The sequence below is a fragment of the Carnobacterium viridans genome, assembly GCF_900102725.1.
Taxonomy (GTDB): Bacteria; Bacillota; Bacilli; order Lactobacillales; family Carnobacteriaceae; genus Carnobacterium_B; species Carnobacterium_B viridans.
In genome coordinates, this window is record NZ_FNJW01000008.1 from 1,935,515 (window position 1) to 1,993,185 (window position 57,671).

Genomic DNA, 57,671 nt, shown 5'->3' on the forward strand with positions numbered 1-57,671 from the left:
ACACAAGAAGGATATAATGGGACTGTAATGAAGCTAAATGAATAAGCTTAGAAAGAGTGAGCAGAAGTGTGGAAAGCCTTAAAGCGTCAAAATATGACTTTTAGAGCAAGTTGAGTAGTTTTTTTAAAATAAATATTAAAAAAATAAAAAAAGATTTTATGTATTTTGCATATGTGAAAATTAAACAAAAAAATTCGTTGACCCATTGGTAAATATAAGTTCTTGATAATTTGTTTTTCACAATCCTTGTTTTTTTACCACTACATATAGTGTTAAATGAATATGCCAATAGGAAAACCACTATATATAGTGGTTTATTTATTTGCCAGTAAGAGAGAATAATAGTATGATAACACTAGGTTGAATGAGAGATTGGTTTGGCGACTTTTGGTAAAAAGGGAGCTAGACAAAATTAAAAATTTAATAGATACATTAAAAATTTGGCAAAAAAAAGAAATGGTTTTATACGTATTAAAAGCAACAAGAGAAATAACAGTTATTACTTTTTACGTTACAAGAATTATTATTCTATTACTAACAAAATTTTTTTAAATCAATAAAAAAAGACACCATTGTTAAAGCTAGGGAGCTTAACGGTGTCCGAGTATAAATTAACCAATTTGTCGCTTAACTTAAATTCAATCTACTAAAAGACTCGGTTGCACGGGTCTTTTTTTTTATTGATTTAAACTAACTTATAAACAAAGTATATCTGTAACAGAAAACTGTGTCAAGATATAAGCAAAAATAGTTAGCTTATATCTATTATAGCATTGTACAAAAAAATCAAAAAATGTTGGTTCTAATTTATTTATTACAGGGTACACATAAAAATGAAAATAGTGGTCTCTAATTCTATTATAGCATTGTACAGAATTAAAAGAGAACTAATCCTATACAAAACTTCAAAAGAATCAATTTGACCAAGTAGCAAACGTTGATACAAAGCGTGTACGAGAGAACTTGAGAAAAGGCTTACATTGTGTTATAATAGGGGTAAGTTAAGTAGCAGTTAGTATATAACTTTTATCCAATTTAAAATGAGTTGAAGCCGAGGGATACTTATAGGCTTTGGCTTATTTTGATGTATATAAAAATGAAAACAAGTATGAAAACAAGTAACAGCAATAACATTGAGAAAAGGGGAACATTAATGACAGCAGAAGAATACAGGCAAAAAAGAAACAATGACTACTACTTTTGTTATTCATGGTATCAGCAGGACTTTTTAAAGGAAAAGGGTTTATTTTTTATTACGTCTGCTTATTCAATAGGTGGGAACAATGATCGCTTCTACTTATTTGAAAAGACACCAGAATTACAAGAAGCTTTAAAAGAATATCAAGAAAAAAGTAAGAAATTAGGCTTTGAAAAAGGGTATCACAGTAAGAAATAAGACCTTTCTTTTGACACCATCTGTCAAACAATCGCAAGCGATTCTTAGACACCTGCGCCCAAAAGAAACAAAAGGCGCAATAGACTAGTAAATAAATTTAATAATAGTGAATGCAAGTCTTTTGCTTCTTTTGGGCTGTAGGAGCGGTTGGCTTTGCGTAGCAAAACAATAGCGGATACAAAAGAAGGGTCTTTAAAACTAGAGTGAATTAATTAAGGTACACATAATCACTCTAGTAGATATGTTTTATATATACAGGAGTGATTATGTGTACCTTAAAATAAATAATAAAATACCGTATACATACGGAAAAAGGAGAAATTTTAAAATGACAGAACAAATTTTAACAAAAGCAATAGCAGTGGAAATGTATGGAACAGACAAACAAAAAAGCTATTTTAAGAAATATAAAAAGCTTCAAAAAACTATGGAAGAAGCTTTACTTAAAACATTGGAACAAGAATTTAATTCAGAAATTGAGAAAGTACCAGCGCCAACAGGGCGTGGAATTTGTTATAAAGTTGGTAAAAAATATGATGAAGTAAAAGAACGTGAGGACGGCAGGGCAACAAATGGAGTATGGAGTATCGACTACACTAAAAACATGGATGTAATAGTTGTGTCAGCTTTAGAACAAGACCTTGTTTCCTATGACGCTCAAACAATGCGTAAATGGTTGCTTGATTTTAAATTAGTCAATAGAGAATTATTTGATTTAATGGGTACAAAGTTTAATAAAGAAGCAGAACTTCAACATGTTAAAGAATTAATAAATAAAAACATATTAGAGTATGAAGAAAAGCGTATTATAAAAGACTATTTAGACTTTACAAAAGAGTTGCAAGGACAACTAGAAAGCACTTTAAAACGTATGAAGAAAGCTAACATTATACGTTTTTGGGAAGTGCAAAAAGCAAAATTAACAAATGGTGAAGTAATCAATATTCATGAATCAGTCGTTAAAAAAATTGACAATCAAAAACGTAAATTAATGAATGAGTATAACGTGGAGGCATTCGAATATGAATACCTAACCAACAAAGAAGAGGTTAAAACAGTTAAAAGATTGTTTTCAGAATTTTTAAAGAACGATATTACAGATGAAAAAGGAAATCATATTGCTATTGATTTTTATTGGACAGCACATGCAATTACTTTAAAGGCTACAAAAAAACGTATACTAACATACTTAAAAAAGTATAACGTGGAAGGGCTGGAAGCTTATAAAACAAATCAAATTAAATTTGTAAAAGATAATCAAATAGACTTTACGGCTGGAAGACTGGATAGAGTTGTAAAGCTTGCACAAGACAAAGAAGATAAGTTTCGTCTAAAGCACCCGCACGACAAGATGATGGGTAAGAGAAAACCTATTGAAGACGAATTTAAGTTTGATACTGATTATTATGCCTTATTTTTTAACAACCTATATGTGAAAAGAATCGAAGAACTAGAAAAATATTACGGACAAAAATTTTTAGAAGCCTAGAAAGGAGGTTTATTTGACATGCACAAAAATGAAAATATGAGTGAAACAGTTTTCAACAATTTGACCAAAATTGGTTATGGTTATCCGTTTAAATGGAATGAATATGTAATTTATAGAACTACTAAAGACAGAAACTTAAAAGATTTAATTGATTACAAACTAAGTTATATAAATACAAAAGATAAGAGCGGAAACTTTAAAAATATGTTAGAAGAGTTTAGACAGCGATTCGACGGCTACGACTTACCTACAAGGGGGTTAGATGAAGATGAAGTTTGAAGACGTGCAAGACAGTAGGGTAAAAAATTCTATTAGTCTATTCGAGTTTATAGCAAAAGTTCATCCTTTTGCTTACTTTACAAGGCAAGCAATAAAGATAGGGCTAACAACTAAAGATGAAATGTTGAAAGAAGCTTTTGAGTTGAAACTTGAAAGTAGTTTGAAAGAAAATCCTAGAGTTATAGACCAAGTTAGAGACGTACAACTACAAATAAGAGTTGAACAAGCAGAGCTAGAAGATTCGTGGTTTTGGTTAAACAGATAAGCGATTCGATCCCGACAATAAAAAATAAAACAATTAGAAAAGGAAGTTATAAAAATGACAGATAAACTAAACAAGGCAATCAAGGATTTACCACCATTTAAAAGAGAGTTCGTATTTTTTAAGTATCCACACTTAAGATTTTTTGGGTCAAAAGTAGAAACAGAGGCGCAACTAATGAAAGCTACAGGAAGAACAACTATGGGAACATTCAATAAATTTGAACGTTCAGCAGAGTTTCAGCGCATTGAAGCTTTGATACTACAACAACAAGTAGGAAAAGATATTATGGAGATTTATGGCAAAGTAAAAGAAAAAGCACTTTCCGGCGATAGATTAGCGGTCACTGATTTATTGAAGTTGAGCAAAGCAATCGATCAGATTGTGATAAAAACAGATGAAGCACCAGCACCAGTAGTAGAGGTTGTAAAAGTAGAAGTTGAAGAAGATTTCGAGGACGATTTAATTTAAGAAGAGGAGGTTGCTTGATTGGCGACAACAAAAGTTAAAACAAAAGTAAATGCAAAGACAGCTAAAAAACTGGAAGCCATTAATGCCGACCCTGCGAGATGGTTTAATAATTTTGTAAAAATTAATAATAACCAAAATGAATATATACCGTTTATTTTAAATGAGCAACAGTCTCATTTTTTAAAAAACATGGACAAATACTCAATTATTCTTAAGAGTCGTGCCCTAGGATTCACAACTTTTTCTTTGGCTTATTGTCTTTGGTCAGCATTGAATAAGCCTAGAACAAACTATCTCGTAGTTTCCTACAAGCAAGATTCGGCAACAGCTTTATTTGATAAATTAAAATCTTTTTACGGGGGACTCCCCCATGAAAAATATAACTTCCCTAAAGATACGCAAAACAACAGGCTTCAAATGAAGTTTGATAATGGAAGTACAATCACTTTAGCAGTTGCAGGAAACAAGGATTTAGGGCGAGGGCTTAATCTTCAATATGTATTATTAAGTGAGTTTGCGTTTTATTCGAATCAAGAAAAGCTTTTGCTTAGTATTGAACAGGCGCTTGCAAAGAATGATACTTCAAAGCTAGTAATTGAAACGACAGCAAACGGCTTTAATTATATGCAAACGTTATATAGTAACGCTTCTAAAGGTAAGAGTAGGTATAAAACTTTCTTCTTTCCGTGGTTTGCGAGCGCATATAAACAGCAGTTTAAAAGTGATTATGATGAAGCTGAAAGATGGTTTAAAGCTACTTATCATAAACGTTTAACTCCAGATTGGTTAGATAATGATGAACAAATTTTACTTGAAATGGGCGCTAACCTCCGTCAATTAATGTGGCGACAATGGAAGTTAAGTGGAGGTACTAGCGAGAACAGTTTCAAACAAGAATATCCTAGTAATGCGCTAGAAGCCTTTATATCGACCGGTCAAAGCGTATTTGATACAAGTAAGATTGTAAACCGTTTACCTTATGTAACGCCTCCAATGAGCGTACAAGAGATAGGTGCAAGCTTACCAGTTAGTTTAAAGAGTTATGTAAGTAGAAAAGCTTTGAACGTATTTGAGTTGCCTAAACAAGGTATGAAGTATTATGCGGGTTGCGATGTTAGTTCGGGAAGCTCAAAAGACAGTAGCACTATCAGTATATTAGATGAAACAGGCAAGCAAGTCTTAAGTTTCTATGACAATAAAGTGAGCATATACAAGTTCGCAAGTGTGATAAATGAGATAGGGCATTGGTACAATTACGCATTTACGACCGTGGAAAGAAACGGCTATGGTATTCCTATTTTGGAAAGACTTAGAAACAAATATCAATATATGAATCTATTCAAGATGAAAATTTTTGACCAAAATAGCGGACGTACTTGAAAGCGTTTAGGTTGGGACACGACGAATAAAAGTAAAAGCATTATGATTTCAGACTTAAAAGAACAATTTGAAGAAAGTTTAATCTTAGTCAATTGTTTGGAAAGTTTAGAGCAGATGCAAATTTTTATAGAATCCGATGGAAAGACAGGAAACAAGCGTGGAGACCAAAACCATGATGATAGTGTTATTGCGTTGGGTTTGGCTATTCAAGGAATTAAAAATAATAAATGGTATGTATAAGTAAGAAGGGAAGTTAAAAGAAATGGATTTAAACGAATATATAAAGCTAAACTACAATAGCAATCCGTTATGGTTTATTGAAGAAGTTCAGCAGTTTCACCACCAAAAACGAATATTAGATGTTATCAAACGCAAAAAGTATTTAAACGGTAAGCACGCAATCATGGATAGGGTTGTTGAAAACTACAACGGGAAACCGTATCAGCCAAACAAAATACTTTTACAGTACGGAAAACTGATTTTAAATTTAGAGCAGACTTACTTACTAGGTAACCGATTGACCATTACAGGTAGTGAAGACGTTGCAAAAGAAATGAAGCGTGTCTATAAAAAGGGGCAGTATGATGATACGGACTTCAAGTTGTTAGGTAACGTTATTAAGTTTGGTGACGCGTACGAGATTTTGTTTGTGGATTCAAAAAGCAAAGCAATTAAAAGTAAGGTAATTGAAAATGAGAATGCCTATCCAGTTTACGACGACGAAGGAGAACTTGTAAGTTTTATTGAACACTACGTTGCAGGTGAAGAGGCAAACGAGTATTTCATTTTGTTTTCGGAAACAGAAGTCCAAAAGTATTCTACGATTGGAACTGGAAAGTTGTCCCTGATTAGTAAAAATAAAAACGTTGGCGGTTTACCAATCCACTATAAGAATGTAAATGAAATTAATTCTTTATACGGCAAAAGTGATCTCGATGATTTTGTAGGAATTGTAGACCAACTTGAGGATATTCTAAGTAAGTTTAGTGACAGCTTTTATAAACATCATAATCCGTTAACAGTAATTTCTGGACAAGAATTAACGTCCGGAGGTTTGAACAGACATATAGTCGGTAACGCTATACACTTAGATGATGACAGCACCATTGAGCTAAAGAGCGTAAACTTGAACGAAAAGGCCTTTGAGACGATATTTAATACGCTAGTCCAACAGATGTTAAACCTCTCTAGCACTCCTAGTGTGAGCTTGAATAGCACTGATGTCAGTAATTTGAGCGAAACAAGCATGAAAATTCTTTATCAATTATCAAATCAAAAGGGAAAGCAAAACGAAAGATATATGAGAAATGGTTTTGAAATCAGATTCGAAAAGATATTTGAATTATTGAATAGAAAAGGTATTGAGTTTACAGAAGATGATATTGATTCATTGGACGTAGTCTTTTCATATGCAACTCCGCAAAATGAAACGGAAATCATAGACAACCTTGTTAGTCTTAAGGGTATTGGTGCAATTTCAAATGAAACTGCAATTGAGATTAACCCTTACATTTCAAATACTAATCAAGAATTAGAACGGTTAAATGTATCTAAAGTAGTAGAGGATAAGACAGTAGAAGAGTAGAAGGCTAGTTGCATAGTGGTGTTAGGTGGTTGTAAAGCTGGAGGTAGTTTGGATTGATATTTATTGTTGGTGTTAAAGCATTGTGTTTAATTTATTTTAAATGAGTGTGCAGAAACGTTGAGCTTGTAGGGTTTTTGGGTACTATAAAAATGAACACTTACAGATAAAACAAGTGGTATATACCAATGCAATAAATAAAGAAACGAGCCTACCAGCCAGCCCAACCAACCAACCAACCACCAAGCCACCTATCTAGTCTTTCAACTCCTTTCAACTCGTTTAGTCTTCCCGTAAATATACATTTATTTAAAGCTATTGTATCAACATTTACGATACATGATTATGAGATTAAATAAATGTAATCATGTATTGAGAGTGTTTCTAAAATGACAACCTTGATGTTAAAGGATTCCCGATACATGATTTTACGTAATTTCATGTATCAGCAAGTGTTTTAGTAGTCTTAGTTTTAACTTACCTTGTATAAAAGAAACGTTTTATGCAAGGTTTTTAGTCCCTTTTCAATCATAAAACCATCATACGGTTAACGTGATTTAATACGACGTTTTAGGGCGTTTAAGTTTGAACGTGTAAGTAAATGTAAACAAGGTTAAACCTCCTAAAAAGACATGTAAAACAACCTTAAAATGCAAGTTAGGTTGTGTTTTTGTGTTGGGTTGTTGGGAAAGAAAGAGAGTGCGAGCGGTTGCGACTACCCTAACTTTGTTTTGAGAGGCTAGAGCATATCAAAAAACACTCACTCGAAAAAATTCAGCCTTTCCAGCTCCCAACCAACCAACAAAAAGAAAGAAGGCTCCAAACTATGCTACTTTTTCCACTGCTACCAATTCAAAAACTATTCAAACAACTTTTAAGCTTCCTAAACAAACAAGCACCAACAAGCAAAGTTGAAACGTCGCTAGAAGACGTCTTAGAAGCACCACAAAACAAAATCGATCCCGAAAAGCTAGAGAAACAAATATTTAGTAGGTTTCCTTCACTTATACCTATCAACTGTAAACGTGCTTTGATTTCAACAGAACAATACAATTTTTTGTTTCCTATGTTAGCAGAAAACTTACTAGCCAGCATGGATATTTTAGAGTGGACAGCAAGCCAGTACAGCACAACAGACAGCAAACACAACAAACTAAAAGGCGTAACAGTAACAAACAAGCAAACGTTACAAGCTTTTAACTTTGTTTTTACGTATAGTGGCGAGTGGCTTTGTGACAACCAACTAATAGAGTTACCAGAACACCAACAAACGATTAATAAGCTTGTTATGGCAACATACGAGCAATTAGCAAGACAAAATAAACTAGGAAGAAGTGATTTACTAATGACAAACTTAGAACGGTTAAATTTAGAAGTTGAAGGCATTGATTTTCCCTATGAAAAAATTTCTGTTTACCTTCAAGAAAACGGATTGCAAGCAGAAGAAGAGTACAACCCAGCTTCTAACAGTAGTAAGCGTAAAATTTATGAGACAGCAGTTTCAACTTTAAACGCCCTTGCAAACAATCCTAGCCTTATGAAAAATTATAAACAAGATGACCTAACTATAAGCGACTTTAGCAAGAACTTGCAGAATCGTATAGAACAGTTGCAAAATCAAATTAGAACCATGCCAGTAGACGATAGTTCAGTTTCAAATTATTTCAATCTATTCTTGTAAGAAAGTTTACCCATTATATATAGAAGAAAGGAGAGAAAAAATGTTTAATATTTTCGAAAATAACACAAAAGATTTCGAGTTCCTGCTCCAGTCAATGGGACAACAAATTTATGTAGATGGTTTGCCTTATCAAGCAATTATAAGCCAACAAAAAAGTATAAAAACAAAGAACGATATCTTTATTTCAACAAAAGAGCCTCTTGAACGTGGTGCAACAGTCTTCTACAAAGGTCTTCATTGGTTGTTGCAAAGCCCTATGGTCGTTCCACGAGTAAATAGTTATAAAGGTTTATTGACACTAGCTGAACATGAAATAACGTTTAATTTGAAAGACTTAGAAGACAAAAACGGTCTAAGACCCGTGAAATATCTATTAAAAGTCCCAGCAGTCGTAAGTTTGACGGGAGATTTTACAGGCAACTATAGTACAGGACTGGGTGGCGACACACTAGCAAGTGAAATCCATGTTTTTGTAACGGACAACGCAAAAACAAGACGTGTTCAAGCCCTTTTACAGCAAGGTAACGAGGTTCAAATTGTGTTTGGTGGGTTCCTTTATGAAGCTTTAGGCGTATCAACTGTAAGCAAAGGGGTACTTGAAATAACTTTTAAGCAAACTCTTTTAAACGATAGCGTAGACCTAGAGAATGGTATAGCATGGCAAGACGAATACTTTCCAGACGATTGGCAAGATCGAATTGACGATACAATGCTTCAAGTTTATCCAAACGGAATTTTACCAGTAGAAGAATTAGAAGTTCCAGAAGACGATAACGGCGGTTGGGGCAGTAGCGGTTCGTGGGGTTAAAATGAGCTTAAAACAGCTTGTAAACGTTGGTGTAATCGAGTAGTAGGAAACTTGATAAAGTTCTAGATTCGTGTTATACTTACTATAAGTTAGTGATACGTATGCCAAATATAGTACTCAACTTACAGATATTCTTTTCTTTCCAAGTTGTAGAATGTCGTTTTTTGGAAGCGTTTGCATTGTTTTGATTTACTCCTATTAATCAAAAAACAATGCAAAAGGCTTTTTTATTTTGTCTTACAATTTAGAGCAATTTTGAATAAACAATTTTAAATAAATTAGAAAAGGACGATAAAGATTATGAATGAAGAAATACCAGAATTTGACTTAGAACAGGTTTTAGGTTTAATAGGTAACATTAATGATACTTTAACAAACATAAAAGTAAACATACTAGAGATACAAACACAAAATCAGCAAGTAATTATAGAAAGTTTAAAACAACGTTAAAGGAGGATACAAAAGTTGAAAGAAGAAGAAAAAGAATTAACTTTAGAAGAGTTACAAGAGCAACTAAAAGAGTTAAAAGCTGAAAATGAAGCTTTAAAAGCTAAACTTGAAGCACCAGCAACAGAAGAAGTTGAAGAGGATTTAGAAACACCAGAGGAAACAGAGGAAACACCAGAGGCAGTAGAGGAAGTACCAGAGGAAGCACCAGAGGACGAAGACAAAGAAACAGCACTACAAACTAGACTAGAAGCTTTGTGGCAACGCGAGGTAAGTATAGAGTTGAAATCGGCAGGCTTAGAAGCCTTTGCAGAGTTTATCAATGTTGAAGTAGATGATAGTGAAGCTTTGACAGCAAAAGTTAAAGAGTTGAAAGCTTTGTTAGAAAGTTTTGAAGTTGAAGAAACCTATCAACCTACCAATCATAGTAATACAGACGCTTATAGCTTAGCTAAAGCAAAGAAAGACCCTAAAGCAATGTTAAAAGCACGATTAGGGTAATAAAAATACAAAATAGAAAAGGAAGTTTTTAAATGTTTGATACGAATAAATTAACTACACAAGAAAATATTAGTTTAAGCGATACAATTGGATTGGTTGCTCCTAAAGCGACACCATTATTCAGCTTATTATTGGCACAAGGACGCACTGTTAAAGCAGGCGGAAAATACCATGTATGGAGAGAAAAAACTTTAGATAACAGCAATGCAACAGCACTCGAAGGCGCTATTCCTAATATGGTAAACAGTGGACGTGCGGAACTTAATAACGTTACTCAAATTTTCAGCAAAGGTACAGAAGTTTCTGGTACGGCACAAGCGACTGAAATCGGTGCTAGTCAATCAGACTTATTACTTTCAGAAATCAATGACCGTCAAATCGAGCTTGCTATTGCTATCGAAAAAGCACTTTTAACGGGTGTTAAAAATGATGGTTCCAACGGTGAAGCACGTCAAATGGATGGTTTAGTAAACTGGATTCATGTAGACAACGTTGTTGAAGCAGACGCTGTTATCAGCGAGAAAGATATTCGTTCTTTAGCTAAAGCTTTGTTTGAAGCTGGAAATGAAGAAGGAGAGTTTTACGCATTTGTAAATGCTGACATGAAAGAAGCCATTGACGAAATCTTTGCAGACAAATACAGCTACGTACACAAAACAAATGAATTCGGTATCGTGGTAGATGAAGTTGTTACTTCTTTTGGTACGATTAACGTTGTCTTAGACCGTTTTGCTCCAGTTAACAAGATCGTTGCGGTAAACGTTGACGCTCTTAAACTTGCAATGCTACGTGAACCTCACTATGAAGAACTTGCTAAAACAGGCGACTCTATCAAAGGCATGACAGTCGCAGAAATTTCCATCGAGGTAGCTTCTAAAAAAGCAGTAGCAGTTTTAAACGTAACACCAGCAGTATAATTTAACTTAAGGTTTTAAACGCCATAAAAAGGCATAAAACAAGAACACGAAAACATAAAAACATAATTAATAAATAAGTTTTGTTTATGCGTTCACATCATCATGACTTCTTTTTTAATAAAAACAAAGTAGGAAGTTGGTTCCTTCCTACTAGTGGTTGCTAGTCCGCTTAAAAAAATTAGCACATAAAACTTGTCTAAAGGCATTAAAGTAAGGGTAATCATGTTAATTCATGGTTGCCCTTTTGTCGTTTATTGGTATAGCTACTATTAAAAGTTGTTTGTTTCGGCATACATTTACTTAAAAACGTTGTGAAATAAGTAGAAGAATGCTATTATAGTGGTAATAGAAATCAGAGGACAAGCTCTATAACTGACCGTATTGCTAAATACAACCAATTGTTACGTATCGAAGATCAATTAGGCGATTTAGCTGTATACGAAGGTTTACAAGCTTTCTACAACCTAAAAAACAAATAAGAATTTAAGTTAAACTAAATTCTTGAATAGAGAAACACTTCATTAGTTGAGGCAACGCAACTAATGAAGTGTTTTTTATTTTTTTAAATTTATGTTTTTTTTAGAGCAGTTAGAATATAATCAAATCAATTACAGGAAATGTCTGGAGGAATAGGGAGTGCTTGTAGCCGTGCATTGGATTCAATGCAAATTACAAAGCGTTAGCGCTTCAGCGATTACGCTTTGTTTAAGGCTTGAAAGCTTTGAAGACTACAGGCTTCAAGCGATCCCATGGCTCTCCACAAGCAAACCTGTCATTCCGAAGAGATTTTTCAAGCACCCTATCATTCATCAAATAATTTTTATTAGAAGTGTACAAAAATTGAACAATCGTATCAGTTTTGATACACAAATATTACTGTATCAAAAATAATGATACAAACTGGACTATTTGTGATAGAATGTAAGCGATTAAGAATATAGGAAGGCAGGTAACTAAATGAAGAGAAGAGATTTAGTTTATCAGTTTGTTAAAAAGCATACGGAAAAACTTACTAGTGAAGAAATAGAATTTGGATCAGGACTAACGACTAGCGAAGTTTCTGATGCTTTGAATATTGTTCGTACAAACGTAAGCAAAGAATTAAATCTTCTAGTTCGCGAAGGAAAAATAGCGAAACTTGAAGGAAGACCTGTGCGATATATTGACAGCAGTTGCTTAAAGTGGAAGCCTTTATCTAAACCTGTAAAATCCTATAAAGATGAATCATTAATCAAAAAGAAACCGACAATAGAAGAGCCAAGTGATGCTAGAAAAAATGACCATAATTTATTTGAGTACATGATTGGGTCAAATGGCAGTTTGAAAAATCAAATGGAGCAAGCAAAAGCAGCCATTTTTTATCCACCAAAAGGGTTAAACAGTCTGATTATTGGTCCGACTGGATCAGGAAAAACTTTTTTTGCAAATGCTATATACCAGTATTCTCAGGATAAAGGCATCATTGAACCAAAACAGTCTTTGATTATTTTTAACTGTGCAGATTATTCGCAAAATCCACAGTTGCTGATGTCTCATTTATTTGGACATACTAAGGGTGCATATACTGGAGCTACGGAAGCAAAAGAAGGATTATTATTAAAAGCAGACAATAACATGTTGTTTTTAGATGAAATCCATCGATTACCTCCAGAAGGACAAGAAATGTTGTTTTACTTTATGGATACAGGTACATTCCAACCAATGGGAGAAACAGAAAAAAGGTATTCTGCTAAAGTTCGCATTATTTGTGCAACCACTGAAGACCCAAGTTCAGCTTTATTGAAGACATTCGTGCGACGGATTCCAGTAACCATTCAATTGCCAGCATTTAATGAGCGACCAGCGAATGAACGTATCCAACTGCTTAAATTATTATTATCTATTGAAGCGAACCGTATTGATAAACGAATCGTTATCGAAGAAAATGTAGTTAAAGCTTTACTTGGAAGCGTTACTTATGGAAATATCGGTCAATTGAAATCCAGCATTCAATTGGCTTGTGCAAAAGCTTTTTTGAACAGTATGGACAACAATGAAGAAATGCTGATCAACATGGAATTACTAACGGAAGAGCTGCAAGATGGGCTGGTCAATCTTGCAAGAAATCGAGATGAATTGAATGAGATCAGCAACTACCTTGAACCACGTATGATTATCCATCCTAAAGATTCTGTCTATATGTTGGAGCAGGATACCTATGAATTACCATTTAATTTATATGAAATCATCGGAGATAAAGCTGTTATGCTCAAAGATGAAGGTTTGAATCAAGAAGATATTGAAAATTTTATTACAACAGACATTAATCTTCATTTAAAATCATTTTATAAAACGAATCAATTGATTCCTAATAATGAGCATAATTTAAGAGATATTGTTGAACAAGAAGTAATCACACTGACGAAAGAAATTTGGAAAATGGCGGAAGACCAATTAGGATATCATTTTAAACAAAACTTCTTATACGCTATGAGTTTGCATCTCAGCTCTTTTATCAAACGTTCAAAAGAAGGTTTTGTACAAATCAAACAAAACAGTGAATTGGATAAATTGATTTTGAATTACCAAAATGAATATGAAGTAGCCATCATGATTAAAAGCCATATGAAAGAAAACTACCAAATTAACGTTCCAGAAGTAGAATGCTGGTATCTAACCATGCTGCTGGTCTCTTTAAAGGAACAAAATAATTTAGGAGATGTTGGAATCGTTGTCGCTGCGCATGGACGCACGACAGCGACAAGCATGGTTCAAGTTGTAGTTAAATTACTGGATATTAAAAATATTGAAGCGGTAGATATGCCTTTGGAAATGAGTCCTCAACAAGCCTATAAATTGGTTTTAACTTCTATTCAGAATGTTAATGAAGGCAAGGGTGTATTGCTATTGGTCGATATGGGCTCTCTGACAACGTTTGGCGAAAAAGCGATGCGTGAGACAGATATTGCTGTAAAAACATTAGATATGGTAACCACACCTCTTGTCTTAGAAGCAGCACGAAAGACGTCTTTTATGGACAACCAATTAGATGAAATTTATTGGTCTTTAAAAAACTTCAGAGGATACAGCAACCTTCCCGCAGACAAACCGGACTTTCTATCTACATCAAAACAACAAGAAATTTACAAACCAAAAGCGATTATTACGATTTGTTCAACAGGTGAAGGGACAGCCGTACGTATCAAGGAACGTGTAGAAAGCTTGTTGGAAGATTTTATTGATGAAACCATTGAAATTTTTTCCATTTCTTTAATTGGTATGGAAGAAGAAGTTCAAAAAAATTCAAATGATTATCAAGTTTTAGCCACAGCGGGAATAGCAAAACCGGCATTAAATGTTCCACATTTATCCTTAGAAGAATTATTTCAGTCTTCAGGAGATGAAAAAGTTAGGCAAATCATTTTGGATCAGCAATACGCTGAAGGAAGCTATGTGGAGTCCATGGATACAAAACAGCTATGTGAAGAATACCTAGCTACTTACTTTACCTTTCTTAATCCGCGAAAGTTTATCAATATATTATGGGATTACACAGAAGTTATAGAAGAAAAATTAAATAAAAATTTGAGTAATAGTGTTCAAATTGGTCTAGTGATGCATATGGCTGGTGTGATTGAACGAGTATTATTTAACGATCCGATGAGTCCATCTGACGAAATACTTAATAGGGATTCGATTTATTATCAATCGGTTAAAGAAGCCAATGAACTGCTTGAATCAAGATTAAATATAACTATTGTAGAATCAGAGATAGATTACATTGTTAATATTGTAGATGCACATCAAGAAACTATTTAACGAAGTAATGGGTAACATATGAGTCAATTTGAAAATAATGAGGAGAATGAGAGACCATGTCAATGGAAATCCGATTAGTTCGTATTGATGATAGGTTGATTCATGGCCAGGTTGTGACTGTATGGGCAAAAATAACTAAGGTAAACCGTATTTTAGTGATTAGTGATGCGGTAGCAAAGGATATGTTGCGAAAAACTTTGTTAAAGCAAGCTGCTCCTCCAGGTGTGAATGTCAATGTGATTACAATTGACAAGATGATTTCAATCTATGATGATCCTATATTTAATACGTTTAAAACGATGTTGTTGTTTACAAATCCCCGTGACGTCAGAAGAGTAGTAGAGGGTGGAGTCAGTTTTGATTCCATTAATATTGGCGGAATGAGTTTTTCAGATGGGAAAAAAATGATAACAAACGCAGTTGCAGTAAATCATCAAGATATTGAAGATTTACTTTATTTAAGTGAGCAAGGAATTGATTTAGAGATTCGTAAAGTAGTAACAGATAGCAAGGTTTATATGATGGATTTGTTGAAAAAAGAAGGCATGGTGTAGTTCTTAAAAGAGACATCTATTTCGAAAAACACCTGAATTGCTTATGAAACAGACAGACTGGGTTTTTTCCTGGTCTGTCTATTTGTCTATTTCTTTATAAAAAATGGGAATTTATCTGTTTAAATAGAAAAATACTGGTATAATTAAAAACATGTTTTATGAGATTTTAATTAGCGATAAAAGGAAAACATTAGGAGTGGATTAAAATGGAGCGAGTTTACAATTTTTCAGCAGGACCAGCGATTATGCCGGTATCCGTATTAAAAACGATACAAAAAGACTTATTGTCCTACCAGGGTAGTGGGATGTCGGTTATGGAATTGAGTCACCGATCCTCCTTGTTCCAGTCCATTATGAATGATGCAGAGTCACTTTTACGAGAGCTCATGACTATTCCGTCAAATTATAAAGTGTTATTTTTACAAGGGGGAGCAAGTTTACAATTTATAATGCTGCCCATGAATTTAGGGAAAACTAAAGTAGCTTATGTTAATACTGGAAGTTGGTCTGAAAAAGCCATAGAAGAAGCCCAGAAAGTTGATGGATTAACAGTAGAAGTCATTGCTAGTTCAAAAGAAAATAACTTTATAGAGAATCCTGAAATTCCCTTAGTAAGTAAAGAATACGATTATGTGCACATCACAACCAACAATACGATTGAAGGAACAGCTTTTCTCAACATTCCTGCTAATGGTGAGGTATCGCTTGTTGCAGACATGTCGTCTAATATTTTATCCAGTAGCTATGAAGTATCTGACTTTGGATTGATTTATGCTGGAGCTCAAAAAAATATTGGCCCTGCAGGTATGACCGTGGTTATTGTTCGTGAAGATTTAATTGGTCTAAAAGAAAATCTGCCTGCTATGTTGGATTATAAGATACAAGCAGATAGTGGTTCCATGTACAACACTCCACCTACATTTGCTATTTACGCAGCTAAGTTAATGTTTGAATGGCTCAAAGAATTAGGCGGTGTTGCAGAAATTGAGAAGATAAACCGTGAAAAAGCGGCTATGCTTTACGCAGCTATTGATTCTTCAACGCTGTTTTACTCGCCCGTTTCTAAAAATTCCCGTTCGTTAACCAATATTCCATTTGTCACGGGAAATGCTGAACTAGACAAATTGTTTATCAAACAAGCTGAAAGCCAAGGAATGATCAATTTAAAAGGACACCGTTCTGTAGGTGGAATGCGCGCTAGTTTATACAATGCTTTTCCAAAAGAAGGAGTAAATAAATTGGTAGCTCTTATGAAAGAATTTGAAACGAAAGTAGAAGGGAAGGAACAGCATGTACGCCATTAAAACATATAACTTAATAGCCGAAGAAGGTTTAAGAAAATTCGAAGCAGAAAATTATCAATTAAATGAAACGGATAATCCAGATGGGATAGTGCTAAGAAGTCACAATTTACATGGCATGACTTTCCCTAGTCAATTAAAAGCAATTGCCCGTGCTGGAGCAGGGACCAATAATATTCCCGTACAAGAATGTTCTGAAAAAGGAATTGTTGTTTTCAATACTCCAGGAGCCAATGCAAATGCGGTGAAAGAATTGATTATAGCTAGTCTACTCTTAGCGGTTCGCCCAATCATTGAAGGGGTGGAATGGGTTAAAACGCTCAAAGGTCCAGATGTCGAAAAGAAAGTAGAAGCAGAAAAGAATCGATTTGTTGGGAGCGAATTAGCCGGAAAACAGCTAGGTGTTATAGGTTTGGGAGCAATAGGAGCGATGGTAGCAAACGATGCTTACCGTCTAGGAATGGATGTAGTGGGGTATGATCCATATGTTTCAGTAGATACAGCTTGGAGCATTTCTAGTCGTGTGAAAAGAGTGCTAACTATTGAGGAAGTTCTGACAACTTCTGATTATATCACTGTTCATGTACCGTTGTTGCCTTCAACTAGAGCTATGATTAGTGCCGAAAAGTTGCTTTTAGTAAAGAAAGATGCTGTATTATTGAATTTTGCACGTGGAGAGCTTGTTGATGTAGAGGCTGTTATTACTGCTCTTGAAAATGGAAACTTGAAAAGCTATTTAACAGATTTTGCTGATGAACGTTTAATTGAGTTGGATAATGCAGTTGTTTTACCGCATTTAGGTGCTTCAACAGAAGAGGCAGAAATCAATTGTGCCAAGATGGCATCAAAAACATTAAAGTACTTTTTAGAGACAGGCAATATTGTTCATTCTGTTAATTTTCCAAGTGTAGAGATGGTTCTCAATTCACCAATCCGATTAGCGGTTATCAACCGTAATGTGACCAATATGGTAGCTCAAATGTCGATTGGATTAGCAGAATATGAAGTGAATATTGTAAATATAATGAACAAAAGTCGAGGAGACTTTGCCTATACATTGATTGATGTGGAGTCGGTTTCTGAGGATAAATTAACAGAAATCGTTAAAAAAATTGGCAGTGTCGAAGGTATATTAGACGTTCGCGTAATTAAAAATACAAACGGGAAGTAGGAGGAAATATGGTTAAAATTAAATCGTTTAAGGCTATTCGCCCAACTGAAAAATACGCAAGCGAAATTGCGTCTCTTCCTTATGATGTTTTGAATTCAAAAGAAGCGCGAATGATCGGCGATCAAAATGAGAAGTCATTTTTACACATTGATAAAGCTGAAATTGATTTAGCAGAAGAAAATTCTCCTTATGCGCAACAAGTGTATCAAAAAGCCGCAGAGAATTTAAAGTCTTTTTTACAAAAAGGTTGGTTGATCCAAGAGGACACTGAGCAGTTTTATCTTTATCAGTTAACGATGAATGGACGCTCGCAAATGGGATTAGTCGTTTGTGCATCAATTGAAGATTATGTAGAAAAGAACATAAAAAAGCATGAATTTACACGTGAGGAAAAAGAAATAGATCGTATTCGACACGTGGATGCAACGGACGCAAATACTAGTCCGATTTTTTTAACGTATCGAGATCAAGAATCGATTGATGCACTGATTGAAAAATGGGCAGTCGAAAATGAACCAATTTATCACTTCTCAAGTTTTCATGATGTAGAACATACAGTATGGGTCATTAATCAAGAGGCTGTTAAGGATAAGTTAACACAATTATTTGATCAAAACGTAGCGGAACTCTATATCGCGGATGGCCATCATCGGACTGAATCGGCTGTAAAAGTTGCATTAAAAAGAAAAGAGATGTACCCAGATGCATCAAATGAAGCAGAATTCAACTTTTTCTTGGCTGTACTGTTTCCTAAATCACAGTTGGCAATTTGGGATTACAACCGAGTAGTAAAAGGATTGATTCAAGAAGATTTTTTTGAAAAAGTTGCTGAAAAATTTGATGTTGAAAAAGTATCTTCTCCGTACAAACCTGAACAACCAAAGACAATCGGGATGTATGTGAATAACGAATGGTATAAATTAACTGTAAAACCCAACTTTATTTCGAATCATCCAGTACAAGGGCTAGATGTCTCTCTTTTGCAAGAGTATCTGTTGACGCCTTTGTTTGGTATAGAAGACATTCGTACAGATAAAAGAATTGATTTCATTGGTGGAATCCGAGGAATGCAAGCGTTGAGTGATGCTGTAGATGAAGGATCGTTTTCAGCAGCGTTTTCCATGTACCCTACGACGATTGATGAACTGATGTGTGTTGCAGATAGTGGCGAGGTATTGCCTCCGAAATCGACTTGGTTCGAGCCGAAGTTATTAAGTGGATTATTTGTCCACGATCTTGAAAGTAAGTAGACATGAGGAAATAGTAAGCTGAGAAGTTCATTTATTTTCTAGTAATTTACTCTCCTTTATGTTAGAGTTAGGGGTAGAAGAAACGGTAGACAGGAGGGCAATGAAATTGTACGATACACTTTTAATTGCTGAACTAATTGTATCAGTTTTACTTATCATTGTAGTTGCTATGCAACCTACAAAGACCAGCAATGCTGCTAGTGCATTCACCGGCGGAGCTGAACAATTATTTGGGAAACAAAAAGCACGCGGATTTGAGGCTGTATTGCAACGTGCTACAGTAGTACTTGGAACATTATTCTTTGCGTTGGCACTTGCTCTTGCTTATATAGCAATTAATTAAGGAACTTAGTTAAGCTACCTGAAATCTTCAGGTGGCTTTTTTTTCTAAAAAAATCTACAAGTTCTTTAGAAGAACGACATACTTTTCACAACCTTTCATAGTGTTTGAGTATGAAAAAAGGCAATTATACAGTAAAATAGTAGAATGAAGACTTACAGGAAAGAGAAGAAGGAGAATACCCATGGCTATAAAATCATTTTTTTTTGAAAAGGGGCCTCAAGCTGTTATTTTGATGCATGCCTACTCTAGTACACCGAATGACGTACGGATGTTGGGAAGAGCACTGGAGAAAGAAAATTATACCGTTTATGCACCGTTATTCAGAGGGCATGGCACAATGGAACCAGAGGATATTTTAGACGCATCACCAAAAGATTGGATAGAAGATGCAAAAGAAGCTATCCATTTTTTACAAGAAAAGGGCTACGAAGAAATTGCAGTATTTGGCCTGTCTCTAGGCGGAATCATAGCGTCAAAAATGGTAGTCGATAAAGAACCAATACTAGCTGGTGGTACGTTTTGCTCACCAGTAATCGATTTTCATAAGAACAACAATGTACGAGAAGAATTTTTAACTTTTGTGCGTATATTGAAAAAGAAATCTGGCTATTCTGAAACAGATATAGCTAACCGCATGCCAGAAGTAGAGCGGAAATTAGATAACCAATTAAATGAAATAAGTGAACTAACACAATCAATGAAGGCTCATTATAATGAGGTCACACAGCCCATTTTTATTGCACAAGCTGGTCAAGATGAAATGATTGATCCACAAGTTGCAGTCGCATTTAAAGAAGCATTAACACAAGCTTCTGTAGTTGATTTTCATTGGTATGAAAATAGCAAACATGCGGTAACGGTAGGTGTAGATAGAAAAGCCTTGCAAGAAGACGTTAGCAACTTTTTAAAACAGTTAGATTGGAATGGAGGATAAAAAATGAACGACAAAAAAGCATTACAAGAAGCGATTTTAGTTTTTATGAAAGAACATAAGAAAGTTTCGTTTCAAGTTAGTGATATCAGTGAGGGAATGGGTTTGACTAGTGCAGCCGATTTTAAAGTCCTCGTCAGTTCATTAGCTGAAATGGAGCGAGAAGGTAAACTCTTTTTAAATAAAAAAGGGCATTTTAAATTGCCAAGTAATGATCCTGTTTTAACCGGTACTTTCAGAGCAAGCGATCGTGGTTTTGGCTTTGTTGCAATCGAAGATGAGGAAAAGGACATTTATATCCCACCTAATATGACCAATTTTGCATTAGACGGAGATAAAGTAACGGTAGATATTATCAAGCCTGCGGAACCTTGGTCAGATAAAGGTGCTGAAGGAAAGATAAAGGCTATTATTGAACGTAAATTTACTCAATTAGTTGGGGAATTTTATGCGTACAGTGAAGAAGGAATTGAAGAAACGGGCTTATACGGCTACCTTGATCCTCAAGATAAAAAAATTACAGACATTCGTGTTTTTATTGAAGCACAAGGGATCAAACCGGTTGACGGCTCTATTGTTGTTGTAGAAATAACGTTGTATCCAGATGATGAATTTCCAAGAAGTATGCAAGGGATCGTTAAAAAAGTTGTCGGGCATATAAATGATCCTGGAATCGACATTTTAACCATTGTATATAAACACGGTATTCCAACTGAATTCTCTCCAGAGGCTATACAACAAGCAGATGATGTGCCGGATAAAATCAACGAATCGGACTTTGAAGGACGTCGCGATTTAAGAGATGAAGTTCTTGTGACGATCGATGGAGAAGACGCAAAAGATTTAGATGATGCTGTAGGCTTGAAATTATTAGATAACGGAAATTATCAACTTGGTGTTCATATAGCAGATGTTTCCTACTATGTAACAGAAGACAGTCCTTTAGACAAAGATGCATTTGAAAGAGGAACCAGCGTATACTTAACCGATCGAGTGATTCCAATGATTCCTCAACGTTTATCTAATGGAATCTGTTCGTTAAACCCTCATGTAGACCGTCTAACGATGAGCTGTGTGATGGAAATGACACCAGATGGAGAAATTGTCGGACAAGATATTTTCCAAAGTGTAATACGAACAACGGAACGGATGACGTATACTGAAGTAAACGAAATATTAACGGATAAGAATCCTGAAATACGTAAAAAATATAGTAATTTAGTAGACATGTTTGAGTTAATGGAAAATCTGCACCATACACTTGAGAAAAAACGTAAATCTCGTGGAGCGATTGATTTTGATACAAAAGAAGCCAAAATTATTGTTGACCCTGAAGGCAAGCCATTAGATATTGTATTAAGAGAACGTGGTGTTGGAGAACGCTTGATTGAATCCTTTATGTTGGCAGCGAATGAAACGGTATCTGAACATTTCTCTAAAATGGAAGTTCCGTTAATTTACCGTATCCATGAACAACCGGATAGTGATCGTATGCAAAAATTCATGGAATTTGTTACAGCATTTGGAATTACCGTTAAAGGAACTAGCCAAGATGTTTCTCCTAAGACATTACAAACAGTTGTTAATAGTGTTAAAGGTAAGCCTGAAGAACAAGTTGTTTCAACAATGATGTTAAGAAGCATGAAACAAGCTAAATATGATGTGGAACCATTAGGTCACTTTGGACTTGGAGCAGAATATTATTCGCACTTTACGTCTCCAATTCGTCGTTATCCAGACTTAATCCTGCATCGCTTGATTCGTTCATATGGTGAAAAAGGAACAGGTTCTGCTCAAAAAGCGAAATGGGAAAATCGGTTACCAGATATTGCTGAGCAAACGTCAAAAGCGGAACGTCGCGCAGTTGATGCTGAAAGAGAAACGGATGCATTGAAGAAAACTGAATTTATGGCCGATAAAGTTGGCGAAATCTATGAAGGAATCATTGGTTCTGTGTTGAAATTTGGTTTGTTTGTTGAATTGCCGAATACAGTTGAAGGCCTGGTCCATATTTCAAATATGAAAGACGACTACTTTAATTATATCGAGGAACAAATGATGCTCGTTGGAGAACGTACAGGGGTCGTTTACCGTATTGGACAAAAAGTAAAAGTAAAAATAACAAAAGCAGATCCTGAAACACGTGAAATTGATTTTGAGTTGGTACCAGATCCAAATGCACCTAAATATGATGGACCGAAACGTTCAACAAAAGGCAGAGGTAGAGGAAATAGTCAAACTCGTGGAAAAGATAGTGGTTCAAAAGAGAAATTTTCATCTTACAAACCTAAGGGAAAAGAATCAAGCAAAAAGAAAAGCAAGCCTTTTTATAAAGAGGTAGCTAAAAAGAAAAAACCTAAGAAAAAATAATGAGTTTTTAATGAGTTAGGAGGCGATCATAGATGCCAAAAGGTTCAGGTAAAGTACTTGCACAAAATAGAAAAGCAAGCTATGATTTTTCAATATTAGATACAGTAGAAGCTGGGGTAGTATTGCAAGGAACAGAGATCAAGTCTATTAGAGCAGGTCGAATCAACTTAAAAGACGGCTATGCTAAGATTCAGAATGGTGAGATTTATTTACACAATGTTCATATCAGTCCTTATGAACAAGGTAATCAGTTTAATCATGATCCATTAAGAACGAGAAAATTATTGATGCATAAAAAACAAATCATGCGTTTGCTAGGAGAAACAAAATCTAGCGGAAACACATTGATTCCATTAAAAGTTTATTTAAAAGATGGTTATGCAAAAGTATTGATTGGCTTAGCTAAAGGGAAGAAAAAATACGATAAGCGTGAAGATTTGAAACGAAAAGATCAAAAACGCGAGTTAGATCGTGCCTTAAGATCAAGATAATAGATGCTGCTTTATCAAAGTCTTTACTGTTGACTTTGATAAAGTAAGTAATGTAAAGTGAGTCTAAGAAATGAATGGCTTTTAAAAATTAAAAGTGAAAGAAGGACTACTCATGTCTGTTTATGATTATACGGTGAATGAAATTGGTGGGGAAGAAGTTTCACTATCAAAATACAAAGGAAAAGTTTTAGTAATTGTGAATACAGCAACGGAATGTGGGCTGGCTCCTCAATTAGAAAGTTTGGAAAAATTGTATCAAACGTATAAAGATCAAGGACTAGTTGTATTGGGTTTTCCTTCAAACCAGTTCATGAATCAAGAGCCTCGTGAAGGAGAGGAAATTGCTAGCTTTTGTCAGAAAAATTTTGGCGTGTCCTTTCAACTACACGAAAAAATATTATTAAATGGAAAAAAGGCAGATCCTCTTTATCAATACTTGACTTCAGAAACGGGTAATAAAAAAATCAAATGGAATTTCACAAAATTCTTGATTGGTCGAGACGGAGAAATCATCAAACGATTTGGTTCAACAACTCAACCTGAAAAAATGGAAACAGATATAGCCGATGCAGTAGCAAATGGCTAACCAAATACTAAATGGGTCTTAGACAAACTGTCTTAGGCCCTTTTATTACTTTATAGCTCTATTAAAAAATGTGATAACTCTAAAGGCAAGGCCTTAGAACTAAAAAGAATGCACAAAGCAAAAAAATGATATAATGATTTGGTATACATTATAAAGGGGTGAGAGTCATGGACTTAACTAAAAAGTACTTAAATTTATTAGCTAAAGAATATCCTACTATTGGAGACACAACTACTGAAATTATTAACTTAGAAGCGATTATGAATTTGCCTAAAGGTACAGAGCATTTTGTTAGCGATGTTCATGGAGAATATGAAGCTTTTCAACATGTGCTAAGAAATGGATCAGGCAATATAAAAGAGAAAATCAAAGAAATTTTTCATAATCGTTTAAGTCAAAAAGAAATGAACAGCTTAGCAACATTAATCTATTATCCAGAAAATAAAATTCGTTTAGTCTGTAGTGAATTCGAAGATCAAGAAGAAGTAGATGAATGGTATAGGTTGACGTTGTCACGTTTGATTGAATTATGTGTATTCGTAGCTTCCAAGTACACGCGATCAAAAGTCCGTAAGGCTTTGCCCAATGAATTTGCTTATATCATTGAAGAATTGTTATCCAAAGACGGAAATGGCTACACTAACAAAGAAGATTATTATAGTGAAATTATTGGCAGTATTATTTTATTAGATAGAGGGTCTGAGTTTATTACAGCTATTTCTTATCTTATTCAACGTCTTGTAGTAGATCAGCTCCATGTAGTCGGTGATATTTATGATAGAGGCCCTTACCCAGATAAAATCATTGATACCTTGATAGAACACCATTCGGTTGATGTTCAATGGGGCAATCACGATATTTTGTGGATGGGAGCGGCAAGTGGATCAGCGGTTTGTATTGCAAATGTTCTACGGATCAGTGCTCGCTATGATAATTTAGAAATTATTGAAGATGCTTATGGCATTTCATTACGCCAATTGCTTACATTTGCCGAAATGACTTATCCAGAAGACTTGAACAGTTGTTTTTATCCTAAAATAGACCCCAATAAAGAAGATTATTTTGAAGATGAAATCCGCCAAATCACAAAAATGCATCAAGCAATCTCAGTGATCCAATTTAAACTTGAAGGAGAAATTATCAAGCGTCACTCTGAGTTCCAATTAGATCACCGCTTGTTGTTAAGCGATATCGATTACGAAAAAGGAACCATTACAATCAAAGGTACAGAGTATCCTTTGTTAAATACAAATTTTCCAACGATTGATCCAGCTGACCCTTATACCTTAACAGCAGAAGAAGAACTAGTAGTTGAAAAACTGGTTACAGCTTTTAAAAACTGCGAACGGCTTCAAAAACATATTGCTTACTTATATAGCAAAGGCAGTATGTATCTGACCTATAATGATAATTTATTGTTCCATGGCTGTATGCCATTGACTGAAGATGGAGAATTTATGGGTATGGAGATTCAAGGAGAACAGTATGCCGGCAGAAAGTTGTTGGATAAATTTGAAGAAGTTTTACGAAAAGGGTATTTAAATAAAGATCATAAAGATAATGAAAAGTATTTAGATTATGTTTGGTATCTATGGACGGGACCGGTCTCTTCTCTTTTTGGAAAAGACCAAATGACGACATTCGAACGGTATTATGTTGCCGATAAAGCTACACATGAAGAAAAGAAAAATGCGTATTACAAGATGCGAAATGATGAAAAAACATGTGAAAAAATTCTGAACGAATTTGGATTAGAACCTCTTAAAGGTCACATCATTAATGGGCATACACCAGTGAAAGAAAAGCGTGGAGAAGATCCAATTAAAGCAAATGGACGTATCATTGTGATCGACGGTGGATTCTCAAAAGCTTACCAAGGTACCACTGGTTTAGCAGGGTATACACTTTTATACAATTCGTATGGAATGGTTTTAGTCTCACACCAACCATTTACTTCTGTCAGTGAGGCAATTGAAAACGAAATAGATATCATGTCTACAAGAAGAGTTATCGACCGAGAACTAGATCGGAAAAAAGTAAGAGAAACCGATGTCGGCAAAGAATTGACTAAGCAAGTAAGCGATTTGAATGCACTATTGGCTGCTTACCGTAATGGGGACATTATTGAAAAAACTAGACAAAATCATACTGTTCTTAAGTAATGACCAATGGGTTAACAGAATGTTTACGTAAAACTAAACGGATAGTTACAATATCTCTCGGCTTTTTTGGTACAATTAAGAAGGATAAGAAAAGAATAGTTACCAATAGTGTACTGGAGGAGATTTTTTATGGAAGAAGGATGCACTTTTTATTTTGTCCGTCATGGGCAAACATACTTTAATCATTATAGAAGAATGCAAGGTTGGTCTAACACACCTTTAACACCTGAAGGACGAGAAGATGTCCGCAGCAGTGGAAGAGGATTAGCAGATGTAGCATTCGATGCTGCTTATACAACTGACTTGAGTCGTACGATTGAAACGGCAACCATTATTTTGGAAGAAAATAAAAAAGGAAAAGAAATGACGCTGCATCCTATGCCGGAGTTTCGAGAAGTTTTCTTTGGTTCTTTTGAAGGAAATGATGTAGATGAAACATGGGGAAAAGTGAATGAGTTAATGGGTTACTCAAGTGTAGCTGAGATGTGGGCTGAAACGTCTATCCCTGAGCAGATGAATGCTTTTAAAGAAGCAGATCCATATCATGACGCTGAAGACTTTTTAACATTTTGGTTAAGGGTCGAACAAGGATTGCTTAAGTTAATCGATAAACACCGTGATACAGGTGATAAAGTTATGATCGTAGCGCATGGAAATACAATTCGTTACTTACTGAATAACTTGGTTCCAGAACTTGAAAACCCACAACCTTTATTAAATGCAAGTGTTTCAGTGGTTAAATACTACAACGGAAGATACCATTTAGAAGCCTATAACGAAGTGGGACACTTTAAAAATTTAGAAAACTAAATAAATATTAGATTTACAAAAAGGAGATCAATATGGTACTGCCAAAAACGTTAGTTTTTTTCGATTTAGACGGAACATTGTTAAACAATAAATCTGAAGTAGATCAAGAAGTAACTGTTGCTTTAGAAAAGTTGAAAGAAAACGGTGGAGTTCCATTTATTGCAACAGGAAGAAGTCCACTTGAAATTCAACATGTACTCGATACAACACCCATTGAGTCTTTTATCACGTTGAATGGTCAATACATTATGTATGAAGGCAAGGAAATCTACCGCAGTCAAATGCCGCAAGAGTTGTTGATTCGCTTGAAACAGGCAGCTGATGAGCGTGGTCTAGCTGTTGCTTTTTATACAAGTGATAAAATTCGAGTGACACATACTTCAGAAGAAGTTGAGAGTGCGTATAATTTTATTCACTCTAAAAGACCACCTGTTGATGCAGAAATTCATTTAAATGAAGAAGTGCTGATGGCATTGATTCTAACAATGGATACGGCTATTGATGATCAACTTAGAGAGCTGTTTCCTGAATTGTCATTTTACAGAAATACACCTTTCAGTATAGATGTCATTACGAAAGGCAATTCAAAAGCTACAGGTATTCAAGAATTGGTTAAATTGATGAACTTTGATACCGTTCCTACGTATGCATTCGGAGATGGTCCGAATGATTTAGAAATGTTGACTCATGCTGATTACGGTGTAGCGATGGCAAATGGCATTGATGTGTTAAAAAATACTGCGGATTATATAACGTCTAGTCATGTTGAAGGCGGAATTATTGAAGGATTAGAGTTTTACGACTTAATTAAATAAGCGGATAAAGCTAAAAAGAGACATTAGGATTTTTCCTAATGTCTCTTTTTTATGTATGAAAAAATAAAAATATGCATTTTGTATACATAAAAAGATTAATAATTGTATAAAATAATTAATTTACTCTTTTTGGTTGCATAAATAGTTTGTTTTGTTATAATAAGAATAATTAAAATTACATGAAAGAAGGTTAAGAATTGATGAAAGCAGCTATTGTTGGTGCAACGGGATATAGCGCATTAGAACTTATCCGTTTATTAAACCGACACCCACATGTAACCGTTACGGAGATGATTTCTCATTCTCATGATGAAGAATTGCTAAGTGATATGTATCCTCATATGAAAGCCATTATTGAAAAACCTATGATTGAATATGATCTTTCTTATCTTGAAAAAGAAGTAGATGTAGTGTTTTTTGCAACGCCAGCTGGTATCAGTAAGTCGTTGGTTCCAGAAGTTTTAAAAACGTCTCTGCAATGCATTGATTTAAGTGGAGATTTTAGGTTACTAAAGAAGGATTATGAAGAATGGTATGGAGGAGAGGCTGCAGCAAGTGAAGTGCAAAAAAAAGCTACATTTGGATTAGCTGAAATTTACAAAGAAGAAATAAAAAATGCTGCTTTCATTTCTAATCCGGGATGTTACTCAACCGCTGCTCTATTAGGATTGATTCCTATTGTTCAAACGGAATGGATTACCAAAAAGGGTATTGTTATTGATGCCAAAAGTGGTACTTCAGGCGCAGGACGTAAACTTTCAAGAATGACTCATTTCTCAGAAATGAATGAAGCGCTCATTCCTTATAAGTTTGGAAAGCATCAGCATACACCTGAGATTGAGCATTACTTATCTAAAGAAGCAGGTGAAGAAATAAAAGTGACTTTAGCGACCCACTTAGTACCTATGACCAGAGGACTCTTGTGTACTATGTATCTTCCATTGAACCAATCCGTAACATCAAAAGACATCTGGGAATTGTACCAATCCTTTTATGAACATGATCCTTTTATTCGCCTTCAACCACTTGGAACACTGCCTCAAACCAAACAAGTAACTGGAAGCAATTACGTTGATATAGGCATTCATGTCGATGAACGAACAGAACAATTGATCATTGTTGTAGCGATAGATAATTTAGTCAAAGGAGCAGCAGGTCAAGCAATTCAAAATTTGAACTTGATGAACGACTGGCCGATTGACGAAGGGTTAGAATATAGCCCTTTATACCCTTGAAAAAGTGAGGAGAAAAATGATGATGGCAACAGATATTACGCAACCTATACAAAAAATTCATATTCTAGAGGATGGGCATGTTACGTCTCCAAAAGGTTTTACGGCAGGAGGTGTACATACTGGTCTACGAAAAAAAACTCTTGATTTTGGATGGATCCATTCAGTGGTACCTGCTACTGCGGCAGGGGTCTACACATTAAATAGTTTTCAAGCAGCTCCACTGAAACTGACCAAAAAGCATGTAGATACAGCAAAAAAAATCCAGACAATCGTAGTGAATTCTGGAAATGCTAATTCTTGTACGGGTGAAGACGGTATGAAAAAAGCACACGCAACAGCGGAATTGGTTGCAAAAGAAAAAGGTATTGAAGAGCATTTAGTAGCCATTGCTTCTACTGGAATCATCGGCGTTCCTCTACCATTTGAACCGATAAAAAAAGGTGTTCAGTACCTAAACGATCCGCTTTGTCAAAATGTATCCGATTTTGAACGGGCTATTTTAACAACGGATATTGAAACGAAGCATATTGCGGTGGAATTTGAGATTGATGGAAAACACATTACTGTTGGGGGAGCTGCAAAAGGCTCGGGTATGATCCACCCTAATATGGCAACGATGCTTGGTTTTATTACCACAGATGCTGTTGTAGATAGCAAAAGCTTAGAAGAAGCATTGAAAGCAACGACGGATAAGACTTTTAACATGATTACAGTTGATGGAGACTCGAGTACAAATGATATGGTACTTGCGTTAGCCAATGGAACACAAGGCAATACTCTTTTAAATCAAGATCACCCACAATGGACAGTGTTTTTGGAAGGCTTTCAATATGTTTGCAAAACGCTTGCTAAGTCGATTGCACGTGATGGAGAGGGTGCTACCAAATTAATCGAAGTAGAAGTAATCGAAGCAAAAACAGCTGAAGTGGCTCAAGCTGTGGCCAAATCAGTTATTTCATCGAATTTAGTAAAAACAGCCATGTACGGATCAGATGCCAATTGGGGAAGAATTATCACAGCAATAGGATACAGCAATCAAAAAATTGAGCCGGAACACGTAAAAGTTTCGATTGGCGATACAGTAGTGGTTGAAAAAGGGATTGGTGTTCCTTTCGATGAAGAAGCTGTTATGCTTACGCTAGTGAAGGATGATGTCAAGCTGATCATTGATTTACAACAAGGTCAACATTCAGCAACAGCATGGGGCTGTGATCTAACCTATGATTACATTCGAATCAATTCATCCTATCGGACATGAGGTGAGAAAATGGATATACTGATTATGAAAATCGGCGGAAGCATACAAGATAAATTACCCGAGTCATTCTATCAAATGATCGCCCAACTGCAACAAACAAAAAAATGTTATCCGGTGATTGTTCATGGCGGAGGTCCAATGATTAATGAGTTATTGGAAAGATTAGCGATTCCTACAAAATTTGTCAATGGATTGCGTGTGACCACAAAAGAAGTTTTAACAGTAGTAGAAATGGTTTTAAGCGGATCCATCAACAATGAAATTGTGACTCACTGTCAAATTCAACAACTGCAAGCTATTGGGATGAGTGGCATTGATCATGGCTTGCTAAAGGTCAAACCTATCAAAACTATTAAAGAAATTGGTTTTGTTGGAGAGGTGACTGAGGTCAATACAGCTTTTCTAATGAACTTACTGGAAAATAATATCATTCCAGTGATTTCACCTATAGGAATGGATGAGACAGGCCAACACTACAATATCAATGGAGATATGGCGGCAGCAGCTATCGCAAAAGCGGTAGGCGGAAAGCTAGCGTTTATCAGCAATGTTCCTGGAGTCATGGAACAAAAAAAAGATTATTTGAAAATTCACTCTTCACTAACAAAAGGAGAAGCAGAACAATTGATTAAAGAGGAAATCATTACTGATGGAATGATTCCTAAAGTGCGTTCGGCTATTGGAAGTCTTTCTATTCATATGAAACAAGCGGTTATTTTGAATGGACTGAAACCAGAAGATATTGCAAGTTATCTAAAGGGAAATGAAGTAGGTACACGATTTGTCTATAAGGAGGAAGTAATCTATGGCTAAAATAGAAAACCAAGCAGCTCTTATGTCAACTTATGCGCGTTTTCCAATCACCATTACTAAAGGAAAAGGAACGTATGTATGGGATGACAAAAATGAGATGTACTTAGACTTTACATCGGGTATTGCGACATGCAACTTAGGGCATGTTCCTGATCCAGTTGCACAAAAGTTGCACCAACAGTTAGATACGTTATGGCACTGTTCCAATTTATATGAAATTCCATTACAAACCAAATTAGCAGAAGAGCTTGTCCTTTATTCGCAATTTGATCAAGTCTTTTTTTGCAATAGCGGAGCAGAAGCTAATGAAGCAGCGTTAAAAATTGCGCGTAAATACGCAAAAGATCATGGTCATTCAGAGCGCACATCGGTAGTTTCCTTTAAAGATTCCTTTCATGGAAGAACCTTTGCTACGTTGTCTGTAACCGGACAAGAAAAAGTTCAAAAGGGGTATGAACCTTTAATGCCAGGTGTACGTTCTTTAAATTTTAACGAAGAATCTGATCTTGGGAAAATTCATAACGGAAAAACAGCTGCAGTCTTGTTGGAACTTGTCCAAGGAGAGGGTGGAGTCAATCCGGCACATAAGGAGTGGCTTCATTCCTTGCAGGATATCTGTCAAGCGTACGATATTCTTTTAATGGTAGATGAAGTTCAAACGGGTATGGGAAGAACAGGAACGTTGTTTGCTTATGAACAATACGGTATTGAGCCGGATGTTCTGACCCTAGCAAAAGGTTTAGGATCAGGCTTTCCAATCGGAGCAATGCTAGCTAAAACACATGTTGCAAAATCCTTTACTCCAGGAACCCACGGTACAACTTTTGGAGGGAATCCATTAGCAGCCGCAGCCGGAGTAGCTACCTTAAGCGAAATGACCAAACCAGGATTTATGAAAGAGGTGCAGAAAAAGGCAGCTTTTTTTAAAGAACAATTGGAACACTTAGCCAATCAATTTAGTGTGATAAAAAAGGTAAAAGGAATGGGTTTTCTAATCGGAATTGAAGTAGATATGGAAGCCAAAGAACTCGTGACCTTATTGCAAGAAAAGCATATTTTAACGTTAACAGCAGGTCCAAAAGTCTTGCGGATCTTACCACCTTTGACCGTTACAACTGAAGAAATAAATGAGTTTCTTCAAAAATTTGAAGAAGTGCTCATTTCAATACAAAAGAGTAAGTGAAGAGAAAGTGAGTGAGAGATTGAGAATGGCAGAACAAAATTGGGAACTAAGCAAAAAGGATATTTTACAAGTAGCGGATTTAACAAGAAAAGAGTTAACTGCACTTATTCAAGACGCGATCATTATGAAACAACAAACCAAAGCAGGGATTCCACATCCACACTTGCAAGGAAAAACATTGGGTATGATTTTTGAAAAGTCTTCTACACGAACTCGGGTGTCTTTTGAAGTAGGGATGACACAATTAGGTGGCCACGCCTTATTTTTAAGTTCGAAAGATATTCAGTTAGGTAGAGGTGAGAGTATCGCGGATACTGCAAAAGTGCTTTCTCGTTATGTGGATGGACTGATGATTCGTACGTTTGGACACGAAATGATTGAGGAATTCGCAGAAAATGCGTCGGTACCTATTATAAATGGGTTAACCAATGAACACCATCCGATGCAGGTTCTAGCAGACTTAATGACGATTTATGAAAAAAAAGGAAAATTACAAGGTTTAACAGTGGCTTATGTAGGAGATGGGAACAATAATATGCCTCACTCATTAATGGAGGGAGCTGCCATCATGGGGATGAATATGCGTATAGCTAGTCCCAAAGGGTATGAACCTCTAGAAGCTGTTTTTCAAGATGCAAAAAGTAAAGCTGAAAAGCTAGGAGCCACTGTCCACTTTACATATGATCCAATAGAAGCAGTAAAAGAAGCTGATATTGTTGTAACGGATGTATGGACAAGTATGGGAATGGAAGCTGAAGAAACAGAACGCTTAACGGCATTTTTACCTTATCAAGTGAATACAGCACTGACTCATTATGCAAAGGAAGATTTTATATTCCTACATTGCCTTCCTACACACCGTGGCGAAGAAGTAACCGCTGAAATTATTGATGGCAACCACTCAGTCGTATTTGATGAAGCAGAGAATCGCTTGCATGCTCAAAAAGCTGTATTGAAAAAATTAATGGGAAATCGGTGAACCTAAAAAAGCCATCAGGAATCAATTCTGATGGCTTTTTTTAGATTTTAAGATGAAATGAAATCCTACACTAGATACTGAGTTGGATAAATGTTGTTCCAACGGCGCTTTAATGAAAAACTACAAAAAAAGAGCTTATAAATGTTATTAAAACAACATTTACAAGCCCTTTTATAAATCATGTAAGTCACGATTTTTCCTATGGAAGCGAGGGGAGTCGAACCCCTGTCCAAATATATCGGCACCTAGACGTCTACGTTCATAGTTGTACTATTAAGGTTTCGCTCAGTATTAGCCGCACAACAGGCATCATACGTCGCTAGTCTGATGATCTCTTCTAAAACTTGCAGACGGAAAGTTTTAGCGTATCCCACTAATTATAGGACCCTTGCTCGAGCACATGGGCGATGCCGAGAGGATCTACACTAAGCTGTTATTACGCAGCTAAAGCGTAAGAGTTATTATTGTTTTTATCAGTTATATTTAACTGTAACGTTTTAGCGTAGCCGTAACCTACGAAACGCGATCCAAGCTCGACCTATACCTGTCGATTCCGTAACGCTCCCTAAATGGGATGTATACAGAGAATGTTCTGTTTTGAATCATCATTAATCTGTTTAACTCTCTCCAAATAGTATAACATATTCTAGCGGAAAAGAAAATAATGGCGAAAAACAGTTTCTAAAAATGATTTCTTAGAACGGAATAAGGATTGCGATAAACAACTCAAGATAATAGTAAAATAAAAAAACACATCTTTTTAAGATGTGTTTTTTTGTTTCTAGTTTAGTCATTAGAATGTATGTAAGTTATTCTAATGTTGAAGAACTTATCATTTGTTGTTTGGATGTTTGAACGTAAACATCATATAATTTAGACAATACCGTAATATCACCACTTGCAATTTTTGATAATTTCAAAAATACAGGTTTCATAATCTCAGCATCATCATTTTCGTTAACAATAGCTAAGGCTTCACGATTCAGTATAAACAAATCATCTAATACTGTATGGTATTTTTTTACGAATTCTTGGAGACCTTCTTTATCTTCTAGTAAAACATTTTTTAAACTTTGATTTTTTTCATGAAGATTTTCTAAGTATTCTCCAACAGTCATATCTAGTAAAGTTGAAACCTCTTCTAATTCATTAAAAAAATTATCATCAACATCGATTAACACCAGTTCCACCTCCAACAATCACAATCACAATAACTGATTATATAATATTCTAAACCAAATGCATATAGCATACAGAAATCGAATTAAATAATAGGTGTTTTTATAGACGAAATATGTCTAGGACACTAAAAATTATTTAAATTAGTTTTGAAAACGAATAGAGCTGATAAAGAACAATATGAGAGAAACAAAGATAATCCTTCAAAATAGTTGGGTTCTATTTGATTCAGCGTTACAATGATCCTATAGGATAAAAAAAGAAGATATAAAAATGGAGGGTATGAACAATGAAAATCGGGATACCAAGAGAAATAAAAAATAATGAAAGTCGAGTAGCTATTTCTCCTGCTGGCGTAAATAGCCTTGTGGAAAATGGACACGAAGTCATCATAGAAGTGAACGCAGGAAAGACGGCCGGATTTACGGATGAAGACTATCAACTGTCAGGAGCCACATTGCTTGAAGATGCTGAGCAAATTTGGAATGCTGAAATGATCATTAAAGTAAAAGAACCTATTCCAAGCGAATACAAGTATTTCAAAAAAGGGATGATAGTGTTCACGTACTTGCATTTAGCGCCAGCTTTAGAATTAACTAAAGAGCTGATGAAAGCTGAAGTTACAGCTATTGGCTATGAAACAATGGTCGGAACCGACGGAACATTACCTTTATTGACGCCAATGAGCCAAATTGCCGGAAGAATGGCTGCCCAAGTCGGTGCTGAATTTCTTGAGAGTGTCAATCAAGGAAAAGGGATCTTGTTAAGCGGAGTGCCTGGCGTTCAAAAAGGAAAAGTAACCATCATAGGTGGTGGTGTTTCCGGAACAAATGCAGCCAAAATCGCAATCGGTCTAGGAGCAGAAGTGACAATTTTGGACGTTAATCCTAAGCGATTAGAAGAATTAGATGATCTATTTGAAAATAGAATCAACACACTTATGTCAAATGAATACAACATTGCAAAATCAGTTAAAGAAGCAGACTTAGTCATTGGAGCTGTATTGATCCCGGGATCTAAAGCACCAACCTTAGTAACAGAAGAAATGGTTAAACAAATGGAACCAGGTTCGGTTGTTGTTGATATAGCGGTTGACCAAGGGGGGATTTTTGAAACAGCTTCAGAAGTGACGACCCATGATGATCCTGTTTACATCAAACATGGCGTTGTCCATTACGCAGTTGCCAACATGCCCGGAGCTGTTCCAAAAACATCTACTTTAGCCTTAACCAATGTAACCATTCCTTATGCAGTTGAAATTGCAAATAAAGGGCTGATTAAAGCAGCTAAAGAAAATGCAACGATTTATACGGGCATCAATGTTATGGCTGGAAAATTGACTAAAAAAGAAGTTGGAGAGTCATTAAATCTTCCGTATCATGAAGCCTTAAGTTCTTTTATGTAATCTAATGAGTGTGTTTTGAAACAGAAGTTGCATTAAATGCATAAATAAATGAATTTCTTTCCGAAATGCAGTATACTAATGAAGAAACTAACTGCAAAAAGGAGCATTCGCATGTCAAAAGGAAATAAAAAAATTCAAGTAGAAGTAAAAGAAACCCCTAATAATAGAGAAGGTTTTGTTGAGTTAGAGCTTTATGTGAATGACGAAAAAATTGGTCAATTGCAACAAGAAGAAGGCCAAACTGTTACCGTAAAAACCAATTCAGGAACAGAGTCTAAAGTAAGAACTGTCGATGAAGGCATAAATAAATTAATTATGGATTATAATTTACACCAAATGTAAATTTGAATGAGCAATAAACTGAATCTAAAAGATCAATCCTACTTTAGGGTTGATTTTTTTTTTAACTACATTGTTATTAAGAGCATCCTAAAAGCTTTTTGAACCCATCTATGCTATGCTTTTTCTATACATAACTTAACGTAAAGGATGTGATTGTTTTGTCAACGAATGCAAAGTCCGCTTCTTTTAAAGATAGATTTAAGCATTTTTTAGAAGTACTAAAACCCAATTGGGCAAGAGCTGAAGTTTCATCAAATGCAGCTGAACTAGCTTACTTCACTCTATTATCCTTATTCCCGATTTTATTGGTCGTAGCGAACGTTATTCCTCTCTTTCCAATAGATGCAGCAGATATATTGCCAATGGTAGAAACAGCTGTTCCGCCAGATATTTACAATGTTTTAGCTCCAATTCTAGAAAGTTATTTGAATAGTTCAAGCGGAGGCGCTATCTCTATTGGTTTGATTACGTCATTGTGGTCTGCCAGTAAAGCTTTTAATGCATTACAAAATGTTTTAAATGACGTCTATGGGGTAGAAAAAAGGAATAATTTTATTATTGTTCGTTTAGTTTCTTTCTTAGTACAATTAGCCATCGTGGCGATTGTAGGAGTTCTGATCTTCGTCTTTGTATTTGGTGAATTTATCTTATTATTCATCGAAGATTTTGTAGGAATCGAACTAGATTTTATTTTACAAATATTTAGTTTAAAATGGTTGGTTTTATTTATTGTCTTGATTCTAATCATTACAATGGTTTACTTCTTAGTACCAAATCACCGTATGCACATCAAGTATGCTCTTCCAGGAGCAGTATTTGCTACGATAGGTTGGATGGTTTTATCACAAGCCTTCACACTTTATGTGCAATTCGCTGGAGGGGAAGCAGCTGCTAGTGCGACGTTTGGAGTCTTCATTGTTTTGATGCTGTGGCTCTATTTATCGGCTATCATTTTACTGTTAGGTGCTCTGATTAATGCCGTTTACTTTGAAATTAAAACAGGTAAATCGGTTCAAGAAGTTAAGATTGAAAAAGATAATGAAGAGAAAGACGATAAGGAAAAAGAATATCCAGATGATTCAGAATCAATTCAACATAAAAAATTAGTGAAATTAAAAACAGTAGAGAAACATAAAGAAGACTGAGTGAAGACTCAGTTTTCTTTTTCTTTAATCATAGTTAAATAGAGAAGCACTGTAAGATTTTTCTAAGAAAGGAGACAGGCCTTTTTTTTAGCCTGGTTTTCTTATATAATGGATGGAGTTTGAGGAAGACATTTTTTAATAGATAGGACACAAGGAGAATTTTAAAAAATGACAGAAAATAAAGAAACAAAAATAGATTATGGGATTATCTTATCCGTATTGTTGCTAGCAATCATTAGTATTGCGACTATCTATTCAACCACTCATTTAACTGCGAACTCTGGAATCGGTGCTACAGTGATGCAAATCATCTGGTACGTAGTTGGTGCAGTTGCCATCGTAGTGATCATGCAGTTTGATTCGGAGCAGTTATGGAAACTTGCCCCGATAGCGTATGGATTTGGGCTTTTTCTATTAGTGTTGGTATTATTCTTTTATGACCGGCCTACTGAGTTAAGTACCGGAGCAAAAAGCTGGTTTAAGATAGGTCCATTAACCTTTCAGCCCTCGGAGATCATGAAAATAGCTTTTATTCTAATGCTGGCTCGTGTCGTTACAAAACACAACGGCGATTATCCAACTCATTACCCTAAAGCCGATTTTTTATTGATAGGTAAAATCATATTAACGTCTATTCCACCACTGGTACTCGTTATGTTACAAAATGACTTAGGTTCAACATTAGTCTTTATTGCCATTATTATTGGTTTAATGTTGATTTCAGGAGTTACTTGGAAAATTATTCTGCCACTATTTTCAGGAGTTGCCGCTCTTGGTGGAACCTTACTGGTATTAGTTGTATACAATCGTGACTTTTTATTGCGATTGGGTTTTAAACCGTATCAATTTTCTCGGATAGATTCCTGGTTGAATCCTTACGGAGATTCAGGTGATACTTCTTATCAACTGATCCAAAGTATTAAAGCAATTGGGTCAGGAAAAATGTTCGGTAAAGGCTTTGGGACATCAGAAGTGTATGTGCCGGTTCGAGAGTCTGATATGATTTTTTCAACGATTGGAGAGAATTTTGGTTTTCTTGGCAGTTGTATTTTAATTTTTATCTACTTCTTACTAATCTACCAAATGATCCGCATTTGTTTTGATACGAAAAATGAATTCTACGCGTATATTGCAACCGGCGTAATCATGATGATTCTGTTCCATGTTTTTGAAAATGTTGGGATGAGTATTGGATTGCTTCCGTTAACTGGGATACCACTGCCATTTATTTCTCAAGGTGGAACGGCATTGTTAGGAAATATGATGGGTGTCGGACTTATTATGTCGATGAGGTACCATTACCGCAGTTACATGTTCTCTGAAGAAGATGAAGATTTCAAATAAAATGAGTACTATATTGGAGTGAGTTTCAATGCTTGAATTGTATCAACACCCCACGTGTTCAACCTGTAAGGCAGCAAGGAAATGGTTGGATGACCATTTAATCGAGTACCGCGCAATAAACATGATTGAGAATCCACCAACACAGGAAACCTTGATTAACTTGATGAGCCAAACAGATCTACCAGTGCTTCGCTTTTTTAACACAAGTGGGAATCGCTACCGAGAGTTAGGATTGAAAAATAGAGTGCCAAACATGAACATAACCGAATGTGCAGCCGTTTTGGCTTCAGATGGAATGCTGATCAAAAGACCTTTGCTGACTGATGGCAAGAGAACAACTCTTGGTTTTAAAGAAGATATCTATGAACAGACTTGGATAAAATAAAGAACCAGAATGGAGCGATCGAATTGGAAAAGCAAATGAAATATAGTGAAAACGGCTTATGGGTATTAAAAGAAGGCGACAATTATCGTATTGGATTATCTGAAAAAGGGCAAGATGATTTAGGCGAAGTTATGTTTGTTGAACTTCCAAATACGCTAGATGAAGTAAGAGAAAATGATGTCTTATTAGGAGTCGAAGGGGCAAAAGCTGTTACTGAACTGTTGTCTCCATTAACAGGTGTAGTGGTTCAATTCCATGCAGAACTAACAGACAATCCTGAACAACTAAATAGCATGGACAAAAACGACAATTGGATTCTTGAATTAAAAGACGTAGAACCGGATGCTTTTGAAAAATTGTCGGCTGAAGTCTAGAAATTAAAGTTGACAGAAAAAAAATGCTCTGTTAGAATATGTTAAATATCAATAACGCGATGATAAGAAGAGTACGTTCGTAATAACCATTTATAGAGAGCCTTGTTCGCTGGAAAAAGGTAATGGGAATTGAGCCGAAGATGGTCTTTGAGCAGAATAAGTGAATGCTTTGCATAAGCCTATTCCGGGTGCACCCGATAACGTGCCACAGTATAAAAAAGTTGAAAAATACTTGAGTACTGTATGAGGTTGATTTAGTGATGAATCAGCAAATTAAGGTGGTAACACGAAAAGTCAGAACTTTCGTCCTTATAGTAAGCAGTGCGCTTAGTATAAGGGCGAAAGTTTTTTTATTTGAATGAATTAGGAGGTGGATCAAAAGTGATTGAACTAACAAATATAAAAAAAGTATTTCAAACAAAACAAGGCAGTTTAACGGCTGTCAAAGATATCAATGTTTCCATCAAAGATGGTGAAATTTATGGAATCGTTGGGTATTCTGGAGCTGGAAAGAGTACATTGGTCCGAATGTTCAATGGACTAGAAACACCAACAGACGGTACAGTAGCTATTGAAGGAAACATTATTTCACAATTAAAAGGAAAAAAGCTCAGAAAAGAACGCCAGAAAATCGGGATGATCTTTCAACATTTCAACCTGTTATGGTCTAGGACAGTTGAAGAAAATATTCTTTTTCCGCTTGAATTGGCAAAAATTCCTAAAAAAGAACGTGAAGCTAAAGCCAAAGAACTTATTGGTTTAGTAGGGTTAGAAGGAAGAGAAAAAGCTTATCCGTCGCAACTTTCAGGTGGTCAAAAACAGCGGGTTGGAATTGCGCGAGCACTCGCTAACGATCCAACATTATTGCTTTGTGACGAGGCAACAAGTGCATTGGATCCACAGACTACAGATGAAGTACTCGATTTACTATTGGATATCAACAAGCGTTTAAACCTAACGATTGTCTTGATCACACATGAGATGCACGTGATTCGTAAAATTTGTGACAAGGTTGCAGTTATGGATGATGGGAAAATTGTTGAAGAAGGTTCTGTCATTGATGTATTCAAAAAACCACAACAAGACATTACTAAACGCTTTATTCGCCAAGATGCAAATCCAGACAGTGAAGATACCGATATGATTTTTGAAGAATTGTTGGTAGAATATCCTGAAGGAAAAATTGTTCACTTAACGTTCCATGGGCAACAAGCCAAGATGCCGATTATGTCAAAAATCGTTCGAGAAGATGGCGTCGATTTAAGCATTATTCAAGGAAGTATTCAACAAACACAAGATGGCACAATTGGATCGCTTTATGTTCAACTAACGGGTGAAAGTCAAAGAATCGAAGTGGCTATTGAAGAATTAAGAAAACTTGAGGTAGAAGTAGAGGTGGTAGAACATGTTGTCGAAACTTAATTTAGGAACGAGTGTTTTATCACAATACTTTGATTTTTCAGAAGTTGATTGGGAAAAAATGCAAGAGGCAACGATAGAGACGATCGGTATGACGATTGGTTCAGTAGTCATTATCTTTTTTGCAGGTTTGCTGCTAGGTTTACTATTGTATGAAACAAATGGGAAAGATACATTGGCAGCTAAAACACTTTACAGAGTTGTCGCTATTTTAGTCAATGTCTTCCGTTCTATTCCTTTTATTATTTTAATTGTGTTATTGCTTCCAGTTACCAAAACACTTGTAGGCTCAATTACTGGTCCAACAGCAGCATTACCAGCATTAATCATTGCTTCATCTCCATTTTTTGCACGATTGGTTGAAATTGGGTTTCGAGAAATCGATAAAGGTGTTGTTGAAGCCGCTGAAGCAATGGGGGCCAATAAATGGCAAATTATTTATAAAGTCTTGATTCCAGAAAGTTTGCCAGCTATTGTATCAGGAATTACAGTCACAACCATTTCTTTAGTGGGGTATACGGCAATGGCTGGTGTGATTGGAGCAGGCGGTTTAGGAAACCTCGCTTATCTTGATGGGTTCCAGCGAAATCAAAGTACAGTAGTTTTAGTCGCAACGTTAATCATTTTAGTCATCGTCTTTATTATACAAGCTATTGGAGATGTGATCGTTAAGAAAGTGGATAAACGTTAAACAGCTAAGTGAAAAACGAACAACCATCGCTAGCTGATTAAAAAGCACTACCGCAGTTTAAATAGGGGATTTAAAAAGCATTAAAAAAATTAGAAAAAATAGGGGGATTTAAAGATGAAAAAGAAAACAATCTTATCAGCATTAGTAACAACAGGAGTAGTATTAACATTAGCTGCTTGTGGCAACGAAGAAAGCAGTACTGAATCAAGTGGTTCAGGAGCAGAAGAAACAACGATCAAAATTGGGGCCAGCAACGTGCCGCATGCTGAAATCTTAGAATTCGCTGCGCCAATTCTTGAAGAAGAAGGTGTTACTTTAGATATCACTACTTACAACGATTATGTTATACCAAATGTGGCATTAGATGAAGGCGAAATTGATGCCAACTACTTCCAACATATTCCATTTTTTGATGCAGCTGTAGAAGAAAACGGTTATGATTTTGTGAATGCTGGAAGCATTCATATCGAACCGTTAGCAATCTTTTCTCAACGTTATGAAAGTTTAGAAGATGTAGAAGATGGCGCAACTGTCTTAGTCAGCAACAACCAAGCAGACTGGGGCCGAGTGATCGGAATCTTCCAAGAAGCAGGTCTAGTAACCGTGAAAGATGGCGTAGACCTTACAACAGCTACGTTTGATGACATTGAAGAAAACCCTAAGAACTTGGAATTTGAATATGAAAATGATCCAGCATTGATGACAACATTGTACCAACAAGATGAAGCAGAACTAATTGCTATCAACTCAAACTTTGCTGTAGATCAAGACATCAGCCCGCTTGACGATTCAGTTGCTATTGAAAGTTCGTCTTCTCCATATGCAAATATTATTGCCGTTCGTTCAGAAGATGCTGAAGATCCAGCTATTTTGAAATTGGTAGAAGTATTGAAATCCGAAGAAGTACAAGATTTCATCTTAGAAGAATGGGATGGAGCAGTTGTTCCCGTAGAAGAATAAGCTAAATAAAAAGTAAGAAGCAGATAAAATAGCTTCTTACTTTTTTTGTGCTGGAAAATGTACTGAATTTCTGGAGGAATAGGGATTGTTTGTAGAAAGCCATGAGGACGTTGTTGCTGTTTTATTTTGTTGTTTTACGTACGATTAAAGTAAAGTCTAGTTCTTCGGGTGTTAACTTTTGTAAAGACAGATCATTGTTGATCATCTTAAACGCATTTTCGGCTTGCTTATGTATGGAGTAATCAATCGTAGTGATATCTAACAAATGTGAGATTTCAATATTATCAAAACCAATCACTGAAAAATCTTCAGGCAACGAGTACCCTAAACGTTTTGCTTGCGAAACTAAACCAGCTGCAACAGCGTCAGAGCTTGTCATGAAGGCATCGGGCTTGATCTCTTGATTGGCTAACCAATGAGCAATGTGCTCACCATCTTGGATGCTGTTGATATTATTGAACAGTTCGGGTGAATGTGGGGTCAAGTCGTACTTTTTACAAAAATATTCATAAGCTTTGATTCGGCTTTTAGTATTCAATCGTCGAATATCGCTGTATAGATTAATAATAGTGCGGCACCCGTTAGCGTAAAGATGTTCAAGACCCAAAAGATAACCATCATATTGGTCAATAAAAACAGACGAAATACAAGGAGATTTGACTCTCTGCCAAGTAACGATAGGTCCATATTTTGTATACGATTCAATGGTTGACCAATCATTCGAGCGAATAATCAAAAAAATACCATCTAATTGTTTACTGCGCATCAGCTCTAAAGCATTTAATTCTTTTTTAGGATCATTTTCAGTTAAGTAGAGAATGACCGTATACCCTTTTTTTTGGGCAGCTAATGTAAAATTTTTGACTAAGACAGTAATGGTCTCAGTAATATTTGGCGCAATGATGCCAATGGTTTTGGTTGCTCCTTTTTTCAACGAAATCGCTTGACTGTTCGGAACGTAATCTAATTTTTCGACAGCGCTTTCGACTTTTTGGCGAGTAATATGGCTGACATAACCATTATTGTTAATGACCCTTGAAACGGTAGCAGAAGATACACCAGCAATTTTTGCAATATCTTTCATATTCGTCATTTCGAAAACCTCTTTCTGTAACCGGTTGTATAGTAATCAGTATACCAAATGATGGATAGAAAAAATACGCAGAACACAGCGAAGAAAAATCCTGGAATTTTTTTGACAAATAAAAAGTTTGTGCTTGACATGTAATGCATTACATAAACTATAGTAAATGTAAGAAATGAAAACGTTTTAACTAGGAGGAAAATTAAATGTCGAAAACAGCATTGAAAATCGTTACAATTGGTGGAGGATCAAGCTACACTCCGGAATTAATTGAGGGGTATATCAAGCGTAAGGACCAACTACCAATCAAAGAAATCGTTTTAGTAGATATTGAAGCTGGAAAAGAGAAACTTGAAATTGTAGGTGCAATGGCTAGGCGTCAAATTGAGGCTGCCGGATTAGATTGGACCGTTGAACTGACGTTAGATCGAAAAACCGCGTTGAAAGATGCTGATTTTGTTACGACGCAATTTCGTGTTGGGTTGTTGGATGCACGAATTAAGGATGAGAGAATTCCTTTATCCCATGGTGTATTAGGTCAAGAAACAAATGGAGCCGGTGGGATGTTAAAAGCTTTCAGAACCATTCCAATCATTTTAGATATTATTAAAGATATGAAAGAAGTTTGTCCGGATGCTTGGTTAGTCAACTTCACAAATCCAGCGGGTATGGTAACTGAAGCAGCCATAAAACATGGAGGATGGAAAAAGACAGTTGGCTTATGCAATGTTCCAATTGGACACTGTTCAACAGCTTCACAAAAATTAGGCATACCAGAAGATGAACTTTTCTTTAAATTTGCTGGAATCAATCATTTCCACTGGCACCGTGTTTGGGATAAAACTGGAAAAGAAAGAACTGCTGAATTGATCGATATGATTTATGGACCTCATAAAGAAGGCGAAAACACAGACTTTAAAAATATCCATGACGCTGAATTCCACTATGAACAAATCAAAGATTTGGGTATGCTGCCATGCGGATACCACCGTTACTATTACATTGAAGATGAGATGTTGAAGCATTCTATTGAAGAGTTTGAAAACGGTGAAACAAGAGCACAAGTTGTAAAAGCTACTGAAACACGATTATTCGAATTGTATAAAGACCCTGCACTAAATTATAAACCAGAAGAGTTGTCACAACGCGGTGGCACACATTACAGTGATGCAGCTTGTGAAATCATTGCTTCCATTCAAAATGACAAGCGGACAGATATGGTCGTTTCAACGGAAAATAATGGTACGATCGATGACTTGCCATATGATAGCATCGTTGAAGTATCGGGATCCGTTACTGCACATGGAGTAGAGCCTTACAACTGGGGAACGTTTACTCCAGCAGCACGCGGCATCATTCAAAACATGAAAGCGATGGAAGAAACGGTGATTCGAGCAGCCATTGAAGGGAATTATGGGGCAGCTTTACAAGCCTTTACGATCAATCCTTTAGTACCAGGCGGCACGCTTGCCAAAACTATTCTTGATGAAATGTTGTATGCACATAAAGATCATCTGCCACAATTTGCAGAGAAAATCAAAGAAATCGAAGCTGATCAACCTGAAACAATTAGTTATGTTGATCAGTTGATGGAAAGTAACTATAAAGAAATACCAGCTCAAATGGTTTAATAAACTAATGTGACCAAATATCGATTAAATTGCTTACCTATGTCTGCTACTCTTTTAGCAACATAGGTAAGGAATTTTAAAATAGAAATGTAAGCGTTTTTTTAAAACTGGAGGGAGAATGGATAATGGATAAATTTATGGAGTTTCTTCAAGATAAGATGGGACCTATTGCCTATAAATTGGATTCAAATCGCTATTTATCTGCTATAAAGACAGGTTTTTTTGGCGCTATGCCTATTTTGATTTTAGGTTCGATATTTCTTTTGTTCGCTAACTTACCTATAGCTGGTTATCCAAATTCTATGGCTTCGATATTAGGTGATAATTGGACTACTTACTTTATGGTACCGTATGACATGACCATGAACATCATGACGATTTTCGTTATATTTGGTATCGCAAAATCATTAGCTGACTATTATGATCTAGATGATCTAGCAGCAATCGTTATTTCAGTTGTAGCTTTCCTGGTTTTAACACCAACTATTTCTACAGAAGATGGGTTAATTGGAATTCCGATGAACAATTTAGGAGCCAGTGGATTATTTGTAGGAATGATCACAGCTATTATTGCTGTTGAAATCACTCGTTGGGTAGTTGCAAGAGGTTGGACCATCAAAATGCCTGAATCTGTTCCACCAAATGTAGCCAAATCTTTTACAGCGTTAATACCGGCATTATTCGTTATCTTATTCTTTAACTTTATCCGTATCGGATTTAGCTTTACCTCATATGAAACAGCTCAAACGTTTATTTTCCAATTTTTACAAACACCACTGACTGCTTTAGGCAGTTCATTGCCAGCGACATTGGTTATTGTAATTTTTGAAATTTTATTATGGTCATTTGGTATCCATGGTTCTAATATCGTTAGTGCAGTGATGCAGCCAATTTGGTTATCACTAACAGCAGAAAATGCTGCTGCTTTCAGTCTGGGAGAAACACTTCCGCATATTGTAAACTATCAATTTTATCAAAACTTCATAAAGGTAGGGGGCGCTGGTGGAACGATCGGATTAGCCTTACTTTGTTTAGTAATGGCTAAATCAGCACAGTTTAAAACATTGGGTAAATTAGCATTTGGTCCAGCCTTGTTTAATATCAATGAGCCGTTGATTTTTGGATTACCAATCGTGTTGAATCCAATCATGCTGATTCCATTTTTGATTACTCCGATTCTTATGGCTGTATCAACTTACTTTGTTATGTCGATCGGACTCGTTCCAATAACGAATGGTGCCAATATACCATGGACGACACCACCAGTTATTGCAGGATTCTTGGTTAGTGGTTGGCGAGGCGCCGTTTTCCAAATCATTCAAATCGCTGCCAGTACCGTTATCTACTACCCTTTCTTTAAACTGGTTGATAACAAAGCCTACAAGATCGAAACGGAAGGTCAAGATGCAGTAAATAATGAAATGAAAGAAGCCATTTCTACTACTGAAGCAAAAACAGTTTAAACCAATGAGTGCAAAAAACGAGTGGATTTCTCACTCGTTTTTTTTATGTCTTTAAAACAACATTTAAGATAGTACTCTTTTCAAGATAATGATACACTCAAAGAAAGGATAATGGTTGGGAGTGATTAGTGTGTATAAAGAATTGCCAGCGAAAAAGTTAGATAAACGTGCCATTCGTTATGAACGAACAAAAGATATTATTGAAAGCTTTTTTACTTTAGCTGTTTTTGTCCTTTTAATGTTTTTGACTATCCTATTTAATTGGCCAATCTGGTTGATGGTTATTTGGATTGTTTTGCCCATCATTGACTTTTTATTGAGCCTATTCTTATTGCCTTATTTAAAGTTAAAGGCTGTACGTTATGAAATATATGCGCTCCATCTTGAAATTATGAATGGTCTATTTTTTAAAAAGAGAACGTTGATTCCAATTGAGCGGATCCAACACATAGTCGTCAAAGAAGGACCGTTGACTAAGAGATATGGAATCCAAATGATCGAAGTCTTTACGGCAGGAACAGGGCATGAGATTCCATTGTTGTTGAAAAAAGATGCAGAAGAGTTAAGAATTCAATTGCTGGAACAGATAAAGGCGGTGAAATCAGATGTATAATGAAAAAAAATTGCATCCATTGACTCTTATTACAGAAGCCTATAAACGGTTGATTTCTTTTATCTTGCCGATTCTTTTCTTTGCTTTTACCGGCCCCGACATGGAAGGTTTTGGCTTTGTTTTGCCACTACTGTTCTTTACGATTTTTGGCTTATCCTACCTAGTGGACGTTTTAAGATACATACGGACCTCTTTTTGGATCGCAGGAAATCGATTTGTGGTAAAAAGCGGATTATTTATTCAAAAAGAAAAAGATGTTCAAATTAGTCGGATTCAAAGCATTGATTATAGTGAAAACTTGATTCATCGTATTTTTAATGTCACAAAGTTGGAGATCAAGACTCCTGGAAAAGGGATCACATTAGATGCGTTGTCTAAAGAAGATGCATTAAAGTTGGCGAACCAACTGCATTACCTTAAAGAAACATCCTTTGACGCTGACAGGGATAGCAATGAGGAACGTGAAGAGAAGCAGATCGATCGACACAGTGGATTTTCCTTGCAAGAAGCAGGAGTCACAAAAGAATTGTATACCATGAGTTTAGTAGATATCCTTAAGATGAATTTTATGGGCGGAACTGTTTTTAAAGGGCTGATCCTAATGGTAGGAGCAGTAAACATTTTTGGAGAGTTTATTCCTGATTCAATTTTTAATCAAGCAGGGACGATCTTCAGTCAAACAGCGATTGCCTCTTTTATTTTCATCGGTATCCTGCTGTTTATCCTATTGTATGTTGTAGCTACAGTGCTTTCGATTATTAAGAATTTTGAATACAAAGTCGAATTAACAAAAAATCACGTGACCATTGAAAAGGGACTACTCGAAGTTAAAAGCCAGACGATTGCTTTAGGCAATATTCAAAGTGTGTGGGAGAAACAGAACTGGCTGCAAAAACTAACGGGCTATACAACCTTTTGGGTAGGGATCACAAGTGATGATGAAGTGGATAAGAAAGATTCTGTGAGTGAAATGACTGAAGAAGGAAAAATTTTGTTGCTACCGTTGATAAAAAAAGATCAACTTGCAGCGTTAAGAGCTGAGATCATTCCGCAGTTTAACTTTCAGCCTGCTCAAACGATTATTCCAATTCGATCGTTTAGACGATTTGTACAATTCCCATTGCTATTCTGGATCATTGCAGCCGCTTTAGCTTCTTACTTTTTATGGCCTTATGCATGGACAATCGGTTTAGTGGGTAGCTTGCTGTCACTTTTGTATGGCTACCGGAGTTACAAAAAATCGGGGTATGCTTTATCCACAGATGAAGTGACTTTTCAGTTGATAACATTCCTAGGTACCGAGATTATGTACTTACGTAAAGACCGTATTTTAAATTTAACAGTCAAACAAAATCCTTTTTTAAGAAGAAGTCGATTGGGGAAAGTAGAAGTCTTTAGTGCCTTAGGAGATACATCCCAAAGCAAAGAACTGTCATTTATTGAAGAAGCCGACTGTGAGCGGTTATTTGACTGGTTCATGGCAAAAGAGAGGAGTGAAAAGCATGGAGCCTGAAAATGAGCTGGATCCTCTAGTTTTAAAATTATGGCGGATACGTGGGTTTATGAACAGCATTCCAATGGTTATTGTTGCACTGGTGTATAACTTTTTTTACCAAATCATGCCCCATACTCCATTGCCAGAAGAAGGTATCTATATTACCATTGCTTTGGCTCTGTTTGGAGGATTTATCTCTATTTATGTACTGCCAACGTGGCATTATCGGTCTTGGAGAGTAAATTATCGAATGGATGAGATTGATTTCATCTCAGGTATTTTTATTAAAAAACGAATCACGATTCCCATCATTCGCATCCAAAATATCGAATCCAATGTTGGACCGTTAGCCAAAAAAATAGGCGTCATGTCTTTAACCATCTCAACAGCTGCTGCAAGTCATAAGTTGCCGGAGATGCCTGAGGAAGAGGCTTTGGAATTGAAAAAAAGGATTCAGCGATTGATCCGCAACAGTTTATAATATAAAAAAGCTCGTTCATAATCTGACCCACAAGAGTAGTAGGACTACTGCTGTGAAGGAAAGAAACGGAACGAGCTTTTTTTGCTCTCTGTCAACAAGTGTGTATAGTAAAAAAAAATCTTCTGGAATGAACGGTTTTGCTTGTAAAGAGCTGTGGCATCTCCTGAAGCCTGTAGTCTTCGGGCTTTCAAGCCTCAAAAAGAACGTAATCGCTAAAGCGTTAACGTTCCTTAATTCGCATTGAATGCTTTACACAGCTACAAGCAATCCCTATTCCTCCAGAAATTTTAAGATAGCCCACTTAGTAGTCGTTATTACTAAAAAGGAAATCTGTTCTTAATTCATTTTTTTAATGGTGCGTTTGACAAAGTCTGTAAATAGACGCTGCATCATCAAATCGTACGGAATCATTAATTCTGGGTGCCATTGCACGGCTACGATACTTTGGTTGGGTGATTTTGCTTCAAAGGCTTCGATCAAGCCGTCTTTGCTCCAAGCCACAGCTTTAAAAGGTTCAGCTAATTTTTTTATGGCTTGGTGGTGGTACGTATTGACGACGTATTGTTTGCCAAAAATCTTGCCGATCGTGCTGTCAAAATCGATATCGATCGTGTGCGCACCGGTTTCAAAATGCGTCAGTTGAATGTGTTGGACCGCTAAATCAGGGTAATCTGAGACGTCTTGATACAAGGTCCCGCCGTAAGCCACATTCAGCAATTGCAAACCGCGGCAGACTGCAAAAATGGGTTTGGCTTGATGAATCGCTTCTTTGACTAGTGCGATTTCAAAAGCATCTCGTGCCGGATTGGTAGCGCCTAATTTTAAACTGGGTTCTTCACCAAATAATAACGGCGACACATCTTGTCCTCCAGCCAATAAAAGACCGTCCACTTTTGATAAATAGTCTTTGGCTTCATTGGGATCACTGATTGGAAAGACGACCGGGATAGCATCCGCTTGTTGAACGGCGGTAACAAATCCTTGTGGTGTGTAAGTGATCGGTAAGCCGTTCAGGTCGGCATTGTTCAATAAAATATTTCCGGCTATTCCAATTAATGGTTTCATAAATGATCCGTCCTTTCATCAATAAAAGCAGGACAACTAAAACACAGCACACTCAAAGAACAGGGCTGGTTCTGCCAGCTTCATTTTTTTCTTAGTTTACCTGATTATAGCAGAAAAGTAACTTCAGAGCATTTGTTAATAAGATTGCGAAAGCAAGAGGGTTAGTCTAAAATATAAAGTAAGAAAGACAGTAACTCCAAAGAAGTATCATTTGTGAAAAAATTCTAAAGCATAGGAGCGAATCCAAGCTATGTCCGTATTAGAAGTGAAAAACTTACATGTATCGATTGAAGACAAAGAAATTTTAAAAGGTGTTAACTTAACCATGAAGACAGGCGAGATCCATGCTATTATGGGACCAAATGGAACGGGGAAATCCACTTTATCTGCCGCTATCATGGGCCATCCGAGCTATACCATTACAGAAGGCGAGATTTTATTAGATGGTCAAGATGTTTTAGAGATGGCCGTTGATGAACGGGCTCGAGCAGGCTTGTTTTTAGCTGTGCAATACCCAAGTGAAATCGCAGGGATCACAAACGCTGAATTTATGCGAGCGGCGATCAATGCCAGAAGACCAGAAGACGACAAAATATCCGTGATGAATTTTATCAAAAAGTTAGACGATAAAATGGCGGTATTGGATATGCCGGAAGAAATGGCTGAACGGTATTTAAACGAAGGTTTTTCTGGCGGGGAGAAAAAACGCAATGAGATCTTGCAATTGATGATGATCGAACCAACATTTGCCATTCTGGATGAAATCGATTCAGGTCTGGACATCGATGCGTTAAAAGTCGTGTCCAAAGGCGTTAATGCGATGCGCGGTGAAAATTTTGGCGCATTGATTATTACCCATTACCAACGCTTGTTGAATTACGTTACGCCAGATGTGGTGCATGTCATGATGAATGGCATTATTGTGAAAACAGGCGGAGCTGAACTCGCTAAACGCTTGGAAGCGGAAGGCTACAAAGGCATCCGTGATGAACTCGGCTTAGACATTGTGCTGGAAGACGATTAGGAGGATCAAGATGAAAGAGACCAATTATATAGATTATCTTGACTCTGTTCAACAATTTTCACTGATGCAGGAAGAACCGTTATGGATGATGGAATTTAGAAAATCAGCGCTAACCAAAATCAACTTTTTAGAGCTGCCGTCTTTTGAACGAGTCAAGTACCAACGCTGGCCATTGCTGCAAGTTCCTGACCTATTCAGTTATGAAGAAGGAATTATGCTGGCAGAAGATTTTTTAACCGGAGATAACGATGCACCGCGAGTGATCCAAGTCGGCAACCAAACGGTTATGGAACAATTGCCAATGAAGTACATCGAACAAGGTGTGATTTTTACGGATATCTTTACGGCGTTACAAGAACATCCAGATTTAGTAAAAAGAGTCTACATGAAGCTAGCTGTTGAACACGATGAAGACAAATTGACCGCTTTTCATGCGGCCTTTATGACCAGCGGATTGTTTTTATATGTTCCTAAAAATGTCGTGATCGATGAACCGCTTGAAGCGTTATTTGTCCAAAACAGTCAAGTTCAAAACAGCTGGATCAAGCACGTCTTGATTTTTGCGGATACCAATAGCGAATTTACGTATGTCGAAAAATACGAAACGATTGGCACCGAAAAAAATGCAGCCAATATTATTGTAGAAGTGATTGCCAATCCCGGAGCGAAAGTGAAATTCTCAGCAGTCGATCAAATAGGAGAAACGACTACTACGTATATCAACCGTCGTGGGTATGCCCTCAAAGATGCAAAAATCGAATGGGCGATCGGTGTGATGAATGCCGGAAATGTGATTGCTGACTTTGATACTGATCTGATCGGAGAAGGGGCGCATAGCGAAGTCAAAGTTGTGGCCATCAGTATGGGCAAACAGATCCAAGGCATCGATACTCGTGTGACCAATTATGGCCGCAATACGATCGGACATATTTTACAGCACGGTGTGATTCTGGAGAAATCGACCTTAACCTTCAACGGCATCGGACACATCATCAAAGGCGCTAAAGGGGCAGATGCTCAGCAAGAAAGCCGTATCTTGATGTTGTCTGAGTACGCTAGAGGAGACGCCAATCCGATTTTGTTGATCGATGAAAATGACGTGACGGCCGGACACGCAGCCAGTGTCGGCAGAGTGGACCCAGAAAATCTGTATTATTTGATGGGCCGAGGCATTCCGAAACAAGAAGCCGAACGCTTAGTCATTCGAGGATTTTTAGGTTCCGTTATCGCAGCGATACCGTTAAAAGTCATGCGCGACGGATTAGTGGATACGATCGAAAGGAAGTTGAGCAAATGAGTTTTTCAGCCGAACAAGTGAAAAACGATTTTCCGATTCTTACGCAAATTGTCAACGACGAACCGCTAGTCTATTTAGATAATGCGGCAACCACTCAAAAACCCACAGCTGTAATAGATGCTCTAGAAACTTATTACCGTGAAGCCAATGCCAACGTCCACCGCGGTGTGCATACGTTGGCGGAGCGGGCAACAACGCAATACGAAGCAGCGCGTGAAAAAGTCCAACACTTTATCCACGCCAATGAATCGGCTGAAGTGTTGTTTACTCGCGGCACTACGACCAGTTTGAACTGGGTAGCCAAAAGCTACGGTGAAGCGAACGTAAAGTTAGGAGACGAAATCCTGATTTCAGGGATGGAGCATCACTCGAACTTGATCCCTTGGCAGCAATTAGCCAAGAAAACGGGAGCTGCATTAAAGTATATTGAATTAACAGAAGAAGGCTTATTGGACATGGAGAGTTTCCGTGCTCAATTAAGCGACAAGACCAAAATCGTCGCATTGGCGCATGTCTCCAATGTCCTTGGAGTCGTTAACCCGATTCAAGAGATCGCACGACTAACGCATGGAAGAGAAGCCGTATTGGTGGTCGATGGAGCACAAGCTGTGCCAAATATGCCGGTGGATGTCCAAGCGTTGAACGCAGATTTTTATGCTTTCAGCGGGCACAAAATGATGGGGCCGACTGGGATCGGTGTGTTGTATGGAAAACGTCACTTATTGGAACAAATGGAACCCATTGAATTTGGCGGAGAAATGATCGCCATGGTGGATGAACAAGACAGTACGTGGAAAGAATTGCCTTGGAAGTTTGAAGCAGGGACCCCACATATTGCAGGAGCCATCGGACTTGGTGCAGCTATCGATTATTTAGCAACGATTGGACTGTCAGCGATTCAAGAACACGAAAAAGCATTGATGGCTTATCTATGGCCGAAATTAACAAAAATCCCAGGATTAACGATATATGGGCCAAAAGATACAGCCAAACGAACCGGTATAGTGACATTCAACTTGGATGGACTTCATCCACATGACGTGGCAACAGCCATGGATATGGAAGGGGTAGCGATTCGAGCTGGCCATCATTGTGCACAACCCTTGATGCGCAGATTATCAGCCGATTCAACCGCTCGAGCGAGTTTTTATCTGTACAATACGACAGCAGATGTGGATAAATTTATCGAAGCATTGCTGGCAACAAAGGAGTTTTTTGCTCATGGCCTTAACTAAATTGGATCAATTGTACCGCCAAGTCATCTTAGATCATTCCAGCCACCCGCATCACCATGGGAAATTAGAGCAGTCAACGACTCAAATCGAGTTGCTCAATCCAACGTGTGGAGACGTGATGCAGCTGCAACTGGTCGTCGAAGACCAATGGATCAAAGATATTCGTTTTGATGGAAGCGGTTGTACCATCAGCCAAGCCAGTGCCAGTATGATGACCGATGCCGTGATAGGCAAAACCGTTTCTGAAGCATTAGCATTAGCAGATCAATTCTCTCTGCTCGTGCAAGGCAAAGACGTTCCAAAACTGGAAGAGCTAGGGGATGCGGCATTATTGAATGGCGTCGCAAAATTCCCTGCCCGCATCAAATGTGCCACATTGTCATGGAAAGCACTGGAAAAAGCATTGAGTGGAAAAGAGCCTGATGAAGAAAAAGCAAGGAGTGTAGAATAATGGGAGAAGTACCAGAACGCGAGAATTACCAATTCGGCTTTCATGATGACGTGAAATCTGTTTATACAACAGGTAAAGGACATTCTGAAGCAACCGTTCGAGAAATTTCAAAACGCAAACAAGAACCAGACTGGATGTTGGATTACCGTTTGAGAGCCTACGATCATTTCAATAAACGACCGATGCCTGAATGGGGAGCGGATCTATCAGAAATCGACTTTGATAATATCACTTATTACAAAACCGTCAGCAATCAACCGGAGCGCAGTTGGGAAGACGTGCCGGATAAAATCAAAGAAACCTTTGAACGTATTGGGATTCCAGAAGCCGAACGCAAATATTTAGCGGGCGCCGGAGCACAATACGAATCTGAAGTGGTTTACCACAACATGAAAGAAGAATTTGAAAAAATGGGGATCGTTTTCACCGATACCGATACAGCTCTAAAAGAATACCCAGAAATCTTCAAAGAACATTTTGGAACAGTCGTACCAGCAACCGACAATAAATTAGCAGCTTTAAATTCAGCAGTCTGGTCTGGTGGAACGTTTATTTATGTTCCAAAAGGCGTGCGCTGTGACGTGCCATTGCAAATGTACTTTCGCATCAACGATGAAGCAATGGGCCAATTCGAACGGACGTTGATTGTGGTGGATGAAGGCGCGAGTGTGCATTACGTCGAAGGCTGTACCGCACCAACTTTTTCATCCAGTAGTCTGCATGCCGCCATCGTTGAGATAGTGGTCAAAAAAGACGCTTACTGCCGTTACACAACGATCCAAAACTGGTCCAACAATGTCTACAACTTAGTAACCAAACGTGCTGTAGCCGAAGAAGGAGCCACTATGGAATGGATTGACGGCAACCTTGGAGCCAAAACCACGATGAAATACCCAAGTATCCATTTAAATGGACGCGGAGCTAGAGGAACCATGCTGTCGATTGCGATGGCAGGAGCCGAGCAAAACCAAGATACCGGCGCAAAAATGATCCATAACGCACCAAACACCTCAAGTTCAATTGTCTCAAAATCAATCGCTAAAGACGGTGGAGAAGTCAATTACCGCGGACAAGTGACGTTTGGCAAAAACTCAGGCGGATCCATCTCACATATTGAATGTGACACGATTATCATGGATGACTTATCCAAGTCCGATACCATTCCATTCAACGAGATCCACAATGGAAATGTCTCACTCGAACACGAAGCTAAAGTTTCTAAAATTTCAGAAGAACAACTCTATTACTTGATGAGCCGCGGATTGACCGAACAAGAAGCTACCGAAATGATTGTTATGGGATTTGTTGAACCTTTTTCAAAAGAACTCCCAATGGAATACGCAGTGGAATTGAATCGATTGATTGCATATGAGATGGAAGGTAGTGTGGGGTGATTTTAAAGTGAGTTACATGAGTAAAGATATTCTGTCTAGCTTAATTTTGACAAATCAGATAAGTATAAAAAAGGAGATTAAAAAATGATATTAGACAAACTAACTATTAAAGGGTTTAGGCGTCATGAAGAAATAAATATTTTTTTTCAGATACAACTTTCTTAATAGGAGAAAATAATGTAGGGAAAAGTACTATATTAGAAATTATAAACACACTATTTAATGATACAGTAAAAAAACTTGTTGAAACAGATTATTATAGTTACTTACTACCAGATGGGGAAATTTTTTCTTGTGATTCAGTAACTCATAGAAGCTAAAATTAAGGACTTACCGTCGGAAGCTGAAACATGGAGAGGTTTTAAAGGTAGAATTTTCAAGGAAAATCATTCTAGTATAAATGAAAATGGTAATGAAATTACAAACTCAACTAATGTATTATACTATAAAAAGGTTTATCAAAAAAATACAGATAGGAAAATATACATAAAGAATCATCCTTCAAAATTAAATGAGCCTTTTTTAGATATCAATACAATAAATGAATTTATTAAATTGGGATTTCCAGAAGAATTAATAGAGCAAGATAATACTATAGAACCTAAGATAAATTTGCCTAAAGATAGAGATAAAAAATTTTCAAAAGCAGATAAAAACAAATTCTTAGAAAAATATGAATCTGATTTTGATTTCTTTGATTATGATAAAGATAGCAATGAAGAATGGAAGGAGAATCCAGGTGGTTTTTCTTCAAACGTTCTATCTAAACTGCCTAAAGTAATAATGATTCCAGTAAACGATGGTCTAGATAATTTTAGTAGTGGAACCGGAGCCATGCAATCTATATTAAAAGATTTGTTTAATGTTGTTCGCTCAAAGTCTTTAAATTATATAGAAGCAGATAAACATTTAAAATTGCTGGCTGCAGAATTAGATCCACAGGATGAATCATCTGATTTTGGATTAATGATGAAAGATCTAAATGGAATCATTGATGGCGTATTCTCCGGGATAGGTTTAAATGCTTATGCAAGTTTATCAGACCCTCAAGCATCGATAAAACCTACTTTCAATGTTAACATGACAAGTAATGTCACTACACCAATCGCGAATCAAGGTACTGGTGTAGTTAGGTCAGCTGTCTTTGCATTATTACGTTATCGAGCTCAAGTGACTCATTCAGAAAGTCCATTGATAATATGTTTTGAAGAGCCAGAGATATATTTGCATCCAAATGCAGCTAATCAAATGAGAGAGACTATATATTCATTATCTTCTATAGAGAATAATCAGATTGTTTGTACAACACATTCACCATATATGATAGATTTAAGTAAGAAACCTAACCAAATTTTAAATTATATTAGTTTAGAAAAGAAAGATATATATATATCAGATGAATTAGTAAAAACAAAAGTAACCCAAAATAAACCATTTAACATAATGAAAGGTTTTAAGGATTTAGTAGAACGGGACAAAGATTACATAAAACTTATTCTTAAAATGGATGATTATCTTTCAAGAGTATTTTTTTCACAAAGAGTACTAATTGTAGAGGGCGATACTGAGGAAGTGGTATTAAGACACACTATTTCCTTAATGCCTAAGGAGTTAAGAGACAAAGTTTTAAATAATTGGCAGATTATAAGAGCAAGAGGCAAGCCTGTGATTATTTCGTTAATAAAGTATTTAAAAGCTCTAGGAATAGAACCTTCTGTAATGCATGATAAAGATAGCGAGACCCCAGGTGCTATGATTATGAATAAACCCATAAAAAATGCATTAGGAAACGATAAATATTTAACTACACTTGAAAATTGTATAGAAGATATTTTGGGATATACTCCTCCAAATTCAGAGAAACCTTACAAAGCATATAAATATGTTACAGAAAACTGGAAAGTTTGGGAAGATGTCACTGAGACTTGGAA

General features: G+C 36.5%; 54 protein-coding genes, 1 other RNA gene, 2 pseudogenes and 1 other annotated feature (1 of these 58 cut by a window edge). Of the genes and pseudogenes, 53 read left to right on the top strand and 4 right to left on the bottom strand.

Features of this window, described 5'->3' with window-relative positions:
- Nucleotides 1-1,096: 1,096 nt before the first annotated feature.
- From BLT48_RS10790 to argF, 32 genes and pseudogenes are all read left to right on the top strand, one after another.
- Nucleotides 1,097-1,396: a hypothetical protein gene (locus tag BLT48_RS10790; RefSeq protein WP_176944116.1), complete on the top strand. Its 300-nt coding sequence runs from the start codon at nucleotides 1,097-1,099 to the stop codon at nucleotides 1,394-1,396.
- Nucleotides 1,397-1,664: 268 nt separating this feature from the next.
- Nucleotides 1,665-2,885, top strand: a complete 1,221-nt coding sequence (locus tag BLT48_RS10795) for a hypothetical protein (protein WP_143019114.1) — start codon at nucleotides 1,665-1,667, stop codon at nucleotides 2,883-2,885.
- Nucleotides 2,886-2,903: 18 nt separating this feature from the next.
- Nucleotides 2,904-3,164, top strand: coding sequence for a hypothetical protein (locus tag BLT48_RS10800; RefSeq protein ID WP_089977876.1), 261 nt, complete (start codon nucleotides 2,904-2,906; stop codon nucleotides 3,162-3,164).
- Nucleotides 3,154-3,429 (top strand): hypothetical protein, encoded by a 276-nt coding sequence (locus BLT48_RS10805; RefSeq protein ID WP_089977879.1) that lies wholly within the window; start codon nucleotides 3,154-3,156, stop codon nucleotides 3,427-3,429. Before BLT48_RS10800 ends, BLT48_RS10805 begins: the two co-directional genes overlap by 11 nt.
- Nucleotides 3,430-3,483: 54 nt before the next feature.
- Nucleotides 3,484-3,897: a hypothetical protein gene (locus BLT48_RS10810; RefSeq protein ID WP_089977883.1), complete on the top strand. Its 414-nt coding sequence runs from the start codon at nucleotides 3,484-3,486 to the stop codon at nucleotides 3,895-3,897.
- A gap of 18 nt (nucleotides 3,898-3,915) precedes the next feature.
- Entirely contained in the window at nucleotides 3,916-5,277 is a 1,362-nt protein-coding gene (locus tag BLT48_RS10815) for a terminase large subunit domain-containing protein (protein WP_218123371.1), read from the top strand.
- A 42-nt stretch (nucleotides 5,278-5,319) separates the two neighbouring features.
- Nucleotides 5,320-5,517: a hypothetical protein gene (locus BLT48_RS14065; RefSeq protein ID WP_218123372.1), complete on the top strand. Its 198-nt coding sequence runs from the start codon at nucleotides 5,320-5,322 to the stop codon at nucleotides 5,515-5,517.
- 22 nt (nucleotides 5,518-5,539) lie between these two features.
- Nucleotides 5,540-6,862, top strand: a complete 1,323-nt coding sequence (locus tag BLT48_RS10820) for a phage portal protein (RefSeq protein ID WP_089977888.1) — start codon at nucleotides 5,540-5,542, stop codon at nucleotides 6,860-6,862.
- A gap of 823 nt (nucleotides 6,863-7,685) precedes the next feature.
- A complete protein-coding gene (locus tag BLT48_RS14070; RefSeq protein WP_218123373.1) occupies nucleotides 7,686-8,540 on the top strand; it encodes a hypothetical protein in 855 nt (284 codons plus the stop codon).
- A gap of 40 nt (nucleotides 8,541-8,580) precedes the next feature.
- The gene (locus BLT48_RS10830; RefSeq protein WP_089977891.1) at nucleotides 8,581-9,348 is read left to right on the top strand and encodes a hypothetical protein; all 768 of its coding nucleotides are present in this window, start codon (nucleotides 8,581-8,583) and stop codon (nucleotides 9,346-9,348) included.
- 300 nt (nucleotides 9,349-9,648) lie between these two features.
- On the top strand, nucleotides 9,649-9,798 hold the full coding sequence (locus BLT48_RS13915; protein ID WP_176944118.1) for a hypothetical protein: 150 nt from the start codon (nucleotides 9,649-9,651) through the stop codon (nucleotides 9,796-9,798).
- Between the two features lie 15 nt (nucleotides 9,799-9,813).
- Complete coding sequence (locus BLT48_RS10835; RefSeq protein WP_089977894.1) at nucleotides 9,814-10,296, top strand: hypothetical protein; 483 nt, start codon at nucleotides 9,814-9,816, stop codon at nucleotides 10,294-10,296.
- 32 nt (nucleotides 10,297-10,328) lie between these two features.
- Complete coding sequence (locus BLT48_RS10840) at nucleotides 10,329-11,213, top strand: SU10 major capsid protein (protein WP_089977897.1); 885 nt, start codon at nucleotides 10,329-10,331, stop codon at nucleotides 11,211-11,213.
- A gap of 365 nt (nucleotides 11,214-11,578) precedes the next feature.
- Nucleotides 11,579-11,692: pseudogene (locus BLT48_RS10845) on the top strand (hypothetical protein); the annotation flags it as partial.
- Between the two features lie 478 nt (nucleotides 11,693-12,170).
- Nucleotides 12,171-15,011: a sigma-54-dependent transcriptional regulator gene (locus BLT48_RS10855; RefSeq protein ID WP_089977904.1), complete on the top strand. Its 2,841-nt coding sequence runs from the start codon at nucleotides 12,171-12,173 to the stop codon at nucleotides 15,009-15,011.
- Nucleotides 15,012-15,067: 56 nt separating this feature from the next.
- A complete protein-coding gene (locus BLT48_RS10860) occupies nucleotides 15,068-15,565 on the top strand; it encodes a mannose/fructose/sorbose PTS transporter subunit IIB (protein WP_035021449.1) in 498 nt (165 codons plus the stop codon).
- A gap of 206 nt (nucleotides 15,566-15,771) precedes the next feature.
- Complete coding sequence (serC, locus tag BLT48_RS10865; protein WP_089977908.1) at nucleotides 15,772-16,869, top strand: 3-phosphoserine/phosphohydroxythreonine transaminase; 1,098 nt, start codon at nucleotides 15,772-15,774, stop codon at nucleotides 16,867-16,869.
- Nucleotides 16,856-18,037 (top strand): 3-phosphoglycerate dehydrogenase family protein, encoded by a 1,182-nt coding sequence (locus tag BLT48_RS10870; protein ID WP_035021453.1) that lies wholly within the window; start codon nucleotides 16,856-16,858, stop codon nucleotides 18,035-18,037. The genes serC and BLT48_RS10870 overlap by 14 nt, the downstream gene beginning before the upstream one ends.
- 8 nt (nucleotides 18,038-18,045) lie before the next feature.
- Nucleotides 18,046-19,287: a DUF1015 domain-containing protein gene (locus BLT48_RS10875; protein WP_089977912.1), complete on the top strand. Its 1,242-nt coding sequence runs from the start codon at nucleotides 18,046-18,048 to the stop codon at nucleotides 19,285-19,287.
- A gap of 106 nt (nucleotides 19,288-19,393) precedes the next feature.
- On the top strand, nucleotides 19,394-19,630 hold the full coding sequence (gene secG, locus BLT48_RS10880) for a preprotein translocase subunit SecG (RefSeq protein WP_035021456.1): 237 nt from the start codon (nucleotides 19,394-19,396) through the stop codon (nucleotides 19,628-19,630).
- A 181-nt stretch (nucleotides 19,631-19,811) separates the two neighbouring features.
- Nucleotides 19,812-20,564 carry an alpha/beta hydrolase gene (locus BLT48_RS10885; RefSeq protein WP_035021458.1) on the top strand — a complete coding sequence of 251 codons (753 nt, stop codon included), beginning with the start codon at nucleotides 19,812-19,814 and terminating at the stop codon, nucleotides 20,562-20,564.
- A 3-nt stretch (nucleotides 20,565-20,567) separates the two neighbouring features.
- The gene (gene rnr, locus BLT48_RS10890) at nucleotides 20,568-22,931 is read left to right on the top strand and encodes a ribonuclease R (protein WP_035021460.1); all 2,364 of its coding nucleotides are present in this window, start codon (nucleotides 20,568-20,570) and stop codon (nucleotides 22,929-22,931) included.
- Nucleotides 22,932-22,963: 32 nt separating this feature from the next.
- The gene (gene smpB, locus BLT48_RS10895) at nucleotides 22,964-23,422 is read left to right on the top strand and encodes an SsrA-binding protein SmpB (protein ID WP_034538225.1); all 459 of its coding nucleotides are present in this window, start codon (nucleotides 22,964-22,966) and stop codon (nucleotides 23,420-23,422) included.
- Nucleotides 23,423-23,534: 112 nt separating this feature from the next.
- The gene (locus BLT48_RS10900) at nucleotides 23,535-24,008 is read left to right on the top strand and encodes a glutathione peroxidase (protein WP_034538226.1); all 474 of its coding nucleotides are present in this window, start codon (nucleotides 23,535-23,537) and stop codon (nucleotides 24,006-24,008) included.
- A gap of 167 nt (nucleotides 24,009-24,175) precedes the next feature.
- Nucleotides 24,176-26,170, top strand: coding sequence for a fructose-1,6-bisphosphatase (locus BLT48_RS10905; protein WP_089977914.1), 1,995 nt, complete (start codon nucleotides 24,176-24,178; stop codon nucleotides 26,168-26,170).
- Nucleotides 26,171-26,299: 129 nt separating this feature from the next.
- Complete coding sequence (locus BLT48_RS10910; protein ID WP_035021463.1) at nucleotides 26,300-26,980, top strand: histidine phosphatase family protein; 681 nt, start codon at nucleotides 26,300-26,302, stop codon at nucleotides 26,978-26,980.
- A 32-nt stretch (nucleotides 26,981-27,012) separates the two neighbouring features.
- On the top strand, nucleotides 27,013-27,795 hold the full coding sequence (locus tag BLT48_RS10915) for a Cof-type HAD-IIB family hydrolase (protein WP_089977917.1): 783 nt from the start codon (nucleotides 27,013-27,015) through the stop codon (nucleotides 27,793-27,795).
- Between the two features lie 200 nt (nucleotides 27,796-27,995).
- On the top strand, nucleotides 27,996-29,030 hold the full coding sequence (argC, locus tag BLT48_RS10920) for an N-acetyl-gamma-glutamyl-phosphate reductase (RefSeq protein WP_089977920.1): 1,035 nt from the start codon (nucleotides 27,996-27,998) through the stop codon (nucleotides 29,028-29,030).
- 19 nt (nucleotides 29,031-29,049) lie between these two features.
- Nucleotides 29,050-30,288: a bifunctional ornithine acetyltransferase/N-acetylglutamate synthase gene (gene argJ, locus BLT48_RS10925; protein ID WP_342341805.1), complete on the top strand. Its 1,239-nt coding sequence runs from the start codon at nucleotides 29,050-29,052 to the stop codon at nucleotides 30,286-30,288.
- 9 nt (nucleotides 30,289-30,297) lie between these two features.
- Entirely contained in the window at nucleotides 30,298-31,101 is an 804-nt protein-coding gene (gene argB, locus BLT48_RS10930; RefSeq protein ID WP_089977923.1) for an acetylglutamate kinase, read from the top strand.
- The gene (gene argD, locus BLT48_RS10935) at nucleotides 31,094-32,284 is read left to right on the top strand and encodes an acetylornithine transaminase (RefSeq protein WP_089977926.1); all 1,191 of its coding nucleotides are present in this window, start codon (nucleotides 31,094-31,096) and stop codon (nucleotides 32,282-32,284) included. The genes argB and argD overlap by 8 nt, the downstream gene beginning before the upstream one ends.
- A 25-nt stretch (nucleotides 32,285-32,309) precedes the next feature.
- Complete coding sequence (argF, locus tag BLT48_RS10940) at nucleotides 32,310-33,263, top strand: ornithine carbamoyltransferase (protein WP_089977929.1); 954 nt, start codon at nucleotides 32,310-32,312, stop codon at nucleotides 33,261-33,263.
- A gap of 199 nt (nucleotides 33,264-33,462) precedes the next feature.
- Here the strand turns inward: argF and ssrA are convergent.
- Together ssrA and BLT48_RS10950 are read right to left on the bottom strand one after the other, a co-directional pair.
- Nucleotides 33,463-33,829: a transfer-messenger RNA gene (ssrA, locus tag BLT48_RS10945) on the bottom strand.
- A 243-nt stretch (nucleotides 33,830-34,072) separates the two neighbouring features.
- On the bottom strand, nucleotides 34,073-34,444 hold the full coding sequence (locus BLT48_RS10950; RefSeq protein WP_035021472.1) for a hypothetical protein: 372 nt from the start codon (nucleotides 34,442-34,444) through the stop codon (nucleotides 34,073-34,075).
- Nucleotides 34,445-34,731: 287 nt separating this feature from the next.
- On the opposite strand from BLT48_RS10950, the gene ald reads away from it, so the two are divergent.
- The 9 genes from ald (at nucleotide 34,732) to BLT48_RS10995 (ending at nucleotide 42,507) form a co-directional block, all read left to right on the top strand.
- Nucleotides 34,732-35,847, top strand: a complete 1,116-nt coding sequence (gene ald / locus BLT48_RS10955) for an alanine dehydrogenase (protein ID WP_035021474.1) — start codon at nucleotides 34,732-34,734, stop codon at nucleotides 35,845-35,847.
- Between the two features lie 111 nt (nucleotides 35,848-35,958).
- A complete protein-coding gene (locus BLT48_RS10960; protein WP_035021476.1) occupies nucleotides 35,959-36,189 on the top strand; it encodes a DUF2969 family protein in 231 nt (76 codons plus the stop codon).
- A 149-nt stretch (nucleotides 36,190-36,338) separates the two neighbouring features.
- The gene (locus BLT48_RS10965; RefSeq protein WP_051923363.1) at nucleotides 36,339-37,334 is read left to right on the top strand and encodes a YihY/virulence factor BrkB family protein; all 996 of its coding nucleotides are present in this window, start codon (nucleotides 36,339-36,341) and stop codon (nucleotides 37,332-37,334) included.
- 168 nt (nucleotides 37,335-37,502) lie between these two features.
- Nucleotides 37,503-38,678 carry an FtsW/RodA/SpoVE family cell cycle protein gene (locus tag BLT48_RS10970; RefSeq protein ID WP_035021480.1) on the top strand — a complete coding sequence of 392 codons (1,176 nt, stop codon included), beginning with the start codon at nucleotides 37,503-37,505 and terminating at the stop codon, nucleotides 38,676-38,678.
- 28 nt (nucleotides 38,679-38,706) lie between these two features.
- Nucleotides 38,707-39,063, top strand: a complete 357-nt coding sequence (locus BLT48_RS10975; protein WP_035021481.1) for an arsenate reductase family protein — start codon at nucleotides 38,707-38,709, stop codon at nucleotides 39,061-39,063.
- A 23-nt stretch (nucleotides 39,064-39,086) separates the two neighbouring features.
- On the top strand, nucleotides 39,087-39,437 hold the full coding sequence (locus BLT48_RS10980) for a glycine cleavage system H family protein (protein WP_081896524.1): 351 nt from the start codon (nucleotides 39,087-39,089) through the stop codon (nucleotides 39,435-39,437).
- Nucleotides 39,438-39,487: 50 nt separating this feature from the next.
- Nucleotides 39,488-39,751, top strand: a binding site (T-box leader).
- Nucleotides 39,752-39,818: 67 nt separating this feature from the next.
- Nucleotides 39,819-40,859, top strand: coding sequence for a methionine ABC transporter ATP-binding protein (locus BLT48_RS10985; protein WP_035021483.1), 1,041 nt, complete (start codon nucleotides 39,819-39,821; stop codon nucleotides 40,857-40,859).
- Nucleotides 40,843-41,547 (top strand): methionine ABC transporter permease, encoded by a 705-nt coding sequence (locus BLT48_RS10990; protein ID WP_035021485.1) that lies wholly within the window; start codon nucleotides 40,843-40,845, stop codon nucleotides 41,545-41,547. Before BLT48_RS10985 ends, BLT48_RS10990 begins: the two co-directional genes overlap by 17 nt.
- Before the next feature lie 114 nt (nucleotides 41,548-41,661).
- Nucleotides 41,662-42,507: a MetQ/NlpA family ABC transporter substrate-binding protein gene (locus BLT48_RS10995; RefSeq protein ID WP_089977932.1), complete on the top strand. Its 846-nt coding sequence runs from the start codon at nucleotides 41,662-41,664 to the stop codon at nucleotides 42,505-42,507.
- Nucleotides 42,508-42,628: 121 nt separating this feature from the next.
- Here the strand turns inward: BLT48_RS10995 and BLT48_RS11000 are convergent, their stop codons facing one another.
- The gene (locus BLT48_RS11000; protein ID WP_089977935.1) at nucleotides 42,629-43,600 is read right to left on the bottom strand and encodes a LacI family DNA-binding transcriptional regulator; all 972 of its coding nucleotides are present in this window, start codon (nucleotides 43,598-43,600) and stop codon (nucleotides 42,629-42,631) included.
- 197 nt (nucleotides 43,601-43,797) lie between these two features.
- On the opposite strand from BLT48_RS11000, the gene BLT48_RS11005 reads away from it, so the two are divergent.
- The 5 genes from BLT48_RS11005 to BLT48_RS11025 all read left to right on the top strand — a co-directional run bounded on the left by BLT48_RS11005 (nucleotide 43,798) and on the right by BLT48_RS11025 (nucleotide 49,274).
- Nucleotides 43,798-45,222 (top strand): 6-phospho-beta-glucosidase, encoded by a 1,425-nt coding sequence (locus tag BLT48_RS11005; protein WP_089977938.1) that lies wholly within the window; start codon nucleotides 43,798-43,800, stop codon nucleotides 45,220-45,222.
- 125 nt (nucleotides 45,223-45,347) lie between these two features.
- The gene (gene celB / locus BLT48_RS11010; RefSeq protein ID WP_089977941.1) at nucleotides 45,348-46,685 is read left to right on the top strand and encodes a PTS cellobiose transporter subunit IIC; all 1,338 of its coding nucleotides are present in this window, start codon (nucleotides 45,348-45,350) and stop codon (nucleotides 46,683-46,685) included.
- Between the two features lie 130 nt (nucleotides 46,686-46,815).
- A complete protein-coding gene (locus tag BLT48_RS11015; RefSeq protein WP_089977942.1) occupies nucleotides 46,816-47,298 on the top strand; it encodes a PH domain-containing protein in 483 nt (160 codons plus the stop codon).
- Nucleotides 47,291-48,811, top strand: coding sequence for a PH domain-containing protein (locus BLT48_RS11020; RefSeq protein ID WP_089977944.1), 1,521 nt, complete (start codon nucleotides 47,291-47,293; stop codon nucleotides 48,809-48,811). The genes BLT48_RS11015 and BLT48_RS11020 overlap by 8 nt, the downstream gene beginning before the upstream one ends.
- The gene (locus BLT48_RS11025; protein WP_226776722.1) at nucleotides 48,801-49,274 is read left to right on the top strand and encodes a PH domain-containing protein; all 474 of its coding nucleotides are present in this window, start codon (nucleotides 48,801-48,803) and stop codon (nucleotides 49,272-49,274) included. Before BLT48_RS11020 ends, BLT48_RS11025 begins: the two co-directional genes overlap by 11 nt.
- A gap of 336 nt (nucleotides 49,275-49,610) precedes the next feature.
- On the opposite strand, the gene BLT48_RS11030 is transcribed toward BLT48_RS11025, so the two are convergent.
- Nucleotides 49,611-50,339, bottom strand: a complete 729-nt coding sequence (locus BLT48_RS11030; protein WP_089977946.1) for a gamma-glutamyl-gamma-aminobutyrate hydrolase family protein — start codon at nucleotides 50,337-50,339, stop codon at nucleotides 49,611-49,613.
- Nucleotides 50,340-50,589: 250 nt separating this feature from the next.
- Here BLT48_RS11030 and sufC point away from each other — a divergent pair, with 250 nt between their 5' ends.
- The 7 genes and pseudogenes from sufC to BLT48_RS11065 form a co-directional block, all read left to right on the top strand.
- Nucleotides 50,590-51,363 (top strand): Fe-S cluster assembly ATPase SufC, encoded by a 774-nt coding sequence (gene sufC / locus BLT48_RS11035; RefSeq protein ID WP_089977948.1) that lies wholly within the window; start codon nucleotides 50,590-50,592, stop codon nucleotides 51,361-51,363.
- Nucleotides 51,364-51,373: 10 nt separating this feature from the next.
- Complete coding sequence (gene sufD / locus BLT48_RS11040; protein WP_089977950.1) at nucleotides 51,374-52,660, top strand: Fe-S cluster assembly protein SufD; 1,287 nt, start codon at nucleotides 51,374-51,376, stop codon at nucleotides 52,658-52,660.
- Entirely contained in the window at nucleotides 52,657-53,895 is a 1,239-nt protein-coding gene (locus tag BLT48_RS11045) for a cysteine desulfurase (RefSeq protein WP_089977952.1), read from the top strand. Before sufD ends, BLT48_RS11045 begins: the two co-directional genes overlap by 4 nt.
- Entirely contained in the window at nucleotides 53,882-54,346 is a 465-nt protein-coding gene (sufU, locus tag BLT48_RS11050) for a Fe-S cluster assembly sulfur transfer protein SufU (RefSeq protein WP_089977954.1), read from the top strand. Before BLT48_RS11045 ends, sufU begins: the two co-directional genes overlap by 14 nt.
- Nucleotides 54,346-55,740, top strand: a complete 1,395-nt coding sequence (gene sufB / locus BLT48_RS11055) for a Fe-S cluster assembly protein SufB (protein ID WP_089977957.1) — start codon at nucleotides 54,346-54,348, stop codon at nucleotides 55,738-55,740. The genes sufU and sufB overlap by 1 nt, the downstream gene beginning before the upstream one ends.
- A gap of 155 nt (nucleotides 55,741-55,895) precedes the next feature.
- Nucleotides 55,896-56,060 (top strand): annotated as a pseudogene (locus BLT48_RS14560) (AAA family ATPase); the annotation flags it as partial.
- Between the two features lie 52 nt (nucleotides 56,061-56,112).
- Nucleotides 56,113-57,671: the 5' portion of an ATP-dependent nuclease gene (locus BLT48_RS11065; RefSeq protein ID WP_267462148.1), read on the top strand. 106 nt of this gene lie beyond the right edge of the window; the window shows 1,559 of its 1,665 coding nt (coding positions 1-1,559); the start codon lies at nucleotides 56,113-56,115; its stop codon lies off the right edge, out of view.

What these genes read in the sequence shown, in the direction of transcription:
- BLT48_RS10790 (WP_176944116.1), top strand. Translation starts at nt 1,097, where the DNA reads ATGAAAACAAGTATGAAAACAAGTAACAGCAATAACATTGAGAAAAGG.
- BLT48_RS10800 (WP_089977876.1), top strand. Translation starts at nt 2,904, where the DNA reads ATGCACAAAAATGAAAATATGAGTGAAACAGTTTTCAACAATTTGACC.
- BLT48_RS10805 (WP_089977879.1), top strand. Translation starts at nt 3,154, where the DNA reads ATGAAGTTTGAAGACGTGCAAGACAGTAGGGTAAAAAATTCTATTAGT.
- BLT48_RS10810 (WP_089977883.1), top strand. Translation starts at nt 3,484, where the DNA reads ATGACAGATAAACTAAACAAGGCAATCAAGGATTTACCACCATTTAAA.
- BLT48_RS14065 (WP_218123372.1), top strand. Translation starts at nt 5,320, where the DNA reads ATGATTTCAGACTTAAAAGAACAATTTGAAGAAAGTTTAATCTTAGTC.
- BLT48_RS10820 (WP_089977888.1), top strand. Translation starts at nt 5,540, where the DNA reads ATGGATTTAAACGAATATATAAAGCTAAACTACAATAGCAATCCGTTA.
- BLT48_RS14070 (WP_218123373.1), top strand. Translation starts at nt 7,686, where the DNA reads ATGCTACTTTTTCCACTGCTACCAATTCAAAAACTATTCAAACAACTT.
- BLT48_RS10830 (WP_089977891.1), top strand. Translation starts at nt 8,581, where the DNA reads ATGTTTAATATTTTCGAAAATAACACAAAAGATTTCGAGTTCCTGCTC.
- BLT48_RS13915 (WP_176944118.1), top strand. Translation starts at nt 9,649, where the DNA reads ATGAATGAAGAAATACCAGAATTTGACTTAGAACAGGTTTTAGGTTTA.
- BLT48_RS10840 (WP_089977897.1), top strand. Translation starts at nt 10,329, where the DNA reads ATGTTTGATACGAATAAATTAACTACACAAGAAAATATTAGTTTAAGC.
- BLT48_RS10855 (WP_089977904.1), top strand. Translation starts at nt 12,171, where the DNA reads ATGAAGAGAAGAGATTTAGTTTATCAGTTTGTTAAAAAGCATACGGAA.
- BLT48_RS10860 (WP_035021449.1), top strand. Translation starts at nt 15,068, where the DNA reads ATGTCAATGGAAATCCGATTAGTTCGTATTGATGATAGGTTGATTCAT.
- serC (WP_089977908.1), top strand. Translation starts at nt 15,772, where the DNA reads ATGGAGCGAGTTTACAATTTTTCAGCAGGACCAGCGATTATGCCGGTA.
- BLT48_RS10870 (WP_035021453.1), top strand. Translation starts at nt 16,856, where the DNA reads ATGTACGCCATTAAAACATATAACTTAATAGCCGAAGAAGGTTTAAGA.
- BLT48_RS10875 (WP_089977912.1), top strand. Translation starts at nt 18,046, where the DNA reads ATGGTTAAAATTAAATCGTTTAAGGCTATTCGCCCAACTGAAAAATAC.
- BLT48_RS10885 (WP_035021458.1), top strand. Translation starts at nt 19,812, where the DNA reads ATGGCTATAAAATCATTTTTTTTTGAAAAGGGGCCTCAAGCTGTTATT.
- rnr (WP_035021460.1), top strand. Translation starts at nt 20,568, where the DNA reads ATGAACGACAAAAAAGCATTACAAGAAGCGATTTTAGTTTTTATGAAA.
- smpB (WP_034538225.1), top strand. Translation starts at nt 22,964, where the DNA reads ATGCCAAAAGGTTCAGGTAAAGTACTTGCACAAAATAGAAAAGCAAGC.
- BLT48_RS10900 (WP_034538226.1), top strand. Translation starts at nt 23,535, where the DNA reads ATGTCTGTTTATGATTATACGGTGAATGAAATTGGTGGGGAAGAAGTT.
- BLT48_RS10905 (WP_089977914.1), top strand. Translation starts at nt 24,176, where the DNA reads ATGGACTTAACTAAAAAGTACTTAAATTTATTAGCTAAAGAATATCCT.
- BLT48_RS10910 (WP_035021463.1), top strand. Translation starts at nt 26,300, where the DNA reads ATGGAAGAAGGATGCACTTTTTATTTTGTCCGTCATGGGCAAACATAC.
- BLT48_RS10915 (WP_089977917.1), top strand. Translation starts at nt 27,013, where the DNA reads ATGGTACTGCCAAAAACGTTAGTTTTTTTCGATTTAGACGGAACATTG.
- argC (WP_089977920.1), top strand. Translation starts at nt 27,996, where the DNA reads ATGAAAGCAGCTATTGTTGGTGCAACGGGATATAGCGCATTAGAACTT.
- argJ (WP_342341805.1), top strand. Translation starts at nt 29,050, where the DNA reads ATGATGGCAACAGATATTACGCAACCTATACAAAAAATTCATATTCTA.
- argB (WP_089977923.1), top strand. Translation starts at nt 30,298, where the DNA reads ATGGATATACTGATTATGAAAATCGGCGGAAGCATACAAGATAAATTA.
- argD (WP_089977926.1), top strand. Translation starts at nt 31,094, where the DNA reads ATGGCTAAAATAGAAAACCAAGCAGCTCTTATGTCAACTTATGCGCGT.
- argF (WP_089977929.1), top strand. Translation starts at nt 32,310, where the DNA reads ATGGCAGAACAAAATTGGGAACTAAGCAAAAAGGATATTTTACAAGTA.
- ald (WP_035021474.1), top strand. Translation starts at nt 34,732, where the DNA reads ATGAAAATCGGGATACCAAGAGAAATAAAAAATAATGAAAGTCGAGTA.
- BLT48_RS10960 (WP_035021476.1), top strand. Translation starts at nt 35,959, where the DNA reads ATGTCAAAAGGAAATAAAAAAATTCAAGTAGAAGTAAAAGAAACCCCT.
- BLT48_RS10970 (WP_035021480.1), top strand. Translation starts at nt 37,503, where the DNA reads ATGACAGAAAATAAAGAAACAAAAATAGATTATGGGATTATCTTATCC.
- BLT48_RS10975 (WP_035021481.1), top strand. Translation starts at nt 38,707, where the DNA reads ATGCTTGAATTGTATCAACACCCCACGTGTTCAACCTGTAAGGCAGCA.
- BLT48_RS10990 (WP_035021485.1), top strand. Translation starts at nt 40,843, where the DNA reads ATGTTGTCGAAACTTAATTTAGGAACGAGTGTTTTATCACAATACTTT.
- BLT48_RS10995 (WP_089977932.1), top strand. Translation starts at nt 41,662, where the DNA reads ATGAAAAAGAAAACAATCTTATCAGCATTAGTAACAACAGGAGTAGTA.
- BLT48_RS11000 (WP_089977935.1), bottom strand. Translation starts at nt 43,600, where the DNA reads ATGACGAATATGAAAGATATTGCAAAAATTGCTGGTGTATCTTCTGCT.
- BLT48_RS11005 (WP_089977938.1), top strand. Translation starts at nt 43,798, where the DNA reads ATGTCGAAAACAGCATTGAAAATCGTTACAATTGGTGGAGGATCAAGC.
- celB (WP_089977941.1), top strand. Translation starts at nt 45,348, where the DNA reads ATGGATAAATTTATGGAGTTTCTTCAAGATAAGATGGGACCTATTGCC.
- BLT48_RS11020 (WP_089977944.1), top strand. Translation starts at nt 47,291, where the DNA reads ATGTATAATGAAAAAAAATTGCATCCATTGACTCTTATTACAGAAGCC.
- BLT48_RS11025 (WP_226776722.1), top strand. Translation starts at nt 48,801, where the DNA reads ATGGAGCCTGAAAATGAGCTGGATCCTCTAGTTTTAAAATTATGGCGG.
- BLT48_RS11030 (WP_089977946.1), bottom strand. Translation starts at nt 50,339, where the DNA reads ATGAAACCATTAATTGGAATAGCCGGAAATATTTTATTGAACAATGCC.
- sufC (WP_089977948.1), top strand. Translation starts at nt 50,590, where the DNA reads ATGTCCGTATTAGAAGTGAAAAACTTACATGTATCGATTGAAGACAAA.
- sufD (WP_089977950.1), top strand. Translation starts at nt 51,374, where the DNA reads ATGAAAGAGACCAATTATATAGATTATCTTGACTCTGTTCAACAATTT.
- BLT48_RS11045 (WP_089977952.1), top strand. Translation starts at nt 52,657, where the DNA reads ATGAGTTTTTCAGCCGAACAAGTGAAAAACGATTTTCCGATTCTTACG.
- sufU (WP_089977954.1), top strand. Translation starts at nt 53,882, where the DNA reads ATGGCCTTAACTAAATTGGATCAATTGTACCGCCAAGTCATCTTAGAT.
- sufB (WP_089977957.1), top strand. Translation starts at nt 54,346, where the DNA reads ATGGGAGAAGTACCAGAACGCGAGAATTACCAATTCGGCTTTCATGAT.